A 57671-nucleotide genomic window follows, 5' to 3' on the forward strand; every position below is an offset into this window, starting at 1 on the left:
GGTGTGCACCTGCTGCTCGCCTCGCAGCGCCTGGAGGAAGGGCGGCTGCGCGGTCTCGACACATACCTGTCGTACCGAGTCGGTCTGCGCACCTTCTCGGCAGCCGAGTCACGGGCGGCGCTGGGCGTGCCGGACGCCTACCACCTTCCGTCCGTGCCCGGTTCGGGCTACCTGAAGTTCGGCACGGAGGAGATGGTCCGGTTCAAGGCCGCCTACGTGTCCGGCCCCTACCGCGGGGGCGCGCCGGACACCTCCGCGAGCCGCGTGCCGGTCGAGCGCAGGCCCTCCCTGTTCACCGCCGTGCCCGTGCCGGTGACCTACGCGGCGCCCGACCCGGAGAGGGACGAGCGTGTCGCCGCCGGGCGGCAGGAGGACGACGCCCTGGCCGACACCGTGCTGGACGTCATCGTGCAGCGTCTGGAAGGCCAGGGTGTGGCGGCGCACCAGGTGTGGCTACCGCCTCTGGACGAGGCTCCCACCGTGGACCAGGTGCTTCCCGCGCTGGCAGTCACGCCGGAACGCGGCGTGCACGCACGGGAGTACACCCGCCTGGGCGGGCTGACGGTGCCACTCGGCCTGATCGACAAGCCTTTCGAGCAGAAGCGTGAGGTCCTGTACCAGGACTTCTCGGCGGCCTCGGGACACATGTTGGTGGTGGGCGGTCCCCAGTCGGGCAAGTCGACGCTGCTGCGCACGCTGATCGCGTCGTTCGCACTCACCCACACGCCGTACGAAGTGCAGTTCTACTGCCTGGACTTCGGCGGCGGAGGACTCGCGTCGATGAATGACCTGCCTCATGTGGGCGGTGTGGCCTCCCGGCTCGACCCCGAGCGGGTGCGTCGGACAGTTGCGGAGGTGGCCGGCATCATCAACCGCCGCGAGCAGTTCTTCCGGACGCACGGCATCGACTCCGTCGCCACCTACCGTCGGCGCCGCGCGGCCGGAGAGCTGCCCGGCGAGCAGTGGGGCGACGTCTTCCTGGTCGTCGACGGGTGGGGCAACTTCCGCAACGACTACGAGGGACTGGAGGGGGTCGTCCACGACATCGCCGGCCGCGGGCTGGGCTACGGCGTCCACGTGGTGCTCTCCGCATCCCGCTACATGGAAGTGCGCGCGGCTCTCAAGGACCAGATCATCGGCCGCCTGGAACTGCGGCTGGGCGACGCCATGGACTCCGAGTTCGACCGCAAGGTCGCGCTGAACGTGCCGACGGGGGTGCCCGGCCGGGGGCAGGTGCCTCAGAAGCTGCACTTTATGACCGCGCTGCCGCGGCTCGACTCGACACCGGACGTCGAGAGCCTCTCGGAGGCCACGGCGCAGCTGGTGCAGGCGGTCAAGGGCAACTGGGCCGGGCCGCCGGCGCCCACGGTGCGGCTGCTGCCGCGCAAGCTGCCCGCCGACCAGCTTCCCAAGGGCTTCGAATTCCCCCAGCACGGCATCGCCATCGGTATCGACGAGGCGAACCTGGAGCCGGTCTTCATCGATCTGGACACCGATCCGTTCCTCCTGGTCTTCGGCGACAGCGAGTCCGGCAAGACGAACCTGCTCCGGCTGATCGCCAAGCAGATCGCGGAGCGCTACACCCCCGCCGAGGCCCGGATCGTCGTCGGTGACTACCGGCGCACCATGCTGGAGGCGGTGTCGGAGGAGCACCTGCTGGAGTACGCCCCCATGGCGTCGGCGATGCAGGTCCACATGGATGCCATCAACCAGTTCATGGAGATGCGCGCTCCCAAGCCGGACATCACCCCGCAGCAGTTGCGCGACCGCAGCTGGTGGAGCGGCCCGCAGCTGTTCGTCGTCGTCGACGACTACGAACTGGTCGCGGCCGGCTCCGGCAACCCGCTGGCGCAGCTGGTGGAGCACCTGCCGTTCGCCCGCGACGTGGGCGTGAAGTTCATCGTCGCGCGCAGCTCGGCAGGCGCGTCCCGGGCGATGTACGAGTCGTTCCTGCAGCGTTTGAAGGAGCTGGGCGCACAGGGCGTGATCCTGTCGGGCGACCCCAGCGAGGGTGACATCCTCGGCAACGTCCGTGGGCGCCCCATGCCGCCAGGGCGTGGCGTGTTCGTTTCGCGCAAGCGCGGTACGCCGCTGATTCAAGTGGGTCTGCTTCCACAACGGCATTAGAGTGATCGCCCGAGTGGTGACTCGGCGTGACACAAGGTGACACAAGTTGGCTGAACGGGGAGGCGGTTGAGGTGGGTTCGAACGGGGGCGGCACACCGGACACGGGTACGTCATTCGACAACCTGGCCCACGTGAATCCGGCGATGGCGCTGGACATCCAGCACGACGCCATGAAGGGCTTCAAGAAGCGTGTCGACGAACTGCTGCTGGAGCTCGACAGGTCCGAGGCGGCACCGGGCAAGGTCGGCCAGGACAAGCTGACACGCGCCCACCTGGGCTCGGCGGAGTTCAAAGAGGCACAGTTCCTCTACGACTCGTACGCCGTCGTCCACGAGGAGCTGGAGAAGCTGTCCAAGGCCCTCAGCGCGCAGATCGAGGGCATGGGACTGGCGGTGCACGCGTCGCGGGTCGGTTACGAGAACCTCGACGGCGACATCCGGGCGCGCATGCGGGCGGTCAACGCGGAGGCGGAGAAGTACTACGTGGCGGGTCGGGACCCGTACGCCGACCGACGCGGCGGACCGCCTCCGGAGTCCGATTCGAGCAACGAGGGCCTGTGATGGGTGAGCAGCCCGGACCGCGGCAGCCGAAACTTGCCCGCACCGACTTCGAGTCCATGACCCACGAGCAGCTCGCGGCCCTCCTTGACTCGGCCAGCCCGGAGAGTGCCTCGCACCTGGCGACCAAGCTCACCAAGGCCGCCTCGACGATCACCAAGATCGGCGACGACCTGATGACGCACACCAAGGGCCTCGAGTGGCAGGGTGAGGCCGGCGACACCTTCCGCGACTGGGGCGGCCAGGCAGCGAGTTCCACGCTCCGGCTCGGCCAGTACGCCGAGGTGGCCTCGCGTTGGATGGCCACGGTGGCCCAGGCGGTGGTCGAGGCGAAGGCGGCGCTGCCGGACACCTCTGAGACGACCGAGGCCAAGGCCGACCTGGCGGCGGCGAAGAAGACGCTGGTGGCGACACAGGAACCAGGCGCCCGCAACGACCCCGACGCCCGAAAGCTCGCCCAGACCGCCCAGGCCGACGCGACGGCGGCGCAGCACCGCATGGAGGCGGCCCGGGGGGAGGCCATCCAGCAGCTGCGGAAGCTGGCGCAGACGTACGAGTACTCCGCGCAGCAGGTGAACAGTGTGGAGCCGCCTACGTTCTCGCCGCCGAGCACTCACTTCGGCGATACGGACTGGAAGCCCGGCGAGCACATTTCCGTCCCGTCGCACGGCGCTTCCGGTGCCGGAGGCGGCTCAGGCACGCCTGCGGTGGTCCAAGGCGGCCAGGACAGTGGCTCGCGTGTCGGGGCTCAGCCGCACCCGTACAGCAGTGCCTCCGAAGGCGCCTCGCCCGGGCTCAGCAGCGCGTCCGCCGAAAGCCGTCGTCCCGTCGCCATGGACATTGACGGGCTGACGGCCTTGCCGGACCGGCCCGGACCGGCTCCGCAACCTGGGCCGAACACGCCTCTTCCCCGGTCCGATGCACCGCCCGGGCAGCTCGTCGTCGGTCCGCCGGTCCTGCAGAACAACGGTGGTGGCACGAACAACCCGGCGAGTGGCCGGATGCCGGTGGTGCCCCGTTCACCGCTTCCCCCTTCACAAGGGCCGGGCTCAGGAGGTGTCCGAGTCCCACCGCTGCGCGACAGCGGAATTGTGGGAGGGAAGCCCGTTACGCCGACGACCGGCCGTCCTTCCGGGGGTATCCCCCGCGGAACGGTCATCGGTGGGCAGGGCCCTCAAGGCCGTGCCCCCATGGTCCGCGGCCTCACTCCCGGCCTTCCCGGTGGTACTGGCGGCAGCGGACAGGGAGGCACGATCGGCAGCCGGCGCCTTGCCTCCCAGACAGGTGGGATGACCGGTGCCGTGGCGGGCCAGAACGGTCGTCTTCCCCTGGGTCGCCCCATGACGCCGGGAGGAACGGGGCTGCCGCGGCCGGCAAGCTCTTCTCAGTCGCCTCGTGCGGCGGTGCAGGGCCGGCCGACGGGGGGCGTTCCTCGTACCGGCGGCACGGGCTCGCGACAGCAGGATCAGCGTGGAACCGACCGACCCGACTACCTCTCCGAAGACGAAGAGACCTGGCAGCGCGGACGCCGCTCGTTGCCGCCAGTCGTGGAGTGACCCCCACCCGGCCAACCCCAGGAAAGTCATGCGTGCCAGCAGTAGACGAAACATGCGCCCTGCCTCAGTGCTCTCGGCCGGCCTCGGCCTGTTGCTGGTTGGCGTCGCCGCCACTCCGGCGCATGCCGAGTCGGTTCGCGACCTCCAATGGCATCTTGACGCGATGCACGCCGAAGAGATGTGGAAGGTGAGCACCGGCCGCGGCATCACCGTCGCTGTCATCGACACGGGGGTCGACGATTCGCTGCCCGATCTCAAGGGACAAGTCCTGAAGGGCAAGGACTACTCGGACCAGCCGGGCGACGAGCGAACCGACCACGAGGGCCACGGCACCGGCATGGCCGCGCTCATCGCAGGCACTGGGAAACACGGGAGCAAGAGCGGGGCTTACGGCCTCGCTCCGGGTGTGGAGATCCTTCCCATCCGAATGCCCGAGAAGATCGAGGGGTTGGACTTCACCTCGGGTCACAACGCCGCACGGGACTTCAGCAAGGCCATCCGATTCGCGGCGGACTCGGATGCGAAGGTCATCAACATCTCGATGGGACAGGCAGAGTCCGGCACGAAGGGCGGCGTCAACACTCCTGAGCTGGACGCCGCCGTGAAGTACGCCGTCGACAAGGGGAAACTGATCTTCGCGGCCGCCGGCAACGAGGGCGACGGAGCCAACCGCCCCCGCTTTCCCGCCTCCACACCAGGCGTCGTGGCCGTCGGATCGATCAGCGAGAAGGTCAAGCGCAGCTCGTTCTCGGAGTGGGGACCAGAGATCGACGTCACCGCGCCCGGGGAGGACGTGGTCCACGCGTGCATCGGCGGCACCGGAGTGTGCAGGACCAGCGGCACGAGTGATGCCACAGCCATCGCCTCGGCATCCGCCGCCCTCATCTGGTCGAAGCACCCGACCTGGACCAACAACCAGGTGCTCCGTGTCCTGATCAACACGATGAAGGGCAACGAGGAGGAATGGACTCACAACCAGTCCTTCGGCTACGGCATCGTCCGCCCAAGGGTCGCGCTGCAGAACCCCGGCGACCCCGGCCCTGCCGACGAGTACCCGCTGCCGGACCTGGCCGCGGCAGCGGCTTCCAAGCCTCCGTCGCCAGAGGCACCCCCGTCCGGTGACGCTGCTGGGAATCCCGCCGGGGACACGTCCCAGGCGGCCGCGTCCGCTTCGGAGGACGACAGCAGCACGTCACTCTGGATCGCCTTGGGCGTCGCTGCGGCCGTGATCCTCGGTGCCGCGATCACCTTCGCCGGGCTCCGCACCCGACGCCGCCGCGTCGAGCAGCCGGCGGCGACCGTTCCTCCGGCGACGCCCGCGTACGCCCCTCCGCAGCAGTACCCGCCCCATGGGACGCCGGGCTCGGGCCAGCAGGGCTGAGGCCCAAGACCGGACATCCGGTACGACAACGAGTCAGTCGTCAGTGACGCCAGAAGAGGACCACCGTGTCATTCGATGAGATGTGGGGCCAGGCCCGCAGCGCCGCCAGCGCGCGCCAGCACAGCAGCATGCAACTGAACCAGTTGCCGGCTTCAGGGGGCGGAGGCGGCGGTGGCAGCGACTACACCGTGACGTCACCCGATCTCAAAGCGGTCGGGAACGAAGCTCAGGAGCTGTTCCACGCCTTCGAAGTGGACGCCTTCCATGCGGGTGCCACGACCGACACCGCGTCCACCAGCCTGGCCGACGACGGTTTCAAGACCGGGTCGGCGCTGTGGACCGCCTGGGACACCTGGCGGTCACAGGCAGAAGCGCTCCTGAGTGCCTGCGCGCACATCCACAACCACCTCGAGGACACCAACGCGACCCACGCCAAGCGGGAAGAACTGCTCGCCACCAACCTGTCGGTCGAAAAGCTCGACAAGCACTTCAAGTAAGGCTCATTTCCATGGTCAAATTCAACGACCTGCTCGATGTTCGCCTGGGCAGCCTGAAGAACGCGGTCGACGACTGGACGGATACGGTCACCAAGCTCAAGAAGCTGGACGAGCAGGCGACCAAGGGCCTACTGAAGAAGGCCGACAAGGCCGACTGGAAGGGTGAGAACGCCGGCATCACCCTGCCTTTCGTGAAGAAGACCGCCAAGGAGTTCGGAGACGCCGCCACGGAGGCGGAGAGTATTCGGAACATCCTTCGCGACGCCCACTCGGAGTTCAAGGCTGCCAAGGAGAAGCTCGAAGCGGTCGTCAAGGCCGCACCGGACCAGGGCATCCGCATCGACGCGGACGGAACCGTCAGTTACCTGATCCACCCGGACCGCCGATCGAAGGACTACGACGGCCCAGAGCCGAAGGAAGCGGACTTCGACAGGGTCCGTGCCGACATCAAGGCAGCCGTCCAGAAGGCCAACGACGCGGACGAGGTGGCCTCACGCGCACTCCAAACGCTGGTGGGCAAGGACAAGCACAACTTCTCGGGCACCGACTACGACTCCCTCAAGCAGGCCGGAAAGGCCCAGGATGCCGAGGACGCCAAGGCCGCAGCGAAGATCGTCGCGAAGGGTGACGACGCCACGGCGAAGGACATCGAGAACCTCAACAAGTACCTCGAGAACAACAAGGGCGATCGGTATTTCGCCGAGCGCTTCGCAGCAGAGGTCGGCGCGAAGGGCGCCCTAGACTACTGGGCCGACATGGGCGATCCCAGCGATGGTTCTCGGCTGACTCTGGACCACCGGGACTCGATCAAGAAACTTCAGGAGAACTGGGGCCTCACTCTCGCCAGCGCAACGCATTCCGACAGCCCTGAGATGACCAAGTGGAAGTCAGACATGATCGCGCACGGCGATGACATCGTGCGTACACGTGGGACTTCTGCTTACGGTTTCCAGATCATGAGCAATCTGATGCGCAACGGCAATTACGAGACACAGTTCCTGAAGGAGTACGGGCAAGAGGTATTCGCCACAGAACGACGCCTGACTCACAATGGAGCTGTCAAGCCCAACCATGCATGGAACTCGCTGAACACGGGCATGACCCCCACACTCAACTGGGACGGCAAGGGTATCGGACAAGATCCCATGACCGGTTTCATGGAGGCCCTCGGCCGTAACCCGAAGGCCTCCGCGGAGTTCCTGAACAGCCAGTTCGATCTCACACCCGATGACGCGAACGACGATAAAAAAGTCGATGCGTTCAAGTATTTCACCGAGGATCGTGAATGGCCTGAGGACAACACGAAGGACGGACTCACCAACAAGTACGGGTACGAAAGCCTTGGGCATGCACTGGAGTCCGCCACACTCGGTCATGCATACGACGATCCCAGCCCCACCCTTGCGCGTACGGACGAGGGCGCCAAGGTCATGGCCAAGGTCGTGGAAACCTACGGCGATCCCGCACTGCTCAAGGAGCAGGAGGCGCTGTCGGGCAGTATCGGCCGTATGACCGCAGGCTACATCGACGACGTCAACTGGGCCTTGAACGAGAACAGGTCGGACAGCATGTTCGCCCCCAAGGAAAATGCCCACGGGCACGCGGAGTTCGGCATGGACGATACCCGCAAGTTCCTCAGCTCCCTCGGACAGCATCCGGACGCCTACTCAGAAGTGGCCATCGCTGAACGCGTCTACACGACAGCCGCCATGGAGAATCAGGTCGGCTCCGACGGAGGCATCAACGAGCCTCGTGTTCGTGAGGCTCTGCGCACCGGTGCAGAGGTACAGGGCATGCTCGATCAGTCCCGGGCCGACCAGGTGGAGGCCGAAGGGCTGCAGGCGGACAAGGAATACAACGAGGCGCTCGAGAAGCGCGCCGCGTGGATCGAACTCGGAGTTGGCGTGGGCGTTGCCACCGGCGCCGCGTTCCTCCCCCCGGTGGCCGCAGCGGGTGTCGCCGGCACCCTCATTCCTCTGGGTATGGAGCACGGCCAGGCGCTCGTGGAACAGGTCCTCGGAGATGTCATCGGCGACTGGGCCGAGTCCAAGCAGCAGGACAGCGGCGACGACATTCAGGAGCAACGCCGTGAAATCTTCAAGGCAGGAGAGTTCAATGCCGGCTACCCCATGACTCAGTTCTTGGACCGCCACGGCATCAACCCCGATGAAAGTAATTTCGCGCAGGATCTGGAGACCGATCTGACTGCTGGTTACGGAAAGGGAACCGATCGCGAGAACCAGCAGGGCGTTCGCCCCCAGACGGGGGACTGATGAAGGGGTCAGGTATGTCTTCGCGTAATACTGTGACATGGACTGCTGCCGTGCTGGCGGCCACATTTTGCATCTCCGCCTGCCAGTCCGGCGACACGAAAGAGAACGCTACTCCTGCCCCGACGGAACGGAGCAATTGCCTGGGCTTCTTGAACCAGGCGGGAACGAAGGCCGCTGCCGGCCTTCTGGGCACTGATTCCTATCTCACATCAGCGGCCCCCAAGGGTACCGCTGGAGCAGCGAAGGAGATGGTTTCGGAGTACCGGGCGAATGGGGTCACCGAGGCCAAGAAGATCGGGCTCTGCTGGATCTACCGCACCACGAAAGACCTCAGTGACGTGACCATCACGTCCTCGTTTGCCTCAGCGGTCCCGGACAGCAGCGCGGTGGCTTCTGATTTCACGCCCTACAAGATGGGTGAACTGGCACTCGCCAGCAGCAGGAAGGCCGTCGTTTATCTGAGCTGTTCCAGTGAGCGATTCGAAGCGGACAGCAGTCGAAGGACAACGACTCTGCGTGTCGAGGCAAGCAACCGCTACGAGCCGGACGGCTCCCCGGAGGAACTCCGGAGGAACAACCTCACGATCACACACTCCGTCGCTCTCGCTCTGGCGGAGGGTCTCGGCTGCGAGAACAACGCCGATCTTCCCAGTGTCTTCAAGATGGCCCCTGGCGCATGAAATCACGGCGCACGGCCGCTGGGTCGAGTCAGACGTCGAGTCCTGGTGGCAGCAGGTCGAGGAGGTCGGCGCCCGTCGTCCGAGAACCAGGCCCCTCCGCTCTTTTCGAGTAGATGGGGAAGATGACGATACGTCGGCTGTTGATCGTCGTGGTCGCCGCTGCGGTGGTTGCCGTGGGAGCCGGACTCGCAGTGTGGGCAACTGCGTTCCGAAGCGATGCGAAAGAGCTCAGGGCTTCGGAGATGTGCAACGAGGGGGTGTTCTCTGCCAAAGTCGAGCCTCTGGAACGGCTCGTCTCCCCCGACTCGTCGTTCACCTCGGACTGGTCCCGAGAGGCCTCTGACAGCTCACTGCTCCTCACCTGCAGCACCTCGACCTCCCATGCATCCGTCAAGATGACCGCCGAACTGCCTGAAGGATCCGTGTCTGTCGATTCGGGTTTCTGCCAGCGGCTCGGTGGAGGAGGAGAGCGACATTGAGAACGCTGCCATTCACGACCGGGCCTCGGTTCATCGCCGACGGCGAGACGGGAACCGTGTGACCGTAGACACGAAGCGCCCACTCTATTGGGCGCTGCCACAAGTGCCCTCGGTACTCCCAGGTCGATTTTCAGGCATTACGAAAGACTGCAGGGAAGCGACAATGAGATCGAAATCTGAGAGCGCTCACCTACAGAAATCCTGCTCTTGCATGTTGATACGGTCAACGACATGCGAAAAGGCGGGGTCCATTAGACCCTGAGCCTCAACGAGTATTCTACTGGGCAGTAGAATCCAATTCCTTCTTGTCCTGTCGAGCGTCCACTCGACTTGCGTATGGGTAGCCCCTACAGCATCTTCGATGAGCTGCGCCGTCTGTTCACTACGGTTCTTGTAGCGCCATTTCATGTACGGCACCTGCAAGTATCCGTGAGTAGAATTAGACTCCGCCGAAAGCCCGAACCACTCAAGCTCGCCGAATCTACTCAACGCTTGCGCCGCAGATTTGAATCGTTTTTCCACTCAATTCTCCGTCATGCACTACCAGAGAGGGCCCGTATACCCTCCGCGCCCAACAAGAAGCTCTGAAATCATATATCCCACGCCGGGACTCGGTCCCAGTACAACCGTCCGGTGCAAGTCCGAGTGCATCGGTTCCCGTTTGCGGATTGGTGACGTATTGGAAGGCGTTGGGCGCCGGAGCAAGGCCGAGCGGATCGGACGTGAGATAGCGACCTGCTTCCGGATCGTAATGACGGAAGTAGTTGTAGTGCAGACCCGTTTCGTGGTCGTAGTACTGCCCCGGAAAGCGCAACGGCGTATATGTCGCACTACCTGCCGTCCAGGCTGTCGTGCCCCAAAGAGTGCTCCTCGTTCGCCAAGCAGTCCGGCCCTGCTCGTCGATGAGTTCCGTCGGAGTTCCGACCAGGTCCGTGACCATGGCGAAGAAGCGAGAATCAATGTCTTCCTGTGGAGCCACGGCTGCCGAGATACGTTCCGTTTGGGCGATGGGGCGTAGGCCCTGATGGTCCCAAGTGAGGATGACCGGGTTCGGTAGACCCGGTGACGTGTTCGTCTGTTCACACAGCGTCGTGCCGTCCCAGGTGAAATCGACGCGCTCAACCACCGCGCCATCAGCCGCCAAACGCATTTTGGCGGTTCGGCGACCCAGTGGGTCGTAGGTATAGCACCAGCGTGTGCCGCCCGGAGTGATCACTGACACCAGGCGGTCTTCCGCGTCCCATTCGTAGCGCCAGGTGTCAGGCTTGCGCGACAGGCGCACCTTCTGGCGCAGAACTACGCGTCCGAGTTCGTCGTGTTCGTAACGGACCCGGCCGGCTCGCGTGAGGCGGCTGCCCACATACTCGCGGTCACCGGTCGCTTCGCCGCCAGGATGTGTCGTCGGCCACGAGGCGGAGGCTTGGTTTCCCGCAGGGTCGTAGGCGTATGTTTCCGTCCAGTTCGCCGCGTGCACCGCTGTGACGCGGCCTGTCGCGTCCAGGTCGAAGCGGCGGTAGCCGGTCACGAGGTCGTCAATGCCGATGAGGTTGCCGTCGGCCCGATACGTGTACGTGCGGTGGTGGATCGCTTCACCGCCGTCACCGTTGAACACCGACTGATTCGTCATTCGACCGATCGCGTCGAATGTGTTCTCCAGTCGCAAGGCTTCGCCGACCGTGCGGGCCAGTTCGCGACCCACAGGGTCGTACGTGAAGTCAATGACTCGTCCGGAGATCGTCATGCCGCTACGCCGCCCCGCCGTACGTCCATGCCGTCGCCGCGCCAGTAGGTGTCGTTCGTCCAGTCAGACGGCCCAAGTCATCGTAGGTGTAAATCAGTTCGCGGCCGTTCACCGTTTCGGAAGTGACCCTGCCGCACGCGTCTCGGACCACCGCAAGCCTCGTACCGTCCGGGCCGACTGCCTCTGCGAGTTGGTCCGTGTGGTCGTAGGCGAGCCTCGTCACGTCGCCTGCCACGTTCTTGTGCGTCACTTGACCCATCGCATTGCGTTCGAATGAGATCACCTGACCCAGTGCGTCGGTGCGTGAACCCAGGCGCCCACCCAGGTCGTACGTGTAGGTCAGAACGCGGTCGTCGAAGTCCGTCTCCGTGATCAGACGGCCCGCCGGATCGTATTCGTACCGCCAGTTCAAGCCTTCGGGGTTCGTCACCTGCGTCAGGCGCAGTTCCTTGTCGTGCTGGAATTCGTAGCGCACTCCGTTTGGTCCCGTACGGGCGGCCACCAGGTCGAAGTGGGTGTACTCGAAGTTGGAGACACCCCCCAGTTCGCCGGTGTGGCTGGTGCAGTTTCCCTCGCCGTCATATGTCCACGACTCAGCAGCACCGTCGGCGTGGAGGCGTCGAGCGAGGCGGCCTTCCACTGTCCACTCCAAGTGAGTGACAGCGCCTGCTCGGTCGGTGATCGTGACGGGGCGACCGAAAGCGTCGCGTTCGTAGCGAGTGGTGGCGCCGAGAGGGTCTGTGATCGCGAGAGGAAGGCCCGTCCCGGTGCACTGGATTGTGGTTACGTGGCCGAGGGAGTCGGTCACTGATATTGCGTGGCCCGATTCGTTGTACGCGAAGTGGGTGGTCAAGACCGTCGCGGCGGTCAGCGATGTGCGGTTGCCGCGGTCGTCGTAGGCCTGGCGTATCTCCGTGCCGTCGGTGTTCACCACCCGTACCGACAGCCCGCGGTCGTTGTACTCCGCCGTCGCCTCGCGACCGTCCGGGCGGACCACCGAGGTCAGGTGGCCGCGCTCGTCGTACCGGAACCTCGTCGTGTGGCCGAGCGGGTCCGTCCGGGAGATCAGGCGGTTGTAGCGGTCCCGGTCGAATCGGGTCACCGCGCCCACCGGGTCGACCTCGGTGACCACCTGGCACAGTTCGTTGACGAAGTACTGGTAGACGTGTCCGGTGCCCGTGGTGGCGGTAGTGGTGCGGAGGCCCGTCTCGGAGTCACGGTCGGCGTAGTCGATGCGCAGGCTCATGTGGCCTTCGGCGCCACCCTCCGCGATACAGCGGTCGTGGTCGTCGTACTCGTACGTGTAGGCACGGTCGTTGGTGTCGGTCCACGACGTGATGCGACCCGCGTCGTCATACGTGAACCGGAGTGGCAGGCCGGACGAATTCACCACATCTGTGAGATCGCCTGCCGCTGAGTAGCCGTACCGGATCAGTTCTTGGTCGCCCCCGCCGGGTGAAGCGCCGACGAGGTGGAGGGCAGTGATCCTGTGCGCCTCCGTGGTGATACGGATCCGGTAGCCGCCGCTGTGGGAAACAGCGGTGGGTGTGCCATCAGTGTCGTGCTCGGACGCGATCCGGTTGCCGTTGCGGTCGTCGATCTGCTCCAGCAGGGCGTGGTCGTCCGCCTGTTGCGTGAAGTGCCAGGCGCGGCCAAGGGCGGAATCCGTGATCGTGTAGCCCTCAGGCCCGGACCGTAGTTCCCAGCGCGGTCCTTCCGTCGGAAGGACCGTGCCGTCGGCGGCCGGGTGGGGATAGGCCAGGATCAGACCGTCCTCGTGAACGAAGACGATGCGGTCGCTCTGGATCTCCAGTCGCTGGTCGACGGTCGAGGACCAAGAGGGACCGAACCAGCGGCCGGCGCGGTAGCCGGACTCGGCCCGGCGTTTGAACTCCAGGGGAAGTGTCCCGGGGAGGACCACGTCCGTCTGCGGCAAGTACATCTTGCCGGTGGCCAGGTCGACCGGGTCGGTGGGGTTGTTCCGAGTAGCGTGGCCATCGCTGTGGGAGCCGGGGTCGCTCGCGTCGAGGTGGGCACCGGCCGTGCCGAGGCCGGTCGGGCTGCCGAGAGCGTTACGGCCGTCCAGGTGGCGAGTCAGGCTTCCCACGCCTTTGAAGGCCGCTCCCCCGGCCAGGCTCGGGGCCATGTAACCGAGCATGCGGACCGGGTCCTTCTGGAACTCGTCCCAGGTGTTGGACACTCCCGTGTAGACGTCCTTCGAGAAGCCCACCGGGTCCCTGACCGCGCCCACCCCGCCGTCGATGACCATCGCGCCGTCGTGGAGATACGCCTTCGGTTCGGTCAGCAACCGGCCGGGGTTGACCGCCAGCCCGAATTCGACGAGGTCGTCCCAGCCCTCCTTCGCGCCGTCGGTCAGGCGCTGCCAGCCGCTCGGGCGCTTCGGAGCCTTTTCGGCGGCCTTGTACAGGGTCCGCTTCGCAACGCCGGCCGCCTCCGTGACCTCGCCCTGTGCTCTGTTGATCCGCTCGATCAGTTCCGCCATCGCGGTCCTGCCCGGGTCGGCCTCGGGGGGCCGGGTGGGCAGCGTCGTATCGCCGGCCTTGATCGCCGCGTTGTAGTCGTCCACGGCCTTGGCGTACTGGCGGGAGAGGTCGCGGGCCGTGGGTGCCTCGTGGTCGAGAATCTGTCGGGTGAGGCGCTGGGCTCCGTCGAGCACCTCCCGGTAGGCGAGTACGGCGACGCCCGCTTCGACGAAAGCGTCCGTGGCGCCGTCGAGTTCTTTGGGCAGTTTCCTGACCGTCTTGCGGAACTCCTCGGCGGCCTCGCCCTGCCAGGGATCGGTGTTGAGCTTGCGCAGTTTCTCCGCGCCCTCGCCGAAGTGTGCGGCCGCACCGCCGAGTTTCTTGATGAGCCGGTCGAGCTCGGCGGGTTTGCCCGGGACCCAGTCCTCGACGGTGTCTTCGGGAGCGATCCATATGCGGCGGAAGAGGAACCGTTTGTCCGTCATGCCGGGTGCTCCTGCTCCTGCCTCTATTTCTGGGTCTGCTCGGTGCCGTTGTCCTGGCCGTCGCGGTCGACCGGCCCCAGGCGGCCACGGAACTCGGTGCTTTCCTCGGCTATTCCGTGTCCCTCCAGGAATGAAGTGACGGGGTGATCGTCCTCGAACTGCTCCTGCCGTTCGAGCATCATTGCCTTGTACCGGGCTTTGGTCTCGGTGACCAGAAAGTCGTTGATCGTGGCGCCAAGTGCGGAGACGATCACGTCGGCGTCGTCGGCGATGCAGCCCAGGCCGTGGCACCACTTGTCGAGGAAGTCGCCGACCGCCTCGGTGACTTCAGCAGCGCCGGTCTTGTCCTCGGTGGCCTGGAACGGGTCGTCGAACATCTGCTCCGCGCGTTCGCCGGCGATCTTCCGGGCGGCGGCGGTGGACTCTTCGAGGGGGCGCGCGATCGATTGGAGGAACTGGACCTCCCACTTGAACTCGCCTCCGTCCGCGCCCAGCGGAATGAGCCAGCCCTGTGCGTCGCTCACGCCGCACCGCCCCGGGGACGGTACGAGATGTGCAGCACCGGCTCCACGGCGGTGGCGGCCGAGACAAGCCGTACGGCGTGCTCGGCGGCCGGGTCCAGCCATACGTCGAGTCCCGGTGGCAGCAGATCGAGAAGGTCGGCGCCGGTTGTCGAGAACCACGCTTCTCCGCCCGTGAACAGCTCGAACTGTTCCAGCGACGTGAACACGGGGACCAGCCGGGCCGGGGAAGGGGCGGTGGCGGTGGCGGTGACCAGGTCGAGGATGCGGGAGCGCGGCGGTGCGTCGGCGGCCGGGGGATCCAGCGCGGCAACCGTCAAGAAGCCCGGATCCTCCGGTCGTTCTCAGTACACACGGGCATGGATGAACGCGTCGAAGAGCTCCTGTGGAGACGCCCTCCCGTCCATCGCCCGTTGCGCAGTCTTCGCCAGGCCCTCCGTGTCGTCCGGCTGCCGCCGTGGTCTCTCCGGTACAGCCGTGCCGACTTCACTGGTTGTCACCATGCTGGTGCGCCCCCGTTCGCACGCATGCGCCAAAAGATCACACACGCTTACCGTGGAACGCGACAGCGGCTTTGTGAACCGGTGCGTGGTGAAGCGCGCATACGGGAAGCGGCCCGAGCCGCCTTCCCCTCAGTCCGGCAGTGTGGGGGCCTCAGCCCATCAGCATGCGGAAGCGGGCCGCGTTGCCCTTGTCCGTGTCCTGGTAGCCGATGACCGAATCGTCCAGGAGCTGGGCGATGCGGGCCAGCTTCTGGCACATCTGGTCCATCTCCGTGGCGCTGCTGCGCTGGATCTCGCCGTAGGCGCTCTTCGCCTCGCCCTGCCACGTCTCGGCGACGGCCGCGACCTTGCGCATGAGGGTCTCCAGGCCCTCGGAAAGCTCCCTGGTCGTCTTGCGCACGTCGATGGCGGCCTGGGTGACCGTGTCGTAGTTGACGGCTGTGCGGTCGTAATTGACGCTCACTGTCCGGTTCTCCTCGGTTGCGTACGGCGCTGCGGGTCAGGCGAGGTCGGTGATGCGGCTGGTCACCTGGTAGGAATTGTCCACTTTGCGGATCTCCGAGACCCGGTCCTGCTCGTGCTGGGTGAAGCCCTTGACGCTCATGCGCATGACCTCTTCGAGGTCGACGAGGTTGTCCTGCAACTTCTTGAGGTGCTGGTTCACACCGCGCTGAACGGAGTCGAACTCCTTGCCCGCGGCGCCCTGCCAGCCTCCCTGAATCATGTCCACGACGGCGTTGAGCGACGTCACCCGGCTGCTCACATCCGTGTGGAAGGTGCGGATCTTGTCAGCGAGGTCTGTCAGGTCCTGGTCGCTGTAATCGACGCTCATGGTCTCTTGCCCCTCCTCTGAAGCACTGGTGGCTTTCACCACCGTGACGGGTCCGCCCGGACCGATGTCCGGGCTCTCCTGGCGGGCAAGAACCGCTCCGGCTCCCGCGCGACGCGTGGTCGCAACGTCGCACCGCCCCCGTGCCGGCACCACGCATGCACGTGACACCCGCGATTACTCTAGTCACTTGATCCGCAGGTTCCAACGGCGGAGTGTCATCAGGGCAGTTCGGGGGCAGGGTGGCCGGGCGCCAGTGGCGGTCGGCTGCTTCCGCCACCGAGGCCGTGGCAGGGCCAGTAAGGTTGTCGGGGATCGTTGGTAAGCCGCCTGAAAGGACACCTCCGCCATGGCCCAGGTGCCGGACGAGGACGTCAAAGCCCGCAAGGAGCGCGAGCGGGACGAGCTGTACGCACTCGACATCTCGGGTGTGGAGTGGCACAGCGCGCCGGGGACGGAGGAACACGAGGAGCGGGTGGAGATCGCCTACCTGCCCGACGGAGCCGTGGCCATGCGGTCGTCGCTGGACCCGGAGACGGTGCTGCGGTACACCGAGGCGGAGTGGCGGGCTTTCGTCCTGGGTGCGCGGGACGGGGAGTTCGACCTAGAGCCGGCGCCGGGCGACGGGGGCGTCGTCGCCGAGTGACACCGGTGCTCGCGCCGCCGCCCCGCGATCACGGACTCCGGCGGCGCCGCAGGTCTCGCAGGACCACGGCCGTACCCGAGATGAGCACGACGAGGACGCCTCCGACGGACAGGCCGTAGACGGCGTACCGGCGATCGCGTTCCTCGGGGGTCTCGGCCAGGGAGAACGGTGCCACGTCCGGTGCCTCGGCGCTCCTCACGCCCGGGTCGGGGGTCGGAGACGAAGGGGGCGCACCGGAGTCCGCCTCCTGGACCGCGCGGACGGGATCGACCACTCCCCAGCCCACGAAGTCGTCGTGTCCGTTGACCGAGCGCTCGGCCGTCTGCTCGATTCGGGTCACGATCTGGGCCGGGGTCCAGTCGGGGTACTTCTCTTTCAGGAGGGCCGCCACCCCGGCGACGAACGGGGCCGAGAAGCTGGTGCCGCTGTCCGTGCACTGGCCGCCGCCGGGGACCGTGGAGACGATGTCGACGCCGGGTGCGGCCACGCCGACGAAGTCGCCGGGCTGGGAGAACGCGGCACGCTCGTTGTTGCGGTCCGAGGAGGCCACGGCGAGGACACCCTCGAAGGCGGCGGGGTAAGTGTCCTTGGTCTTGCCGTCCAAGCCGTCGTTGCCTGCGGAGGCCACGACGACGACGCCCTGGGCGAGGGCCTCGCGTACCGCTTCGGCCAGCTCGGAGGTGGCGGCCAGGGGCTTGGTGGTGTCCTGGGAGATGTTGACGACGTCGGCGCCCTTGGTGACCGCGTGTCTGATGGCCGCGGCCATCGAGTCCGAGTCGCCGCTGCTGTCCGCGTCGTTCTGGCGGACGGGAATGACGGTGGCGCCCGGCGCCAGCCCCACGAATCCCGTTCCCTCGGCCGGGCGGGCGGCGATGATGCCGGCGACCTTGGTGCCGTGGCCCACTTCGTCGTGGGTCGGGTCGCCACCTTTGCCCTTGGTGAGCAGGTCGAGTCCGGCGGCCTTGTCCACGGCGTCGGTCAACTGGGGGTTGTCGTCGTCCACGCCGGTGTCGATCACCGCGACGCGTACGCCCTTGCCCTTGCGCGTGCCCTGCCACAGCTCGTCGAGCAGGACCCGCTGGAGCGGCCAGGGCCGGGCCTTGAACTGTTGCTCGCTGGGGAACGTGCACGAGCCGCTGCCGGCCAGCCGGAGAGGCGCCCGCGTGTCCACCGCGGAGTGCGCGATCAGCGCGCCCGGCGGGCACGTGCTCAGCGCCGTCAGCAGCGCGGCGGCGGCCAGCGTGGGTGCCTTCGTCGGCGGCTGCTGCACGTCTTCCTCGTCTTTCCTGTCCTCGGCACTGCGGTTCTGGGGTCCTGAAGCCGGTCGTCGAACCGGTGTGGTCAGGAACCCTGCGGCTGTCGGGCGCTGTTGGTGTCCAGCCGCGGCCCCTTGGCCAGGAACTCCGACCACGCCAGCGGCACCTTCGCCGGGCGTACGTTCTCGTAGCCGAGCTTCACCTGTGCCTCGCTGGGCTCCGGGCTGCCGTCCGATGTGCTCTTCCGGCCGTCGGCACCGATGTCCGACCTGTCCGCGTCGCTGTCCCCGTTGGCCTGCACGGCGTACCTCAGGCCGGTGTCGGTGACGAGGAACAGTGAACCCGAGTCCGTGCCGGTGCCCTGGATCTGGGTGTACAGCAGACCTGTGCCCGGAGTGACGTGCGTGCTCGTGCCGTCGGAGGTGATCTCGGCCGGGTACTGCTGTCCGGCCCAGGTGCTGAGGGTGGTGTCGCCCTCCGTGTCCACCTTTCTGAGGACGCTGCACACCGTGTCGCGCCCCGTCCCGGCGGCGGCGGAGTTGACCTGGTGGACGCGTTGACGGGGCCAGTCGTCCGGCTGGCCCTCGAAGGGGTCGGGTTCCGCGGTGAAGTCCTGCAGGCCCACGGTGCGGGCCTCGCCGTTCATGTTCAACGTGGCCGTCTGCGGCGAGGTGATCAGGAGCCAGGCGGTGAACTCGGTGATCGGCTGTACCTTGCCCGGCAGGACGACGTAGTACTTCGTCCCCTCCCCGGTCTCCGTCTTCAGGACCGTGCCCACCTTGTTCTCCTGCGCCGACAGGGCGCCGGACACGCCCGCCGGGGTGCCGATGGCGGGCGGCAGCCGGGGGAAGCGGATCGGATCACCCTTATGGAGCGTCGCGAGCCACTCGTTGGTGACGAGCTGCGGCTTGCGAGAGCCTACGAGTGCGGTGGTGAGCGCATCGGACTCGGTGCCGGTGACAAGGTAGGAGCTGCCCTCGGCGTCGACCAGGTATCGCTCGCCCGTGCGGGTGGCCACGTACAGAGTGTCGCCGCCCTTCAGCCGACCGGCGCCCTCCGTCTTCGCCGCCTCCTGCGAGGCGAGGACGAACGTCGCCTCCTGAACCGTCTCCCCCTTGCCGCCGGGCTGTTCACAGACGGCCCAGCGTTTGGCCCGGCCTGCCTCTTCGGGCGCGGGCAGCCGGTCGGGCGCGTACGGGATGCCCAGGATCGGGCCGCGCGGGATCTCCCCCGAGTCGAGGACGTCGTCGCCCACCTGGACGACCTCGTAGGTGCCGTCCTTCATGAGCAGCCGGGCGGAGGCCAGGTTCAGCACGGGGTGCAGACGGGTGTCGCCGTCCGTCTTGAGAACGACATATCGCGTGGTCGACTGCTTGCCCACGATGACTCGTGCACCGGGTTCGTCCCAGCCGGACGGGGCGGTCGGCCGGAACATGCCCCAGGCTCCGAAGACGGCCAGGGTCAGTGCCCCGGCGACCAGACTCGGCACCACCGTGCGCAACGGTTTGGGGGCGCCCTCCTCCGTTCCCGAAGGTGACGGCTGAAGGAATGCTGCCAGCAGGCGCCGCTTCGCGAACGTGTAGGCGTTGAGCTCGTCCCGCCGTGATGCCATGAATGACCGTCTCTCCCCGTGCCGGTCAGGGACGATCACCTCGTCCACCCCGTACTGACAGACCGACCCCTACTATGCCTGCTGACGGCGCCGCGATGATCGGCGGGTAGGGTGTTCGGGTCTTCAAGAGCCGCGCGCGCCACCCATATTGCAGCTGCCGGCTCGGCAGATTCGGGGGAACTGAATGATGGCTTCCGGGACACGTACGCGAAACCGCGGCCGGACGCGGGCCCCGAGCACCGCACACCTGAGAACACGTCCCGGGCAGGGCACGTCGTCCAGGTTGCAACGGCTGCTGCTGGTGGAACTCGCCCTGGCCGCCCTGCTCGTCGGCTGGATCGTGGGCAGGGTGGCCATGGTGCCGGCTGCCCTGCTCGCCGTCGCGCTGGTACTGATCGCCTTCGCCCGCCGCCGGGGCCGGTCGGTCCCCGACTGGTTGTCCACCGCACGGGGACTGCGGCACCGGCTCAGGCGAGCCGGTGCCCTGGCGATCCCGCCCGGGACGGAGCCGGCTCTGGTGCCGGCCCTCGAGTGCGAGCCCGCGCTGCGCACCTACTCCTGTGGGGCAAACGACCGGCGGCCGGTGGGCATCGTCGGGGACGGCACATTCGTCACGGCCGTCGTCCAGGTCGAGGCGGACGCCACCGCTCTGCGGGCTGAACGGAGCCGGCAGCCGTTGCCGCTGGGAATCGTGCGCGACGCCCTGGCGGTCGACGGAATCCGGCTCGAGTCGGCACAGATCGTGCTCCACACCCAGCCGGCGCCCGCGCTGCACCTGCCGCGGCAGTCGGTGGCGGTCGCCAACTACGCCCCGTTGCAGGAACGGACGGGCACACCAGCCGTACGCCTCACCTGGGTCGCTCTGAAACTGGACCCGGAGTTGTGCCCGGAGGCCGTGGCGGCACGCGGGGGCGGGCTCTTCGGAGCTCAGAAGTGTGTGGCGCGCGCTGCCCACCACCTGGCCAGCAGACTCACCGGGGCCGGCTTCCGCACCACCGTTCTCCGGGAGGAGGAACTGGTCACGGCCCTCGCCACCTCCATGTGTGCCAATCCGCTGGTGACCGCAGAGGCCGGACGCACCGAGCAGCGCCAGCCGCGCACCCGCGAGTCGGCGCGCAGCTGGCGATGCGACAACCGCCGGCACACCACCTACTGGATTCGCCGGTGGCCCCAATTCGGCGGCGATCAGTCCTCCTCGCTGCCGCAGTTCGTGGCCGATGTCACGTCGGTACCGGCGCTGGCGACCACCTTCAGTCTCCGTCTGTCGCAGGACGGACAGGAAGTGTCGGTGCGCGGGCATCTGCGGGTGACCGGCCGCAGTGACGACGAACTGGTGGCCGCTCGGCGGGCGCTGCAGGACGCCGCCCGGCGGTCGGGCACCGGACTGGCCCGGCTCGACCGTGAGCAGTTGCCCGGCGTCCTGGCCACGCTGCCCCTGGGAGGCACGCGATGAGTTCTCTCTCCACCCTGCCGGCCGACGGCGCGGACGGGAGGGCGCGGAGCGAGCCCGGGACGGGTTCTTCGCCGGGCACACGCCGCGACCCCCGGCGCTTTCTGAAGGGTTTCGGGCTGCTGGGCCCGCGGCATGGCGCCCACACGGTCCCGGCCGCGCAGCTGGACGCGCTCGCGCTGCCTCTCGGTGACGACGGTGTCGTCATCGGTGTGGACGCGGAGGGCCGCCCCGCGGTGCTCGGCGTGAACAGACCCACTCCGTACGACGTGGTTCTCATCGCCGGTCTGTGGACCGCTCAGGTGATCGCCCTGCGCGCCGCCGCGACTGGCGCGCGGGTCGCGGTGGAGACGGGGCGGCCCCAGGCGTGGGTGCAGTTGGTCCACGCCATGGGCGGGGGGCAGAACGGCTTGGCGGTGTACGACGTCGGGCGGGTGCCGCCGCAGGGCGCGTCGGCGGGCACGCCGGTGCTGGTGGTGCGGGACTGCGGTATGCGGCCGCCGCGTGGGCGCGTCGCCTCCGGCCCCTGGCAGTCGGTGCTCACGCTGTTGCCGTATCTCAGCCCGGTCGCTCCGCGGCTCATGCGTCAGGCACGTCTGACGGGTGTTCAGCGGGTGTCGCCGGACGAGGCCGCGGAGCTGGGACGCGTCCTGGCGCTCTCCCGGACCGAGACGGAGTCCTTGCCGACGCTCGCCGACGGCATGACCCTCTGGTGTGCGGACCGGGACCGCCAGTACGTGATGACGCAGCCCACGGACGGGGAGACCGGGCTGCTGGGTACGCCGCGCCGGATGGACTGATCACCGGGTGCCGCACCGGTCTCTCCGGGCCGGCCGGTCAGGACTTCTGTGGTGCACCGCTGCCGATGCCGAGTACGAGGTAGCTCCACTGCTTCTTCTTGCCGTCGGCGGGCCCGTTCGCGGACTTGACTCCGAAGAAGAGTCGCCCGTTCTGGACGACGATGTCGTTCTGGTCCGTCATTGTCATCAACTGTGCCTCACTCGGCAGTCCGAAGTAGAGGAACGGCACCTCCTCGTCCGTCCGCGGATCCAGAGCGACGAGTGCGTTCGGCGCGATGTGGTCGTCGCTCAGGCGCAGAGCCAGAAGGCGGTCGCCGCTCATGCGCACCGGTTGGAGCAGGGCACCGGGGCCGGAGTCGAACTTCTTGGTCGTGTCCCCCGTGGCGAGGTCGAAGCCGATGATCCAGTTGTACGTCTGCTTCTCGAGTTGGTCCTTGCTGCGGATGAAGACCTGTTCCTTTCCGACGGCGATGGTCGGGCAGTCGTCGATCATGAGGTATTCGGTGTCCGAGCATTCGGCGACATAGGCGCCGTTGCGGAGACTGATGGTGGCCCGGTTGTGGCCCTGGTCGTCGAGGGAGATGAGGTCGGTGATCCCGGTGTCACCGGCGGACACGGCGACGACCGTGGGGGCGACGGAGGGCACATGGAGGCTGCGGATGCCCTCGGCGGCGGTGTACGTCCACAGGGCGGCGCCCGTGGCGAGGTCCAGCTTCCGCAGCCTGTACGTGACGTCCCGCCAGGATCCGGCGGAACCGGGGTCACCGTTCCAGCAGTACTCCCGGACGATCAGCCCTCGGCCGCCGACGACCCCCATGTCCTGGCAGGGCGCGGTGGTCGCCGTGGACCAACGGGTGGCCCCGTCCTTCATGTCGTAGCCAATGGTGCCGCCGCCCCAGGTGACGGCGACCGTGCCGTGCGCGAGGGCCACCCCGGGGCGGTCCTTCTCGGTGCCCGTGGCGTCGCTCGACTCGCGCCCCAGCTGGGAGACGGAGAATCGGTTCTGCCAGAGCAGGCGGCCGTCGTCGAGGTCGACGAAGGCCACCTGGTTGCAGAGGGCCTCGTCCGCCCAGTCGTTCGCCCGGAAGAGCACAGCGGTGCGATTGTCTCCGGTGACCTCGCGGGTGTAACCGCAGATCGGGCCGTCGAGCGCGAGCCGCCACTTCTCGTCGCCGGGTGCGGCATCGGTGCCGATACTCATGCCGACGAGGGTCTTGTTGATGCCTTTGGCGAGGATGCGGTCCGTGGCCCACATCCCGGGCATCTCCACGTGCTCGCCGGGCTTCATGTCGTCGACCGAGAACCGGAAGGCCATCGTGCCGTTGCTGCTCGCCGGCCGCTCCTCGACCGTGTCGCGGACGTCGAGCGGGCCCCGGCCCACCTCGGGCCGTGTCCTCTCGGACGCCTGCGAGCCCGCACTGTCGCGCCCCCACAGCAACCAACCGCCGGTGCCCAGCGCCCCCGTGAGGACGACCGCGAGGAGCCCCATCAGCAGCTTGCGGGAACGCTTGGGTCCCGGTCCTCCGGCGTCACCGTGCGCAGTCCGAGCCTCGAAGGGTCCCGCCGCGGGTGCGGGGCTTTGGGACATCGACGGGGGCGGGCCGAAGCTCACTCGTGGCCTCTTCCTGGTTCAGGGGAATTCCGACGTTTCCCAGAGAATTCCTGCGGTGGGACGACGGAGATCGTCTCCAACTATGCCAGCCTCGCCGTCACTCGATGGAAGCGGGTGATCACGGATCGGGTCATCATCCGTACGAGAGTGGGCGGATGAAGCGACAGGAGTGGCGGCACGAGCCGGAGACCACCTGACTTGTCCGTGGATGTCCCATGAAAATCCCGCGAACACGCAACGTCCGCGGTGTTCTCGAGCCGACCGTGACGCCATGGGCGGGCCTTCGGGCGAGGGCGGGGGCTGCCGGGGCGAGGCTCGCGATGATTAGGCTGGTGTCGGGCGCGACGGCAGAACCCGTGAGCGGGCGTCGGCGTCTCAGGGGGAGAACCGGTGGATCGGACGACCTCGGACAATTTCGAATGACAAGCAAGGGTCGCCCCAGCACGGCATGAGGGTGCTCGACCACACCAGGAGGAACTGTGAGCAGCGATCGGGACGGGATCCGCGGGGGCTGGGCTACACCCGGCGATGACCAACCCGACGCGGAGTCCTCCGTCGAGACGACCGGTGAGTTCACCATCGACTACGCGCCGCCCGCCTGGTACACGCAGAACGCGTCCGGTGACGGTGGGCAGGGGGAGGGTGAGGGGGCCGATCCGCCCGCCGGTTCGGCCGGTTCTCCCCCGGCTTCCGCTCCGACGGCTCCGCCCGCGCCTCGTGGTCCGGTTCCGCCGTTGCCGGGGCTGACTCCGCCGCCGCACGCGACGCCACATGGAGCTTCCTCCGGGCCGGCTCCCGCCCCGGGCGCGCCCTTCACGCCCCCGCCCCCGGCGCCGGCTCCGGGGCCGCGTTCACGCCGCCTCCGCCGCCTGGGCCGGGTGCGCCGTTCACTCCGCCCGCGCCGCCGAGCGGGGGCTAGCCGGGTTGCCCAAGCTGCCGGTGGGGAGCGGGTTCGAGCCGCAGCCGTCGCCTTCGCCGGCGCAGCAGTCCGTGCCGCCGGAGCCCGAGTCGGAGCCGGAGGTTCGGACGCCGGAGCCCGAGGCCGTGGCCGACCCGGCGCCTGAAGCGGGGCTCGCGTCTCCCACGGCCCTGCCGACGTTCCCGGCCGGCGGGTTCCAGCTCCAGGCTCCCGCTCCGCCGCCGCCCGCCGAGGAGCCCGAGGCAGCGGCCGAGCCTGAACCCGACCCCGAGCCCGACACCGGCGACCTCGACAACGGCGACCTGGAAAGCGGCGCGACCATGCGCTTCTCCTCCGTCGCCCTCAAGCGCCAGCTCGCCGAGCGGGCCGCCGCGGAGGACACCGCCGGGGAAGGCCCGGCGGCCGGTACCGACGAGGTCCGTGACACGCCGGACGAGTCCTTCGTGAGCACGGGCTTCAGTGACGCCGATACCGATACCGATGCCGACGCCGACGCCGACGCCGAAACTGACGTCGACACGGAGTCCGACTTCGCGTCGGTCTCGGACGAGGCTCCCGACGCGGTGTCCGGTGGCGGGTACGGCGACGTGACCGACCCCCGCCTCGGTGGGTCGGCCCCCGACGCCGAGCCGGAGCCGGAGCCCGAGCCGGTCGTCCTGGCGGCCGTCGCCGAGTCCGAGTCCGAGTCCGCCGAGCAGCGCGCCGACGAGCCCGAGGACCGCGTCCCGGCGGAGGACGTGCCCGTGGACGCGGTGCCCGACGACGCCGCGCCGCCTGCCGACAGCGTGCCGCAGGACTCCGTTCCGCAGGACGCGACGCCCCCCGCGCCCGAGGGGATGCCACCGCTGCCTCCGTCGTACCCGCCGGTCGCGCCGGCGGCGGCCCACCAGTGGCCCGCACAGCCCCAGCCGCCGACACAGCCCCAGACCGCGCCCGCGCCTCCCGAGCAGCCGGGCGCAGCGGCGCAGCAGCCTCCCTTCCAGCCGCAGGCTCCGCAGCCGGCGCCCGCCGGGTGGGACGCGCCGCCCGCGCCTCAGCCGGGCTACGGATTCCCGCAGCCCGGTGCGCAGGCCCCGCAGCCCCAGCCTCAGCCCCACTCCCCCGTCCAGCCGCCCGGCGGATACGGCTTCCCGCAGGCGCCGCACGGGCCGTCGCCGCAGCAGCCGTATCCCGGTGTGCCGCAGCAGCAGGCGCCGCAGGCTCAGGGCGGCGGCCAGGCTCCGCCCGCCCAGCCGATGCAGCCTGGTCAGCCCGATCACCCCGGTCAGCCCGGTCAGCCCGGTCAGGCTCCCAACGCACCGCAGGCGGCGCCCCACACGCCCCAGGCGCCCCCTACCCAGCAGCCTGAGTACCAGCCGCAGGCACAGCAGCCACAGCAACACCACCCGCAACCGCAGCCCCAGCCGTACCAGCAGCCCGCCGATCCCCGTCTCGGGGCCGCCTGGCCGCAGCCGATGCAGCACGACCAGCGGCAGGCCACCAATCCGGGGGCGGCGCCGCTCGGTTACACGGCGGCCGTGGAGCTGTCGTCCGACCGGCTGGTGAACAACAAGCGGCAGAAGGCGAAGAGCAGCCGTCCGGCGGCCGGTGGTTCGCGGTTCAAGCTGGGCGGCAAGAAGGAGGAGGCCGAGCGGCAGCGGAAGCTGGACCTGATCCGCACCCCGGTGCTGTCCTGCTACCGCATCGCCGTCATCAGCCTCAAGGGCGGTGTCGGCAAGACGACCACCACCACCGCGCTGGGCTCCACGCTCGCCACGGAGCGGCAGGACAAGATCCTCGCGATCGACGCCAACCCGGACGCCGGTACGCTCGGCCGACGGGTGCGCCGGGAGACCGGGGCCACCATCCGGGACCTCGTCCAGGCGATCCCGTATCTCAACTCGTACATGGACATCAGGCGGTTCACCTCGCAGGCCTCGTCCGGTCTGGAGATCATCGCCAACGACGTCGACCCGGCCGTGTCCACGACCTTCAACGACGAGGACTACCGGCGCGCGATCGACGTGCTCGGTCAGCAGTACCCGATCATCCTCACCGACTCGGGCACCGGTCTCCTCTACAGCGCCATGCGCGGCGTGCTCGACCTCGCCGACCAGCTCATCATCATCTCGACGCCTTCCGTGGACGGTGCGAGCAGCGCCAGTACGACCCTGGACTGGCTGTCGGCGCACGGGTACGCCGACCTCGTCTCGCGGTCCATCACGGTCATCTCCGGGGTCCGTGAGACCGGAAAGATGATCAAGGTCGACGACATCGTGGGGCACTTCCAGACCCGCTGCCGGGGTGTCGTCGTGGTCCCGTTCGACGAGCACCTGTCCGCCGGAGCCGAGGTCGACCTCGACATGATGCGGCCGAAGGTGCGGGAGGCGTACTTTAACCTCGCGGCCATGGTCGCCGAGGACTTCGTCCGCCACCAGCAGTCGCACGGCCTGTGGACGTCCGACGGCAACCCGCCGCCGGTCGCCGCCCCGCCCATGCCGGGACAGCAGATGCCGGCGCAGCCCATGCCGGGCCAGCCCATGCCGGGGCAGCCCATTCCCGGCCAGCAGATGCCGCCGCAGCAGGGCCAGCCGATGCCGCCGCAGCCCGGACAGCCCGTGCCGGGCCAGCCGTACCCGCCGCAGCCCGGGCCCGGACAACAGCAGCCGTACCCCCAGCCCGGCTACAACCAGCCCTACGCCCAGCCCGGTTACGGATATCCGCAACCGGGACAGCCGGGACAACCAGGGCAGCCGCAGCCGCAGCAACAGCCGCAGCAGGGGCAGACGCCCCCTCCGTCCCCGCCCCAGCAGTAGCCCCACCACCTCCGAAGGCCCGCCCCGTCCTCGACGGCGCGGGCCTTCGGGCGTGTGCGAACGGCAACGTCCGCCCCAGCCGCCACGCTCTCACCAGGCAAGCGCCAGTGGTCTGCGCCAATGAGGGTCACGTATGGGTCAACTCCTCGTTTCCGCAGGCCACATGGGGTTTGACATACCGTTGACGCGCGCAGACTGCCGCTGGTAGACACACACTTCATTCCGCGTTCACCACCGTTCAAGCCCGCCCCACGCGAGGACGCCCGGCGTCTGCGCGTGCGATGACGCGAGGTCAGGTAGTCATGAACAGACACGATCAGCACGGCAGCGGACGTACCGCCCACCGGCCGTGGCGAACCCGTCTCCTCGCGGCAGCAGGCGCCGGTGCGCTGCTCCTCGCGTCGGGAGCGGTCGCCCCCTCGGTCGCGGCGAAGGAGGGCGACGGAGGCGACGCCGGCGACAAGGTGCTCACCGTCGCCGTGGCGCAGAGCGTCGACTCGCTCAGTCCCTTCCTGGCGGTACGGCTGCTCAGTACGAGCATCCACCGGCTGACGTACGAGTACCTGACCAACTACGACGCCAAGGACAACCACGTCATACCGGGGCTCGCCACCGAGTGGAAGTCCTCGCCGGACAAGCTGACCTGGACGTACACGATCCGTTCCGACTCCAAGTGGTCGGACGGCGAGCAGGCCACCGCCGAGGACGCGGCGTGGACGTTCAACACGATGATGACCGACCCGGGAGCCGCCACCGCCAACGGCAGCTTCGTCGGCAACTTCGCGAAGGTCACCGCGCCCAGCCCGACCCAGCTGGTGATCCGGCTGAAGAAGCCGCAGGCCACGATGACCGCGCTGGACGTGCCGATCGTGCCCAAGCACGTGTGGGAGAAGGTCGACGACTTCTCGAAGTTCAACAACGACAAGGACTTCCCCGTAGTCGGCAACGGTCCGTTCGTGCTCACCGACTACAAGCCGGACAGCTATGTGCGACTCAAGGCCAACAAGGACTTCTGGCGCGGCGCGCCGAAGTTCGACGAGCTGGTCTTCCGCTACTACAAGGACCAGGACGCCGCGGTCGCCGCCCTGCGCAAGGGCGAGGTGTCGTTCGTCGCCGGGTCCCCGTCGCTGACTCCCGCCCAGGCCGACTCGCTCAAGGGCGAGGAGAACATCCGCGTCAACGACGCCCCCGGGCGCCGCTTCTACGCCCTGGCCACCAATCCTGGCGCACGGGCGAAGGACGGGACCGAGTTCGGTGACGGCGACCCTTCGCTGCTGGACCAGCGGGTGCGCAACGCGCTGTTCATGGCGGTGGACCGCAAGGCGATCGTCGACAAGGTGTTCCAGGGCCACGCGGTCGAGGGCGCGGGCTACATCCCGCCGCGCTTCTCCTCGTACTTCTTCGAGCCGTCGGGCGAGCAGGAGCTGGCCTACGATCCCGCGAAGGCCGCCCAGTTGCTCGACGAGGCGGGCTACCGGACCGACTCCGACGGCAAGCGCCTCGGCAAGGACGGCAAACCGCTGGACTACCGCATCCTGTGCCACGCCACCGACCCGAACGACAAGGCGGTCGGCAAGTACCTCCAGGAGTGGTGGGGCGAGCTGGGCATCTCGGTCACCCTCAACTGCCTGGACAACGTGACCGACCCGTGGCTGGCCGGCAAGTACGACCTCGCCTTCGACGGCTGGTCCGTCAACCCCGACCCGGACTTCGTGCTCTCCATCCACACCTGCGCGGCGCTCCCGGCGACGCCGAAGGACACCGGGGCCACCGACAACTTCATCTGCGACAAGAAGTACGACGACCTGTACGCGCGGCAGTTGGGCGAGTACGACGCCGGAAAGCGGGCGGAGATCGTCAAGCAGATGCAGTCCCGGCTGTACGACACCGGGTACATGAACGTCATGGCGTACCCGAACGCGGTCGAGGCCTACCGCACGGACCAGATCGAGTCGATCACCACGATGCCGTCCGCCGCGGGCAACATCTACGGGCAGGACGGCTACTGGAGCTGGTGGTCGGCGGTGCCCGCGGACTCCGGTGACTCCTCCGGGGGCGGGTCGTCGACGGGGACCGTGATCGGGATCGCTGCGGGCGTCGTCGTCCTCGTGGGTCTCGGGGTGCTGTTCGCCGTCCGCCGGCGGGCGTCGGCCGACGACCGTGAGTAGCGCGACCGGCTCCGCCGTCGAGAAGCGGGCTCCCGCGGCCGCGGCGCCGCGGGAGCGGGCCCGCAGCGCGTACCCGCGGTACGTGGCGGGGAAGCTGGCGGGCGCGGCCGTCTCGCTGTTCGCCGTGCTCGTCACGAGCTTCTTCCTCTTCCGGCTGATCCCCGGCGATCCGGTGAAGTTCATGACCGGTGGCCGTCCGGTCTCGGCCGAACAGCTCGCCGTGTACAAGGAGGAGTTCGGGCTCGACCTGCCGCTGTGGGAGCAGTTCACGGACTACTGCGGCAAGGCGCTGAGCGGGGACCTGGGCACGTCGTACCAGTTCCACGCGCCCGTCGTCGACAAGATCACCGAGGCACTGCCGAACACCCTGCTGCTCACCGGTACGGCCTTCGTGCTCTACACCGCGCTGGGCGCCTTCCTCGGCACCCGCTCGGCGTGGCGGCACGGCGGGCTCGGCGACCGGCTCAACACCGGGCTGGCGCTGACGCTCTACTCCATCCCGTCCTTCTGGCTGGGCCTGCTGCTCATCATCGTGCTGTCGGTGGGGGTGGACCCGATCCCCGGGCTGTTCCCGACCGGGGGCATGGAGTCGGGCCGCGAGGAGGGCCTCGCGCACGTGCTCGACGTCGCGCACCATCTCGTACTGCCGGTGGTGACGCTGGTCGCGGTGGAGTACGGGCAGACGCTGCTCGTCACCCGGTCGGCGCTGCTGGACGAGATGGGCAGCGACTATCTGACGACCGCGCGGGCCAAGGGGCTCCGGGACGATCTCGTACGGCGCCGGCACGCCGTGCCGAACGCGCTGCTGCCGACGGTGACGCTGGTCTTCGTCAACCTGGGGCGGACCGTGGCGGGGGTCATCCTCGTCGAGACGGTCTTCTCCTGGCCGGGTCTCGGCGGGCTGTTCTACCAGGCGCTCAGTGTGCCCGATCTGCCGCTGGTGCAGGGCCTGTTCTTCGTCTTCGCCGCCGCGGTGATCCTGATGAACACCCTGGCCGACCTGCTCTATCCGATGCTCGATCCGAGGGTGGGCCGATGAGCGCCGAGACCACCGAGACCACGGAATCCACGTCAGGGCCGCCGGCGAAGTCCGGCGCGCCGGGTCCGCGGGCGCTCGCCCGACGGCGGCGCCGTGCCTCGGTCGCACGCTTCTGGAAGGAGTACCGCAAGCACCGTGCGGGGGTCTTCGGGCTGGCCACGCTGGTGCTGTTCGTGCTCGTGGCACTGACCGCGCCGCTGACCGTCGGGTCGGACGTGGACAGCGTGACCGACGCGCCCGGGCAGCCGCTGGAGAGCCCGAGCGGCCGGTTCCCGCTGGGCACCGACCAGTTCGGGCGGAGCCTGCTGGGCCTGCTGATCTGGGGCTCGCGCGTGTCGCTTCTGGTCGGGCTGCTCGCGGCGGTGCTGTCGGTGCTGATCGGCGCGCTCATCGGGATCACGGCCGGCCACTTCCGCGGCTGGTACGCCACGGTGATGATGCGGATCACGGACTGGTTCCTGGTGATGCCGACGCTGGTGCTGGCGATCGTGCTGGCGACGGTGCTGTCCCGGTCGCTGGGCACGATCGTGCTCGCGATCGGCGTGACCACCTGGCCCACGACGGCACGCCTGGTGCGGGCGCAGACGCTGGCGGTGGAGTCGCGGCCGTACATCGAGCGGGCGAAGGCGCTCGGCGGCGGGCACTGGCACATCATGTCCCGGCACGTGCTGCCCAACGTGATGCCGCTGATCCTGGCGCAGACGACGCTGATCATCTCCTCCGCGATCCTGGCCGAGGCGACCCTGGCCTTCCTCGGGCTCGGGGACCCGGCGGTCGTGTCCTGGGGCGGGCTGTTGCAGGACGCGCGGGAGGCGGGGTCGGTGAGTTCCGGCGACTGGTGGTACCTGGTGCCGCCGGGCATCGGGATCGCGGTGGTGGCGCTGGCGTTCACGCTGTGCGGGCGTGCGGTGGAGGCCGTTCTCAATCCCAGGCTGGGGGTGTCCCGTTGAGTCTGCTCGAGGTGCGGGACCTGAAGGTGACGTATCCCGGCGGTGCGGCCGCCGTGCGCGGGGTCGACCTGACCCTGGCGGCGGGCGAGAAGCTCGGCATCGCGGGCGAGTCCGGCTGCGGCAAGTCCACGCTGGCCCTGGCGCTGCTGCGGCTGCTGCCGCCGGGTGCGCGGGTCGGCGGGGAGATCCTGCTGGACGGCGAGGACGTGCTCACGATGAAGTGGGGACGGGTGCGGGCGGTCCGCTGGGCGGGGGCGTCGATCGTCTTCCAGGGCGCGATGCACTCCCTGAACGCCGTGCACCGCGTCGGCGACCAGATCGCCGAGCCGATCCTGCTGCACCGCAGGGCCACGCCGGCGGGGGCGCGCAGGCGGGCCGGTGAGCTGCTGGAGCAGGTCGGTCTTCCGGCGGCGCGGGCGAGTGCCTACCCGCACGAGCTGTCCGGCGGCCAGCGGCAACGGGTGATGATCGCGATGGCGCTGGCCTGCGACCCGCGGCTGATCGTCGCCGACGAACCGACCACGGCGCTCGACGTGATGATCCAGGCGCAGATCCTGCGGCTGATCGAAGGGCTGGTGGGCGAGCAGGACGTCGGCCTGATCATGATCAGCCACGACCTCGCCGTACTGGCCGACACCTGCGACCGGCTCGCGGTGATGTACGCGGGCCGGGTGGTCGAGGAGGGCCCGGCCCGGCAGGTCTACGACGACGCCCGGCATCCCTACGGCCGGGCGCTGTCGGAGGCGTTCCCCACGATCGGGGACCCGGCCTCGAGGTTCGCGCCCCGCGGCCTGCCGGGCGACCCGCCCGACCCTGCGGCGGTGCCGTCCGGGTGCGCGTTCCATCCGCGCTGCCCGGTGGCGCTGGACCTCTGCGCCACCCGGGACCAGCCACTGCGGGACGCGGGCACGCGACGCCGGGCGGCATGCGTCCACGTGGGTCCGGACGCCACGGTGCCGCCGGACGGCGCCGGGGCGACTGCCGGGAGCGGGACGCCCGAGGGGGACACCGCACCTGTCGGTGACGGGGCCGCCGAGGGCGGGAAGCGGACAGAGGGCGGAAGGCCGAAGCCCGCCGGGGGTGCGGCCGACGGCGGCGACGAGGTGGCCGACGGCCGCTCGGGTGGTGGTGGACGCGGTGCGGGCGGGGTCGCGTCGGCTGAGGACGACGGAGTGAGGAGCAGTGCCCCATGAGCAGCACCGTGCCCGACGGCGCACCCGGCGCCGTACCCGGCGTCGCCCCCGACTCCGCACCCCCGTTGCTGAGCGTCCGGGGGCTGCACGTCACCTTCCCCGGCCGGCGCGGGGCCGCCGCCGCGCGAGCCGTGGACGGCGTCGACCTCGACATCCGGCGCGGTGAGATCGTCGCGCTGGTCGGCGAGTCGGGCTGCGGCAAGACGACCCTCGCCCGTTCGCTGCTCGGCCTGGTCAGGCCCACCGGGGGACGTGTCACCTTCGACGGTGCCCCTCTCGGGTACTCCGCCCGGGCGCTCAAGGCGTACCGCAGGCGGGCGCAGCTGGTCCTCCAGGATCCGAGCGGCTCGCTGAACCCGCGGCACACGGTGTACGACATCGTCGCCGAGGGCCTGCGCATCCACGGCCACACCGGGGACGAGCGGACGGCGGTCGCCGAGGCGCTGTCGCGGGCCGGGCTGCGGCCGCCGGAGCGGTTCTTCCTGCGCTACCCGCACGAACTGTCCGGCGGTCAGCGCCAACGGGTCGTCATCGCGGGCGCGCTGGTCCTGCAACCGGAACTCCTCGTCGCCGACGAGCCGGTGGCCTCCCTCGACGCGTCGGTGCGCGGCGAGATCCTCGCGCTGCTGCTGCGGCTGCGCACCGAGCTGGGCCTGTCCGCGCTGGTGGTGACCCACGACCTCGGTCTGGCCTGGAACATCGCCGACCGGGTCGCGGTGATGTACCTCGGCCGGATCGTCGAGACGGGCGCGGTGGAGCAGGTGCTGACGGCCCCGCGGCACCCTTACACCCAGGCCCTGCTGTCCGTGCTCCCGGAGGCGCCCGGAGCCCCGGTCGTGCTCACCGGCGAGCCGCCGGACCCGGCGTACATCCCCGGCGGCTGCCGCTTCCACGTCCGCTGCCCGGTGCTGGCGAGCGGCGAGGCCGGGCGGGCCGGGGTCGCGGACGCCTGCCGGAACGGGGAGCTGGAGATCCTGCGCGGCGGCGACGAGTCGCAGGTCGCCTGCCACTGGGCCCGGGCGGAGCGGCCCGCCGCCGAACGGGCGGGCTGACGCCGACGGGCACGTCGGCGGCGGCTGACGGGCCGACACCGGGCCGACGCCGACGCCGACGCCGACGAGGGGAGGACGTCCTCAGGTCCTGGGGGCGTCCGCCGCGGTGATCTCCCGGCACCTGTCCACGTCCACGGCCATCTGCTCGAGGAGCGCGTCCAGCGTCTCGAACTTCGCCTGCCCGCGTACGAAGGCCACGAAGTCCACGGCGACGTGCAGGCCGTACAGCTCGAGGTCCACGCGGTCGATGGCGTACGCCTCGACCGTGCGCTCGGTGCCCTCGAACTGCGGGTTGGTGCCGACGGAGATCGCGGCCGGCATCGCCTCGCCCTGGGCGTGCAGCCAGCCGGCGTAGACGCCGTCGGCCGGGATCGCGGTGTGCGGGAGGGTCTCGACGTTGGCCGTGGGGAATCCCATCTCGCGGCCGCGCTGGGCGCCCCGCACGACGACGCCCTCGACGCGGTGCGGGCGGCCCAGGATCTCCGCGGCGCCCGCCACGTCGCCCTCGGCCACCAGGCGCCGGGTCAGGGTGGAGGAGAACGGCTCGCCGCCGCCCGCGTCGCCGGTGACGTACAGGTCGACGACCTCGACCTCGAAGTCGTAGACCTTGCCCTGCTCGATGAGGAAGTCCACGTTCCCGGCGGCCTTGTGGCCGAAGCGGAAGTTGGGGCCCTCGACGACCGCCTTGGCGCGCAGCCGGTCGACCAGGACCTTGACCACGAAGTCGGCGGCGGAGAGCTTCGAGAACTCCTTGGTGAAGGGGAGGATCAGCACGGCGTCCACACCCAGGTCCGCCATCAGTTCGGCCCTGCGGTGGTGCGGGGCGAGCAGCGGCGGGTGGCTGCCGGGGCGGACGACCTCGCTGGGGTGCGGGTCGAAGGTGACGACGACGGCGGGGACGCCCAGCTCGCGGGCGCGGTCCACGGCGTGCCTGATGATCAGCTGGTGTCCGCGGTGGACACCGTCGTAGGAGCCGATGGTGACGACGCTGCGTCCCCAGTCCTCGGGGATGTCCTCCAAGCCACGCCAGCGCTGCACTGTGTCCGCTCCTCGGTGCTTCCGTGGTTTCCATGGTTCCGTGGTGACCCTTACGCAGGTCTAAGGGTGCCATGCCGTCCGGCTCCGGTCGGCATCGGCATCGGTGCTGTGACCCGGTGCACCCCACGCCGCGCGGGGGCGGGTCAGGCGGGGACGCGGACGCCCGCCAGGTGCTCGATCGTGCGGCGGGTGCTGGGGCCCACCAGCGCGGCCCAGTCCTCGGGCGCGTCGGTGAGCCAGCCGGTCAGCCGGGCGGCGAACCCCGGGATGTGCCGGGCCAGGTCGACGAGGCCCCGGTCGTAGCGGGTGGCGCCCTCGGGGGTGCGGACGAGGAGCAGTCCGGTGCGGTGCACGAGGGCCCGCAGCTCCTCCCCGTCGCACCGGGCGGCGGCGTGCAGCAGGGCGTCCAGGACGGCGGGTTCGTGCTCGTGGGCGTACAGGTGCTCCCGCAGCGCGCGGCGGAGCGGGGCGCCGGCCGTCGCCCCGTCGGCGGCGAGGACTCCGGCGAGTGCGGCCCGTGCCGGCTCGGGACCGTCGTCCAGGAGACGGGTGACCAGGGGGAGGAGTACGGCGCGGGGTGCCGGGTCCCGGTCGAGGCGCCGGTCGACGTAGGCGGCCAGGTGTCCGGCGGTCTCGGGGCGCTCGGTCACGGTCCGGCCGACGAGGGCGGCGACCCGGTGGGTGAGCTGGGGTGTGGTGGCGTCGGCGAGTCTGCGCAGCGCCTCACCGGCGTCCGGGCCGAGCAGTCGGGCCCGGAAGGCCTCGAGGACGGGCTCGGGGTGGGTCGCCAGCGCGGCGGCCACCGCGCTCGGCGGTAGGTACGGATCGCAGGCGGCGAAGAGGTCGAGGGCGGCGGGGAGGTGGCGGTCGCGGCAGTCCGGGTCCTGGACGAGCAGGGCGAGCGCGCCGCCGCGCAGCGGGCTGTCGGAAGGTCCGGCGAGCAGCACCAGAGCGGCGTGGCGGAGCAGGGTGCGGTCGGCGCCGGGGCGTGCGTGCGGGGCGGTGCGCAGGCCGTGGGTGACCGCCGCGCGCTGCCGCGCGGGACGTTCGTCGCGCGCCCACCGCTCCACCGCGCGGCAGAGCGCGGACGGCTCCTCCTCGGCCAGGACGGCGAGCAGTTCGTCGGCGCGGCGGTGGGCGCTGTCGACGAGCACCTCGGTCAGTCCGTCCAGGCCGCGGTGGCGGTGGGTGTGCAGCAGCGCCTGCGCGGCCGTCGCCACGGTGGCGTGCGGGGTCGCGGGCAGCGGCCGCTCGTCGTCGAACCAGCGGACGAGGAGCGGCTGTACGGTCGCGGGGTCGGCGACGAGCAGCCCGGCCGCGGTGTCCAGGTGGCGGGGGCCGGGCTCGTGCGGCGGGCCGTCCGCGAGGACGAGGCGGCGCAGCAGGTCCAGGCGGGTGGCCTCGGGCACGCGCGGCGCCGTCCAGAATCCGGGCCCGAAGACCTGGGGCGTCGGCTGCCCGTCCTCGGCCCGATCCGCGATGCCGTCGGCGAGGAGCCGCAGCACGTCGGTGTACGGCGTCGCGTCGGGCACGCGGGTCAGCGCCTCGGCGAGCAGCCTGGCCGCCCACCAGGAGTGCGGGTCGAGGTCCAGGGCGTGCACCAGCTCTTCCAGGGTCAGGGCGAGCTGGGGGACGCCGTGCTGGCGGGCCAGGAGCAGCAGCGCCTCGGCGACGGAGCCGATGCGGTGGTGCGGGACGGGGAGGGTGTGGGTGCCGAGCGGGGTGTCGCGCCGGTGGACGAGGGCGCGCAGGGCCCCGTCCAGGTCCAGGTGGGTGCCCTGGATCCAGTCGGCGAGTTCCTCGTGCGCGAAGCGGTAGCCGCTGCCCGCGGGTACGAAGAGGCCTTCGGCGAGCACGGCCGGTGCCCATCCGGTGCCGCCGCCCAGCCTGGCCGGGGCCGGTCCGCACGGGAACAGCGTCTCGAAGGACTCCCGGTCCAGTCCGCCCTGCCCGGGTCCGAGACTGCGCCGGGCGGCCTCGTGGACCTGCCCGGAGACCTTCGCGGCGAGTCGGCGTACGGCGGTGCCGTGCAGGCCGTTCTCGTCGGCCAGGCGGGCGGCGACGCGCAGGCACATCAGGTCCAGGTACGCCGTGAAGACCTCGTCCCTGGTGACGGGCACGGGGGCCGGGGGGCCGGGGAGGGCGGCCCGGACCTCCGAGAGCAGGCGGATCGTGAGGGGGTGCCCGGCGTCCGGTTCGGCCAGGGCGCCGTCCGGCACGCCGTGGCGGGCGCGCGCCTCGCGGGCCTCGTCTGCGCGCAGGTCGCCGAGGCGGACGCAGGGTGGAAGCCCGTCCCGCCCGCGCCCCCGGGCGCCGCCCGCGGTCACCCGCTGGGCGGACGCGGACCCGCCTTCAACGGCGTCCGTCCCGCCCGACGCCCCTGCGGCCGTCCCGGGCGCCGGCCGCGACCCGACGGCGCCACCGGGACGACGCGGCCACGCCGCCGCGCCGAAGACCACACCACCCGCACCGGACACCGGCACACCGCCGGCAGGCCCCGCCCCCGGCTCCCACAGGCCGATCCCTGGCGACGGAACGCCTCCGGCCGCCTCCGGTCCCGACCCCGGCCCCGACCCCCGCAGGCCGGTCCCGGGCGAGGACACGCCACCAGCCACCTCCGGCCCCGGCACGGCAACCTCTGCCCCGGGCGGCAGCATGCCACCCGGACCGGGCCAAGACCCCGAAGCCGTGAACACCGTGGGCAACGGCGCCTCCCCCGCCGCGCCGGACACCCCGCCCCTCGCACCGAGCATCGGCGCACCCCCGGCAGCCCCCGACCCCGGCCCACGCAGGCCGGTCCCGGGCGAGGGCACGCCACCACCGGCCACTTCCACCGCATCGCCCAGACCGGGCCGAGGCTCCGGAGCGTCGGGCGCCAGGGGTGACTGGGTCTCCGTCGCCCACGTGGGTCGTCGCGCCGCGCCCGCACCAGTCGGGCCGGGCGACGGTGCCCCGGGGGCCGGGTCGTACAGCAGTTCCCTCGGGAACTCCGCCCCCGCGTGCTCCCAGTACTCCGCGCGGCAGGCCACCACGAGCCGTGTGCCCGTCTCCCGGAGCCAGGCGGCCGTGCGCTCGGTCCACTCGGGGAGGCGGTGGGCCAGGAGGGGCGGCATCTCCTCCGGGCCGTCCAGGGCGACCAGGAGGGGCCGTCCGGCGGTGCGGGCCAGGTGGGCGAGGCGTTCGGGGGTGACGTCGCCGAGGCCGACGGGGCCCGGGCGGTCCGGGTCCGGGGCGGCGACGATACGGGCGGCCCGGCCCAGCGTCCGGCGTGCCGCGTCCGCCAGCGACATGTCGTCGTCGTGCAGATCGGCACCGCGCAGCCACAGCGTGGGGGCCGCCGCCGGTCCCCCGGAACGGCGGGCGGCGAGGGCCGCCAGCTCGGTCGTACGGCCGCTGCCCGGCGCGCCGACCAGGCCCAGGACGGTGGCGCCGCTCGCGTCGAAGGCGGCGAACTGGCGCGTCACCTCCGCCCGTTCGACCGGCTCCCGGGCATCCGGTCCGCCGTCCGGCACGGCTTCCGTGACCGACGTCGCCGTGAGGGCGAGCGCGCCGGCCAGGTTGAGGTCGGCGCCGTAGGCCGGGACCGTCGCCGCGTTCTCGGCGAGGAGGTCGGCGAGCGGGCCCGCGGCCGCGCGGCGCAGCGGCACGGCGAAGCCGACGTCGCTGTGGCCGGAGCTGAGGGCGGTGCCGAGGACGCCGAGGACGGCGCCGGTGGCCACGTCGAGCACGGGCCCGCCGGCCGCTCCCCCGCCCAGCCGGAGCGCGTCCCGCCCGCAGGTGCCGACGGCCAGCTCGAGGGCGTCGCCGAGGAGGTGGAAGCGGTCGGTGGCGGTGTAGGTGACGTCGGTGGCGCCCAGCACCCGGGCCTCGCGCCAGCCCCCGGCGGCGATGCGCACGTAGGTCCCGGCCTCGACGCGGTCCCGCGTGCTCAGGGGCAGCGGGGCGGCGCCGAGGCCCTCGGTGCGCACGAGGGCCAGGCCGAGGGCGGGCAGCGGGACGACGTCGGCGGCGGCCACGACGCGGCGGCGGCCCCCGGCGGTGCTCAGGACCAGCCGGGTCAGGCCGTCGACCGCTTCGTGGCTGGTGAGCACCGTGCCGTGGTGGTCGGCGAGGAATCCCGTACCGCGCGGGCGGCCGGCGAGGTCGTGGAGGCGGATGAGGGGGGCGTCGGGTGCGCCCTGCTCCGCCGGGTCGGCCGCCCGGACGGCCGGGGGCCCGCCTCGCGCCTCCCGGGAGCCGTCCCCGGGCCGCTCCCCCGCCCTGCCGCCCGTCGCCTCCCGGGACCGGTTCCGCGACGCCATCGTCGAACCTCCCCGCCGTACACCCGTGCTGTGTGTTCGACGGTAGGCGCGTGATGATCAGCGGGACAGGGCCCCTGGCGAACGCGCCCCCTTCCACTCCCCCGGTTCACTCCGAGCGCCTGCCCGGACGGGTGAACAGAAGGGGTGGGTTGGATACACCCTAGGAGGTGGGGGAACCGAGGGGGGACCGTGGAGCGGCGACAGTGGCAGTCCCCGTGTGCGCCGCTCCACGGGCGGACCTGACGGTGTGTGGGCTCAGCCGAAGACGGCCAGGCTCTTCGCCTTGCCCTTGTGCTCCTCGACGAGGGCGAGGAGGCGCCCCTCGGGATCGAAGACGGCGACGGCCCCGACGCCCGTGTACTCCTCGGGCATCTCGAGGCGTACGCCGTTGGTGAGCAGCCTGGCCCGCTTGGCGTCCACCCCCCAGCGCGGGAAGGCGGCGCCGGCCGCGTCCGCGACGGGCATCACGGTGAGCTCCTGCTGGAGCTGGTCCAGGGTCCGGGCGCCGTCCAGCTTGTAGGGCCCGACGCGGGTGCGGCGCAGCGCCGTGAGGTGCCCGCCGACGCCGAGTCCGGCGCCCAGGTCGCGGGCCAGCGCCCGGATGTAGGTGCCGGACGAGCAGGTCACCGAGACCACCAGGTCCAGGACCGGGGTGCCGTCGTCGGCGACGGCGTCCCGGACGTCGTACACCGCGAAGGAGGAGACGGTGACGGGGCGGGCGGGGATCTCGAACTCCTCGCCCTCGCGCGCCCGCTTGTAGGAGCGCACGCCCTTGATCTTGATGGCGCTGACCTTGGACGGCACCTGCATGATGTCGCCGCTCAGCTCGGCCACGCCGGCGTCGATCGCCTCCCGGGTGACCTTCGAGGCGTCCCGCGACCCCGTGATCTCGCCCTCGGCGTCGTCGGTGAGCGTGCTCTGCCCGAGCCTGATCGTGCCCAGGTACTCCTTCTCGGTGAGGGCGAGGTGCCCGAGGAGCTTGGTCGCCCGCTCCACCCCGAGGACCAGGACGCCCGTCGCCATCGGGTCGAGCGTGCCGGCGTGCCCGACGCGCCGGGTGCGGGCGATGCCCCGCATCTTGGCGACGACGTCGTGCGAAGTGAAGCCCGACGGCTTGTCGACGATGACAAGGCCGTCGGGCGTGGTGTGCTTCTCGGTCATTTAGCGGTGTCGTCCGTCTCGTCGGCCTCGACGGCGCCTTCGGTGTCGGTCTCGTCCTCGCCCGGCTTGCGGTACGGGTCCGCCTCACCGGCGTACGCGGCGCCCGCGGACGCCTCGCGCACCTTCTCGTCGGACTGCCGCGCCCGGTCGAGGAGGTCCTCGATGTTGCGGGCGGTGTCCGGCAGGGCGTCCATGACGAAGGTCAGGGTCGGCGTGAACTTCACGCCGGCCGCCTTGCCCACCTCGGAGCGCAGGATGCCCTTGGCGCTCTCCAGGCCCGCCGCGGCGGCCTTCCGCTCCTCGTCGTCCCCGTAGACCGTGTAGAAGACGGTCGCCTCCCGCAGGTCACCGGTGACCCGCGTGTCCGTGATGGTGACGTGCGAGCCGAGCCGCGGGTCCTTGATCCCGCGCTGCAGCTTCTGGGCCACCACCTCTCGGATGAGGTCCGCCAGCCTTTTCGCCCGCGCGTTGTCGGCCACTGGTCCGTCTCCCGTTCTTTCTTCTTCTCTTGCCTGATCTGGTCTTCTGCCCGATCTGGTCAGTCGTCGTCGCCGTGCAAGCGCCGCCTCACCGACAGCAGCTCCACCTCGGGACGGCCGGCCACCAGCCGCTCGCACCGGTCGAGCACGTCGCTGAGGTGGCCCGCGTCGCCGGACACCAGGGCCAGGCCGACGACGGCCCGGCGATGGAGGTTCATGTGCTCCACCTCCGCCGCGCTCACCGCGTACTTCCGCTGGAGTTCGGCGACGATCGGACGGACGACGGAGCGCTTCTCCTTCAGCGAATGTACGTCGCCGAGGAGGAGGTCGAAGGACAGCGTCCCCACATACATGTGCAGCCGGTTCACCCGCCGGTCCGGGATCGATGGCCCCGCCGCGAACGGGCGGGATCATCTGAACCGTACAACGAACGGCCGGGGCCGATCGACGGATATTGTGCTCCGCCGACCGGCCCCGGACCGGTCACTCCCGGAAGTCGCGGTACTTACACCCGCGGCTTCTCGCGCATCTCGTACGTCGCGATGACGTCGTCGACCTTGATGTCGTTGAAGTTTCCGAGGTTGATACCGCCCTCGAAGCCTTCGCGGATCTCGGTGACGTCGTCCTTGAAGCGACGCAGCCCCTCGATGTTGAGGTTCTCCGCGATGACCTTGCCATCGCGCAGGAGGCGCGCCTTGGTGTTGCGCTTGACCTCGCCGGAGCGGATGAGAACACCCGCGATGTTGCCCAGCTTGGAGGAGCGGAAGACCTCGCGGATCTCCGCCGTGCCCAGCTCGACCTCTTCGTACTCCGGCTTGAGCATGCCCTTGAGGGCCGCCTCGATCTCCTCGATCGCCTGGTAGATGACCGAGTAGTACCGGACGTCCACGCCTTCGCGCTCGGCCATCTGCGCGGCACGCCCGGCGGCGCGCACGTTGAAGCCGATCACGATGGCGTCGGAGCCCATCGCCAGGTCGATGTCGGACTCCGTGACCGCACCGACGCCGCGGTGCAGGACGCGGATGTCGACCTCTTCGCCGACGTCCAGCTGGAGCAGGGAGGATTCCAGCGCCTCGACCGATCCGGACGCGTCGCCCTTGATGATCAGGTTGAGCTGCTGGACCTCGCCGGCCTTCAGCACCTTGTCCAGGTCCTCCAGCGACACGCGGCGCGTGCGCTTGGCGAACGCGGCGTTGCGCTCGCGGGCGGCGCGCTTCTCCGCGATCTGGCGGGCCGTACGGTCCTCCTCGACCACGATGAAGTTGTCACCGGCGCCCGGGACGTTGGTCAGACCCAGCACCTGGACCGGCGTGGACGGACCCGCCTCGGCGACGTTGTTGCCGTTGTCGTCGAGCATGGCGCGGACGCGGCCGTAGGCGTCGCCCACCACCATCGTGTCGCCGACCCGCAGGGTGCCTCGCTGCACGAGGACCGTCGCCACGGCACCGCGGCCACGGTCGAGACGGGACTCGATCGAGATGCCCTGCGCGTCCTGGTGCGGGTTGGCCCGCAGGTCGAGCGAGGCGTCCGCGGTGAGGACCACGGCCTCCAGCAGGGAGTCGATGTGCAGACCCTGCTTGGCGGAGATGTCGACGAACATGGTGTCGCCGCCGTACTCCTCGGCCACCAGGCCGTACTCGGTCAGCTGACCGCGCACCTTGGTCGGGTCGGCACCCTCGACGTCGATCTTGTTGACCGCGACGACGATCGGGACCTCGGCCGCCTTGGCGTGGTTGAGCGCCTCGACCGTCTGCGGCATGACGCCGTCGTTGGCCGCGACGACCAGGATCGCGATGTCGGTCGACCGGGCACCGCGGGCACGCATGGCGGTGAACGCCTCGTGACCCGGGGTGTCGATGAAGGTGATCTTGCGCTCTTCGTCGTTGACCTCGGTCGCGACCTGGTAGGCACCGATGTGCTGGGTGATGCCGCCGGCCTCGCCCGCGATGACGTTCGTCTTGCGGATGGCGTCGAGCAGTCGGGTCTTGCCGTGGTCGACGTGACCCATGACCGTGACCACCGGAGGACGGACGACCAGGTCCTCCTCGGACCCCTCGTCCTCGCCGAACTCCAGGTCGAAGGACTCGAGCAGCTCGCGGTCCTCCTCCTCCGGGCTGACGATCTGAACCGTGTAGTTCATCTCGCCGGCGAGGAGCTGGAGCGTCTCGTCGGAGACGGACTGGGTCGCGGTGACCATCTCGCCGAGGTTCATCATGACCGCGACGAGCGACGCCGGGTTGGCGTTGATCTTCTCCGCGAAGTCGGTGAGCGACGCACCGCGCGACAGGCGAATGGTCTCGCCGTTGCCGCGGGGCAGCATCACGCCGCCGACCGACGGGGCCTGCATGGCCTCGTACTCCTGGCGCCTCTGCCGCTTCGACTTGCGACCGCGACGCGCGGGACCGCCGGGACGGCCGAAGGCGCCCTGCGTGCCACCACGGCCACCGGGACCGCCGGGACGACCGCCGAAGCCGGGACGGCCACCGCCGCCGCCGAAGCCGCCGCCGCCACCGGGACGACCGGCGAAACCGCCGCCGCCACCCGGACGACCGCCGCCGCCACCACCGGGACGACCGGCGAAGCCGCCGCCACCGGGACGACCGCCGCCGCCGCCGGGACGACCGGCACCGCCGGGACCGCGACCGCCGCCACCGGGGCCGGGACGCGGGCCGAGCAGCGGGACGCTGCGGCATCATGCCGGGGTTCGGACGCGGGCCGCCGCCGGGACGGGGACCTGCGCCGCCGCCCTGCGGACGGGGCATCGAGCCCGGGCTCGGACGGTTGCCGCCCGGAGCCTGGGGACGGGGACCGCCGCCCTGACCGCCGGGACCCTGCGGACGGGGACCGCCGCCGGGAGCACCACCGGGACCGCCCGGGCGGGGGCCGCCCTGCGGACGGGGCGCCGACGGGCGCGCCATGCCGGCGTTGCCGCCGGAGGTGAAGGGGTTGTTACCCGGACGCGGACCGCCGGGACGGCCGCCGGGACGCTGCGCCGGGGCACCGGGACGCTGACCACCGGGACGGCCCTGGCCGCCCTGCTGGCCACGGTCCTGGCCCGGGCCGGACGGACGGGCGCCGCCGGGCTTGGGGGCACCGGGACGCGCACCGCCGGGCTTCGGACCGGACGGAGCCGGGGCCGGAGTCGACGGAGCGGCGGGAGCCGCCGGCGGAGCGGTGAACTCCGGCGCGGCCGGGGCCGGACGCGGCGCGGGCTTGGGGCCCGGCGTCGGACGCGGACCCTGGGATGCAGCTGGCGCGGGGGCGGACGGGGCCGCGGGCTGCTCGGCAGCCGCGGGCTTGGTGCGGCCGGCGGCCGCGGGGCAGCCGGACGGGCCGACTGCGCCGGGGACGGCGCCGACGGCCTGGGGGCGGCCTTCTTGGGGGCCGCGGGGCGGCCGGCGGAACGGCCGTTGCCGCCGCCCTGCTGGAATGCGTCTGTCAGCTTGCGTACTACGGGCGCTTCGATGGTCGAAGACGCCGAACGGACGAATTCACCGAGTTCCTGGAGCTTGGCCATGACGACCTTGCTCTCGACGCCGAACTCCTTGGCGAGTTCGTAGACCCGGACCTTAGCCACTTCGCTCCTCTGAGGTCCGGGTTGCGTCCGGACCGTCGCTAGTTCATGGGCGTACTCATCGCGTACTCATCGAGTGCTCATCGCAATCTCGACCTGCTTTCGACTCGCGAGGTACCAAGCCGCGCGGGGTTCCGCGCGGCATGTCTTCCTTACCACGTTGCTCACATGCTGCTTTCAGCAACCTTGTTGCAACCTTCTGCCTGCTCGACGTAGTGGCGCAACGCCTTTACGTCGAGCGGACCCGGGACGCGGAGCGCCCGCGGAAACGCCTTGCGGCGCACCGCCTGGTCGACACAGTCCGGTGCGGGGTGTACGTACGCACCCCGGCCGGGCAGCGTACCGCGTGGATCAGGGGTGCAATGACCCTCGACCGCCACGGTGCGCAGCAGCTCGCTCTTGACCGCTCGCTCCCGGCACCCCACGCAGGTGCGCTCGGGGCATGCTCGGGTACGTGTCCGGCCAGACACTCCTAAGTCTACCTCCCCGGATCGACCTCACCCCTTCGGGGCAAGAATCGAACACGTGCCGCACGCAAAGCTGTCGTGATCTCAGCGGCGTGCGGCTTGGATCTATTCCCCGCGGCCGCCGGACGACTGCTCCGGCGACGCGTCGGAGGGCTGCTCGGTGTCCGGGCGGATGTCGATCCGCCAGCCGGTCAGCCGGGCCGCGAGCCGGGCGTTCTGGCCCTCCTTGCCGATGGCCAGCGAGAGCTGGTAGTCGGGCACGATCACGCGTGCGGAGCGGGCCGCCAGGTCCACGACCTCCACCTTGGAGACGCGGGCCGGGGAGAGCGCGTTCGCCACCATCTCGGCCGGGTCGTCCGACCAGTCGACGATGTCGATCTTCTCGCCGTTCAGCTCGCCCATGACGTTGCGCACCCGGCCGCCCATGGGGCCGATGCAGGCGCCCTTGGCGTTCAGGCCCGAGCGGGTCGAGCGCACGGCGATCTTGGTGCGGTGGCCGGCCTCGCGGGCGATCGCGGAGATCTCGACGGATCCGTCGGCGATCTCCGGCACCTCCAGGGCGAAGAGCTTCTTCACCAGGTTGGGGTGCGTGCGGGAGAGCGTCACGGAGGGGCCCCGTACGCCCTTGGCCACCCGGACGACGTACGAGCGCAGGCGCGCGCCGTGCGGGTAGGTCTCGCCCGGCACCTGCTCCTGCACCGGCAGGATGGCCTCCAGCTTGCCGATGTCCACCAGCACGTTCTTCGGGTCGCGGCCCTGCTGGACCACGCCGGTGACGATGTCGCCCTCACGGCCGGCGTACTCGCCGAGCGTCGCGTCGTCCTCGGCGTCGCGCAGCCGCTGCAGGATGACCTGCTTGGCGGTGGTGGCGGCGATGCGGCCGAAGTCGGACGGGGTGTCGTCGAACTCGCGGGCCGCCTGGCCCTCCTCGAGGTCGTCGGGGTCCTCCTTCGCCCACACGGTCACATGGCCGGTGTTCCGGTCGAGCTCCACGCGCGCGTGCCGGCGGCTTCCCTCGGTGCGGTGGTAGGCGATGAGGAGGGCCGACTCGATCGCTTCGACCAGCAGGTCGAAGGAGATCTCCTTCTCCCGTACCAAGCCCCGCAGGGCGCTCATGTCGATGTCCACGGCTACGCCTCCTCCTCTTCCGTCTTGTTGTCGTGTTCCGTCTGGCTGTCGTTCTTGGTGTCCTTGCGGTTGAACTCGACCTGGACGCGCGCCTTGTCGATGTCGCCGAAGGGCAGTCTGCGGGTGGTGGGCCTGCGGCCCTTCACTCCTGGTACTTCGAGGTCGAGTCCGTCCTCGTCCACGGCGAGGATGCGGGCGACCAGTTCGCCGCCCTCGTGCAGCTGGAAGCGGACCAGGCGGTCCGTGGCGCGCACGTAGTGGCGGTGCTGGGTGAGGGAGCGCTCGGCGCCGGGGGTGCCGACCTCCAGGGTGTACTCCCCCTCGCCCATCGCGTCGGTCTCGTCGAGCTTCGCCGAGAGCGCGCGGCTCACATCGGCGATCCGGTCGAGGTCCGCTCCGGTGTCGGAGTCCACGACCACGCTCAGCACACGCCTGCGGCCGACCGAGTCCACCGCGATCTCTTCGAGGTCCAGTCCCTGGGAGGCGATGAGCGGCTCAAGCAGCTCTCGCAGCCTCTCGCTCTGGGTGGTGCTCATCCGGGTGACTCCTCGGCCGCGTGTGCTGTTGTGGGTCGGTGCGCGTGTCTGGTCAAAGGGTATCCGGTCGCGGGGGGTGTTGCCGTCCACCCGGGTCCGGCGGTGCCGGTGAGTGGTGGGCGGGCGGGGCACGGGTACCGTGATCACGGGCGGGTGGGACTGCGGGGTTCCGGCTCGTTGATCGTCGGTCTGCCGCTCGTTCGTCGTTGGTCTGTCGCTCGTTCCGTGGTTGGTCTGTCGCTCGTTTGTCGTTGTGCTTCTCGTTGTCGTCGCTTTGTCGTCTTGTCGTCGTTTCCGTACGAGCCTGTCGAGGACGTCTGCCGTGTCGCTTTCCCCATCGCCGCGCCCGCCCCGGGGGCCGCGCAGAAGGAGCCTGCTCGCGTCGGCCGCCGGGGCCGCCCTGCTCGCCGGCTGTACCGGAGGGCCGGGCTCCGGCGAGGCGGGGGCCTCGCCCTCTGCTGTCGAGCGGGCACGCGCGCGTGCGGCCCGGGACAGTGAGGAACTGGCCGCGCGGTACGCGGCCGTGATCGCGGCACATCCGGGGCTGGCGGAGCGGCTGCGGCCGCTGCGGGAAGAGGTCGTGCGGCACGCGGAGGCGTTCGGCGCGGTGCGGGCGGCCACGCCGACGGCGTCGGGGACTGCGGCGGGTACGGCGGCTTCCCCTTCGGCCTCCGCCCGGGCTGCCGGGCCGGCGAACGACTCCGACGGCGCCGATGCCGTGCCTGCGGACGAGAAGGGGGCCCTGGCCCTGCTCGCCGGGGCCGAGCGGAAGCTGGCCGGCCGGCGGGCCGAGGCGCTGCTCGATGTGCCGGGTGAGTCGGCGCGGCTGCTGGCCTCCGTCGCGGCGGCCGGGGCGGCGCACGTGTTTCTGCTGACGGAGGGCTGACGGGTGGGCGAGGCGGAGAACGGGCGGCTGGACGCCCTCCAGGCGGCGCTGGCCGCGGAGCACGCGGCCGTGTACGGCTACGGCGTCGTCGGCGGGCGGATCGCTGAGGAACGGCGTGCCGAGGCGCGGACGGCGTATGACGCGCACCGGGCGCGGCGGGACGCGCTGGCGCGCGAGGTGCGGGATCTGGGAGGCGAACCGGTCGCCGCGGCGGCGGGGTACGCGCTCCCCTTCTCGGTGCCGGACTCGGCGGCGGCGGTGCGGCTGGCGGCGGAGCTGGAGGACCGGGTGGCGGGGGTCTACTCCGACCTGGTGCGGGCGGCCGAGGGCGACGGGCGGGCCTCGGCGGCCGGGGCGCTGCGCGAGGCGGCGGTCCGCGCGGTGCGCTGGCGGGGCGGGAGCGTAGCCTTCCCTGGGCTCGCCGAGCGGGTCAGCACACCGGCCGGGCGGGGTGCCGCTCCGGATGCCTCCGACACGGCGACGGCGACGGCCTCACCGACTGCGTAACGCGTACGGCTCTCCGTACGGGAAGGGAACGGCTCGCGCATGGCTTTCGAACCGCCGCGGCGTTTGGTCAGGGCGTTCGGCGAGACGGCACCGGAGGGTGACGACTGGTTGGCGACGCTGCCCGAAGTGGCGGAGCGGGCGGTGGCGCGGCGGGGGTTGACGGTCGAGCGGGTGCAGGTGCCCGGGGGTCGCGGCAGCCTGGTGGTGCTGGTGCGGACGGCCGAGGGGGTGCCGGCGGTGCTGAAGCTCGCCCCGCGCCGGGCTCGGCCGGAGAGTGAGCGGGCGGCGCTCGTGCACTGGGGTGGGCGGGGTGCCGTGCAGGTGCGGGAGGAGGGGGCGGAGGCCGAGGAGGGCGTGCTGCTGCTCGAGCGGCTGCATCCGGACGTGTCGGTGCGGTCGTTGCCGGAGGCGAAGGCGTTGCTGGAGGCGGCGGGGACGCTGCGGCGGCTGTGGGTGGAGCCGCCGGAGTCCCATCCGTTCGAGACGGTGGCCGAGCGGACGGGGCGGCAGGCGGAGGCGATGCGGGCGGGAGCGGCGGCGGACGCGGAGGTGGCGCCGTTGGTGGACGCGGCGCTCGCGGCGCGTGCGGAGTTGCTGGGCGGGCCGTCGGAGCAGCGGCTGCTGCATGGGACGTTCCGGCAGAGCAAGGTGCTCGCCGGGGATCGGATGCCGTGGCTGGCGGTGGGGCCCGATCCGGTGGTCGGGGAGAGTGCGTTCGATCTGGCGCGGCTGGTGCGGGACCGGGTGGAGGATCTGATCGCGCAGCCGTCGGGGGCGTCGACGACTCGGCGGCGGATCAAGCGGCTGGCGGAGTCGCTGGAGGTCGATCAGGAGCGGCTGCGGGGGTGGACGCTGTTCCGGGCGGTGGAGTCGGGGGTGCGGGCCCGGCGGGTGGGGCGGGAGCGGGACGCGGAGCTGTTGTTGGAGTTCGCGGGCTGGTTGTGACCGTGCGGGTGCCTGCGGCGGCCTGTGCGGGTGCGGTGGGGTACGCGTAGCGCGGTACGTCCGGTGGGTGGGTCGGGGTCGCGCCGGGGGGTGTCCGTCCTCGGAACGGCGCGGAATCGGTCACTTGAAGAGGCTCGACGCGTTGACGCGCCAACCGCTGCGGGCGGACACCCCCCGACACGCCCCCTTCTCGCCGTACGCGGCTCTCCCGCCGCGTCGCCTACGCCGCTCCGCCCTAGCTGCGGGCAGTCGTGCCGCTGGGGCGGCACGGGTGGGCGCAGCGGCACGCCGCTACGCCGGGCTGCGCTCCCCCCTCGCGCCCGCACGCACCCCTGGCACCCGGTGCTACGCCGGGTGCCAGGGACCGCCCGGGCGTCAGCTCGTGAGGCGGGTGAGGGCCTCCTCGACCGTTACTTCCTCGCGCTCGCCCGTGCGGCGGTCCTTCAGTTCGACGACGCCCTCGCCCGAGCGGCGGCCGGCCACCAGGATCTGGGGGACGCCGATGAGTTCGGCGTCGGTGAACTTCACGCCGGGAGAGACCCCCGCCCGGTCGTCCACCAGGACGCGGACGCCGGCCGCGGCCAGCTTGTCGGAGACCTCCAGGGCCAGCTCGGTCTGCAGCGCCTTGCCCGCGGCGACCACGTGGACGTCGGCCGGGGCGACCTCCTTGGACCAGACCAGGCCCTTGTCGTCGGCGTGCTGCTCGGCGAGGGCGGCCACCGCGCGGGAGACGCCGATGCCGTAGGAGCCCATGGTGACGCGGGCCGGCTTGCCGTTCTGTCCGAGGACGTCGAGCTTGAGGGCGTCGGCGTACTTGCGGCCCAGCTGGAAGATGTGGCCGATCTCGATGGCGCGGTCCAGCTTGAGGCCGGTTCCGCAGTTGGGGCAGGGGTCGCCTTCGCGGACGACCACGACGTCGACGTAGGTGTCGACCTCGAAGTCGCGGCCCGCCACGACGTTCTTGGCGTGGGTGTCGGCCTTGTTGGCGCCCGTGATCCACGCGGTGCCCGGTGCGACGCGGGGGTCGGCGATGTACTTGACCTTCTCGCCCAGGCCCTGCGGGCCGACGTAGCCGCGGACCAGGTCGGGGCGGCCCACGAAGTCCTCGGCGGTGACCAGTTCGACGGCGGCGGGGGCGAAGTGGGCCTCGACCTTGTCCATGTCGACCTCGCGGTCGCCGGGCACGCCCACGGCGACGATCTCGCCGTCCACCTTGACGAGGAGGTTCTTGAGGGTGGCGGAGGCCTCCACGCCGAGGGAGGCGGCCAGCGTCTCGATGGTGGGGGTGTCGGGGGTCGGGATGTCCTCGGCGGCGGGGACGTCCGTGGCGTCGACCGGCGTGAGGCGGAAGGTGATCGCCTCCGTGTTGGCCGCGTAGTCGCAGTTCGGGCAGTCCGCGAAGGTGTCCTCGCCGGCCTCCGCGGGGGCCAGGAACTCCTCGGACTTGGAACCGCCCATGGCGCCGGCGGTGGCCGCGACGATGCGGTAGTCGAGGCCCAGGCGCTCGAAGATGCGCTGGTAGGCCGCGCGGTGCAGGGCGTAGGACTCGGCGAGGCCCTCGTCGGCCACGTCGAAGGAGTAGGAGTCCTTCATGAGGAACTCGCGGCCGCGCAGGATGCCGGCCCGGGGGCGGGCCTCGTCGCGGTACTTGTTCTGGATCTGGTAGAGGATGACCGGCAGGTCCTTGTAGGAGGACGCCTGGTCCTTGACGAGGAGGGTGAAGATCTCCTCGTGGGTGGGGCCGAGGAGGTAGTCGCCGCCCTTGCGGTCCTGGAGGCGGAAGAGTTCGGGGCCGTACTCCTGCCAGCGGCCCGTGGCCTCGTACGGCTCGCGCGGCAGCAGGGCGGGGAGCTGGACCTCCTGGGCGCCGATGGCGTCCATCTCCTCGCGGACGATGCGCTCGATGTTGCCGAGGACCTTCTTGCCGAGCGGCAGCCAGCTCCACAGGCCGGCGGCGGTGCGGCGCACGTAGCCGGCGCGGACCAGCAGCTTGTGGCTGAGGACCTCGGCGTCCGCCGGGTCGTCGCGCAGCGTCTTCGCCATCAACTTCGACATGCGCTGGACCGGTGCGTTGGCCATGGTTCTCGTGTCTCCTGCTGCGTAAGGGTGGTGCTAGGAGGTTAGCCGGGCGGTCCGGTGGGGTGGAAATCGGTTATCGACCGGGGGTGCGCCTCAGCAGGGGGAGCGTGGCGCCCATGACCGCGTACGGCTTGGGGGCGCTGGGGAAGAGGACCCGGCGGGCGAGGTCCTGGTAGCCGAGGGAGCGGTAGAGGCCGCGGGCGGGGCTCTCGGTGTCGATCGCGGAGAGGATCGAGCGGGGCTCGGTGGCGGCGTCGGTGATCGTGGTGATCAGGGAGCGGCCCGCGCCGCGGTTCTGGTGGGACGGGTGGACGTGGAGCTCCGTGATGACGAAGGAGTCGTCGAGCCAGGCCTCGGTGCCCTGGGCGCGGAGGTACGGCTCGACGACGGTGGACCACCAGTGGGTGCGGTCGTTGGGCATGCCGTAGACGAAGCCGACGAGACGGCCCCGGACGGTGGCGCCGAGGGCTCTGGCTCCCGGGTGGGTCATGTGGCGCAGGACGATCTGACGGCGGACGGCCACCTCGTCGGGGCCGAGGCCGAAGGCGGCGGCTTGGACTGCCAGGGCCTCGTCCACGTGCGCGGACAGGTCCAGTGGGCCGATCACGAGGTCCATGCCGGGAGCCTACAGGGGGGGTGGGGCCGGGGTGCCGGGGCAGGTGGTGCGGTGGAGGTCAGAAGAGGACGCTCATGAAGGCGCCCACTTCCTGGAAGCCGACCCGGAGGTAGGTCCGTCGCGCCGCGGTGTTGAAGTCGTTGACGTAGAGGCTCGCCACCGGGGCGACGTCCGCGAGGGCGTAGCGCAGGACCGCCGCCATGCCGGGGGCGGCCAGGCCCTTGCCGCGGTACTCGGGGGCCACCCACACGCCCTGGATCTGGCAGGCGCGGTCGGTGGCGGCGCCGATCTCGGCCTTGAAGACGACCTTGCCGTCGGCGTCGAAGCGGGCGAAGGAGCGGCCGGAGCCGACGAGTTCGGCGACCCGGGCCTGGTAGAGCAGGCCGCCGTCGCCGGCCATCGGGGAGATGCCGACCTCCTCGGTGAACATCGCCACGCAGGCCGGCATGATCCGCTCCACCTCGTCCTTGCGGACGCGGCGGACGTAGGGGTCCGGGGCGATGTCGCCGGGGAGGCGGTCGGCGACCATGAGGGGCTGGTGGGTGCGGACCTCGCGGGCCGGGCCCCAGCCCGGTTCGAGCAGCCGCCACAGCTGGGCGGTCGGGCCGGCCGGGCCGACGATCGAGGAGCAGCGGCGGCCGGCCCGGCGGGCGCGGTCGGCGAAGGCGCGGACGGCCCGCGGCGTGGCGCCGATGGGCACGAGGTTGGCGCCCGCGTAGCACAGGGACGTGAGCATGCCGTGCTCGTACCAGCCCCACATCTCGCCGCCGAGGCGCCACGGGTCGAGACCGGCGATCTGGACGCGGGCGGTCACGAAGGCGTTCGCGACCGGGTCGCGGTCGAGGATGGCGAGCGCGGCGTCCAGGTCGCTCGGTTCGAGCACGCGGGAGGTGGTCTGCGTCAACACGTGCGGGGGCCTCACCCTGAGATCTGCTGGTCCCCGCACTGTACCTGCCGCGAATATGCCGCGCCGCCCCCTGGGGCGACGCGGCACCAGGGGGTGGATCAGCCCGCGACGGAGACGGAGGGTTCGCCGGAGGTCACGCCGTCCTTCTCCATCTGTTCGGCGATCTTCATGGCCTCGTCGATGAGGGTCTCCACGATCTTGGACTCGGGGACGGTCTTGATGACCTCGCCCTTGACGAAGATCTGGCCCTTGCCGTTGCCGGAGGCGACGCCGAGGTCGGCCTCGCGGGCCTCGCCGGGGCCGTTGACGACGCAGCCCATCACGGCCACGCGGAGGGGGACCTCCATGCCTTCCAGACCGGCGGTGACCTCCTCGGCCAGCTTGTAGACGTCGACCTGGGCGCGGCCGCAGGACGGGCAGGAGACGATCTCCAGGCCGCGCTGGCGCAGGTTCAGCGACTCCAGGATCTGGATGCCGACCTTGATCTCCTCCACCGGCGGGGCGGAGAGGGAGACCCGGATGGTGTCGCCGATGCCCTGGGAGAGGAGCGCGCCGAAGGCGACCGCCGACTTGATGGTGCCCTGGAACGCCGGGCCCGCCTCGGTGACGCCGAGGTGGAGGGGGTAGTCGCACTGGGCGGCGAGCTGGCGGTAGGCCTCGACCATGACGACCGGGTCGTTGTGCTTGACCGAGATCTTGATGTCGCGGAAGTCGTGCTCCTCGAAGAGCGACGCCTCCCAGAGGGCGGACTCGGCGAGGGCCTCGGGGGTCGCCTTGCCGTACTTCTGGAGCAGGCGGCGGTCGAGGGAGCCGGCGTTCACGCCGATGCGGATGGGCGTGCCGTGGTCCTTGGCCGCCTTGGCGATCTCCTTGACCTTGTCGTCGAACTGCTTGATGTTGCCCGGGTTCACCCGGACCGCGGCGCAGCCGGCCTCGATCGCGGCGAAGACGTACTTGGGCTGGAAGTGGATGTCCGCGATCACCGGGATCTGCGACTTCCTCGCGATGACGGGCAGCGCGTCGGCGTCGTCCTGGGTGGGGCAGGCCACCCGGACGATCTGGCAGCCGGACGCCGTCAGCTCGGCGATCTGCTGGAGGGTGGCGCCGATGTCGGAGGTGCGGGTCGTGGTCATGGACTGCACCGACACGGGGGCGTCGCCGCCCACCGCCACGGGCCCGACCTGGATCTGCCGGCTCTTGCGGCGCTCCGCGAGCCTGGTCGGAACGTCCGGCATGCCGAGAGAAATCGCAGTCATCTGCTGTGCAACCCCAAGTCGTGGATCAAGGTCCGGCCCCGTTCAGCGGCGGGCTCCGGCCTTCGAGATTACGGCACCGACATGAACGCCGGGTACGCGGCGTACGGGAGATGCACCCTATGGCGTCCATCTGCCGGGCGAGGCGAGTGAAGCCCGGTCCGGAGGGACATGCTCTCCGGATCGGGCTTCTCGTCGTCAGGTGATGCGGACCGGGTTGACGACGTCCGCGACCAGCACCAGCAGCGTGAAGCAGACGAAGACGCCCGCCACCACGTAGGCCACCGGCATCAGCTTCGCCACGTCGAAGGGCCCGGGGTCGGGCCTGCGCAGCACCTTCGCGGTGGCGCGGCGCAGCGACTCCCACAGCGCGCCCGCGATGTGGCCGCCGTCGAGCGGCAGCAGCGGGAGCATGTTGAAGAGGAACAGGGAGAGGTTGAAGCCGGCCACCAGCATGACGAACATGGCGAGCTGCTGGGTGGGCGGGATGTCGAGGGTGGCGATCTCGCCGCCGACGCGGGCCGCGCCGACGACGCCCATCGGGGAGTCGGCCTCGCGGGGTCCGTCGCCGAAGGCGGCGTCCCACAGGGCGGGGATCTTGGCGGGCAGGGCGGCGAGGTTGTCGACGGCGTCGCCGATCCGGTCGCCCATCCAGGTCACGGACTGGCCGAAGTCCTGTTTCACCACGCCGTTGGCGGAGCTGAAGCCGAGGAAGCCCGCGGTGACGTACTCGCCCTGGACGATCTGTCCGTTGGAGTCCTTCTTGGCGACCTTGTTGGTGGCGATGGTCGCGTGGAGGGTGATCTCCTCGCCCTTGCGCTCGACGACGACCGGCACGTCCTCGCCGGGGTTGGCGCGGATCAGGTCGGACAGCTTGTCCCAGTCGTCGGTGCGTACGCCGTCGAAGGCGAGGATCTTGTCCCCGGCCCGCAGGCCCGCCGCCGCGGCCGGGGAGGCCGGGTCGGACTTGGCGCAGTCGTCGCGGTTCTCGCTCTGCGAGATGACGCACTGGGAGACCGAGCTGACGGTGGTGGTCTGCTGGGAGATGCCGAAGCCCATCAGCACCGTGAGGAAGAGCACCACGGCGAGGATCAGGTTCATGAACGGACCGGCGAACATCACGATGACGCGCTTCCACGGCTTGCGCGTGTAGAAGAGGCGCTTCTCGTCACCGGGCTGCAGTTCCTCGAAGGCGGCCGAGCGGGCGTCCTCTATCATCCCGCGCCAGGGCGAGGTGGAGCGTGCTTCCATGCGGCCGTCGGCGCCGGGCGGGAACATGCCGATCATGCGGATGTAGCCACCGAACGGGATGGCCTTGACGCCGTACTCGGTGTCGCCCTTCTTCTTCGAGAAGAGCGTCGGTCCGAAGCCCACCATGTACTGCGGCACCCGGATGCCGAACATCTTGGCCGTGGACAGGTGGCCCAGCTCGTGCCAGGCGATGGAGAACAGCAGGCCGACGGCGAAGAGGACTATGCCGAGGATGAACATCAGGGTCGTCATGCACGGGCCTCCGCCGTCTGTGCCGCCAGTTGCCGGGCCCGGGCGCGTGCCCAGGTCTCCGCTTCGAGGACGTCCGCGACGGTGAGCGAGGTTCCCGTACGGGGGGTGCCGTGCTCCTCGACCACCCGCGTGACGGTCTCCATGATCCCGAGAAACGGCAGCGCGCCGGAGCGGAACGCCTCGACGCACTCCTCATTGGCGGCATTGAACACCGCCGGGGCCGTGCCCGCGAGCTGTCCGACGTGCCTGGCCAGGTTCACCGAGGGGAAGGCCTCGTTGTCGAGGGGGAAGAACTCCCAGGTCGAGGCCTTGCTCCAGTCGAAGGCGGGCGCGGCGTCGGGGACGCGTTCGGGCCAGCCGAGACCCACGGCGATGGGCCCGCCCATGTCGGGGGGCGTGGCGTGGGCCAGGGTCGATCCGTCCGTGTACTCAACCATCGAGTGGACATACGACTGCGGGTGCACGACCACCTCAATGCGGTCGAAGGGAATGTCGTAGAGCAGGTGGGCCTCGATCACCTCCAGGCCCTTGTTGACGAGCGTCGCGGAGTTGATCGTGATCACCGGACCCATGGCCCAGGTGGGGTGGGCGAGGGCGTCCTCGACGGTGACGGCCGCCAGCTGGTCCCTGGTACGGCCGCGGAACGGGCCGCCGGAGGCGGTGACGACCAGCTTGCGCACGTCGGCGCGGGTGCCGGCGGCCAGCGCCTGGAAGAGGGCGGCGTGCTCGGAGTCGACCGGGATGATCTGGCCCGGCTTGGCCAGCGCCTTGACCAGCGGGCCGCCGACGATGAGCGACTCCTTGTTGGCCAGCGCGAGGGTGCGGCCCGCTTCCAGGGCGGCGAGCGTGGGCGCGAGTCCGATGGAGCCGGTGATGCCGTTGAGCACGGTGTGGCAGTCGGAGGCGGCGACCTGGGTGGCCGCCTCCGGCCCGGCGAGGATCTCGGGGAGCGGCTCGCCCGTCCCGTACTGGGCGGTGAGCGCCTCCCGGAGCGCCGGTACGACGTCCTCGCGGGCGACGGCGACGGTCCGCGCCTTCAGCCGGTACGCCTGCTCGGCGAGGAGGGCGACCCGGCCGCCGTTGGCGGACAGGGCGGTGACCCGGAAGCGGTCCGGGTTGCGCAGCACGAGGTCGATGGCCTGGGTCCCGATCGACCCGGTGGACCCGAGGACCACCACGTCCTTCGGGCCGTCGCCCGCCACCGGGTCGTAGACGAGGTGGGGGTCGGCGAGTGGGGCTGGACTGTCGCTCATCCCCCCATTGTGTCCGCAACGGCCCTCCGGGAGGACAGCGCGTCCCTCGGTCGGGTGTCGCGGGCCCGCGCGGGAGATCGCCGAGGCGGCTCTCCCGCGCGCGTTCCGTCCGGGCGGGGCCCCGGGTCAGCCGATGGCGCGGCGGACGTTCTCCCGCCGGGACGGGCCCGGGGCGGCTTCCGCGATCCACGGGCCGGTGCCCGACGGGTCGACGACGCCCTCCTCCAGCCACTCGTAGGCACCTCCGAGCACGCCCTTGACGACCTTGCGGTCCAGGTCGTCGGTGTTGCTCCACAGGCGGCCGAAGAGTTCCTCGACGCGGATGCGGGACTGGCGGCAGAAGGCGTCGGCGAGCTGGTACGCCTCGCGGCCGTGGTCGTCCTTCACGCGCAGGTGCTCGGCGCGCACGCACGCGGCGCTCATCGCGAACAGCTCCGCGCCGATGTCGACGATCCGGCCCAGGAAGCCCTGCTTGGTCTCCATCCGGCCCTGCCAGCGGGACATGGCGTAGAAGGTGGAGCGGGCGAGCTTGCGGGCGGTGCGCTCGACGTAGCGCAGGTGGGAGGAGAGGTCGGGGTGGCCCGAGGGGTGGAAATCCGCGTACGAGCGCGGGAGTTGACCGGGGCCCGCGACGAGCTTCGGCAGCCACTTGGCGTAGAAGACGCCGGCCTGCGCGCCCGCCCTCGCCTTGTCGGAGAGGGTCTTGTCGGGGTCGATCAGGTCGCCGGCGACGGAGAGGTGGGCGTCGACCGCCTCGCGCGCGATCAGCAGGTGCATGATCTCGGTGGAGCCCTCGAAGATGCGGTTGATGCGCAGGTCCCGCAGGAGTTGCTCGGCGGGGACCGCGCGCTCGCCGCGGGCTTCGAGGGAGGCCGCGGTCTCGAAGCCCCGGCCGCCGCGGATCTGGACCAGTTCGTCGGCCATCAGGCAGGCCATCTCGGAGCCGTAGAGCTTGGCCAGGGCGGCCTCGATGCGGATGTCGTTGCGGTCCTCGTCGGCCATCTGGGAGGAGAGGTCGAGGACGGCCTCCAGCGCGAAGGTCGTCGCCGCGATGAAGGAGATCTTGGAGCCGACCGCCTCGTGCAGCGCGACCGGCTTGCCCCACTGCTCTCGCACCGCCGACCACTCGCGGGCGATCTTCAGACACCATTTGCCCGCCCCGACGCACATCGCGGGGAGGGAGAGGCGGCCGGTGTTGAGGGTGGTGAGCGCGATCTTGAGGCCGGCGCCCTCCGGACCGATGCGGTTGGCGGCGGGCACCCGGACCCGGTGGAAGCGGGTGACGCCGTTCTCCAGGCCGCGCAGGCCCATGAAGGCGTTGCGGTTCTCCACCGTGATGCCTTCGGAGGCCGCCTCGACGACGAAGGCGGTGATGCCCCCCTTGCCGTCCTTGACGTCCTTGCCGTCCTTGCCGTCCCTGCCTCCCTCGCCCTT

Annotated in this window: 43 protein-coding genes and 2 pseudogenes (2 of these 45 cut by a window edge); 21 read left to right on the forward strand and 24 right to left on the reverse strand. The window is 70.6% G+C overall.

Annotated features, from left to right (window positions below; translation table 11 throughout):
* From eccCa to Sru02f_RS29400, 8 genes are all read left to right on the forward strand, one after another.
* Nucleotides 1-2127, forward strand: the 3' portion of a protein-coding gene (gene eccCa / locus Sru02f_RS29365) for a type VII secretion protein EccCa (RefSeq protein ID WP_109035875.1). It extends 1839 nt beyond the left edge of the window; 2127 of the gene's 3966 nt are visible here — the last part of the coding sequence; its start codon lies off the left edge, out of view; it ends in the stop codon at nt 2125-2127.
* A 71-nt stretch (nt 2128-2198) separates the two neighbouring features.
* Nucleotides 2199-2687: a hypothetical protein gene (locus Sru02f_RS29370; protein ID WP_109035877.1), complete on the forward strand. Its 489-nt coding sequence runs from the start codon at nt 2199-2201 to the stop codon at nt 2685-2687.
* On the forward strand, nt 2687-4240 hold the full coding sequence (locus Sru02f_RS29375; RefSeq protein ID WP_109036320.1) for a WXG100 family type VII secretion target: 1554 nt from the start codon (nt 2687-2689) through the stop codon (nt 4238-4240). The genes Sru02f_RS29370 and Sru02f_RS29375 overlap by 1 nt, the downstream gene beginning before the upstream one ends.
* 28 nt (nt 4241-4268) lie before the next feature.
* Nucleotides 4269-5621 (forward strand): type VII secretion-associated serine protease mycosin, encoded by a 1353-nt coding sequence (mycP, locus tag Sru02f_RS29380; protein WP_109035879.1) that lies wholly within the window; start codon nt 4269-4271, stop codon nt 5619-5621.
* Between the two features lie 65 nt (nt 5622-5686).
* Complete coding sequence (locus tag Sru02f_RS29385) at nt 5687-6118, forward strand: hypothetical protein (RefSeq protein WP_109035881.1); 432 nt, start codon at nt 5687-5689, stop codon at nt 6116-6118.
* Nucleotides 6119-6129: 11 nt separating this feature from the next.
* The gene (locus Sru02f_RS29390) at nt 6130-8391 is read left to right on the forward strand and encodes a DUF6571 family protein (RefSeq protein ID WP_109035883.1); all 2262 of its coding nucleotides are present in this window, start codon (nt 6130-6132) and stop codon (nt 8389-8391) included.
* Between the two features lie 50 nt (nt 8392-8441).
* On the forward strand, nt 8442-9071 hold the full coding sequence (locus Sru02f_RS29395) for a hypothetical protein (protein WP_159107570.1): 630 nt from the start codon (nt 8442-8444) through the stop codon (nt 9069-9071).
* Between the two features lie 113 nt (nt 9072-9184).
* Nucleotides 9185-9550, forward strand: a complete 366-nt coding sequence (locus tag Sru02f_RS29400; protein WP_167469819.1) for a hypothetical protein — start codon at nt 9185-9187, stop codon at nt 9548-9550.
* A 628-nt stretch (nt 9551-10178) separates the two neighbouring features.
* Here the strand turns inward: Sru02f_RS29400 and Sru02f_RS29405 are convergent.
* The 5 genes and pseudogenes from Sru02f_RS29405 to Sru02f_RS29425 all read right to left on the reverse strand — a co-directional run.
* A pseudogene (locus Sru02f_RS29405) lies at nt 10179-14259 on the reverse strand (DUF6531 domain-containing protein); the annotation flags it as partial.
* A 23-nt stretch (nt 14260-14282) separates the two neighbouring features.
* A complete protein-coding gene (locus Sru02f_RS29410) occupies nt 14283-14783 on the reverse strand; it encodes a hypothetical protein (RefSeq protein ID WP_109035887.1) in 501 nt (166 codons plus the stop codon).
* Nucleotides 14780-15100 carry an SseB family protein gene (locus tag Sru02f_RS29415; RefSeq protein ID WP_109035889.1) on the reverse strand — a complete coding sequence of 107 codons (321 nt, stop codon included), beginning with the start codon at nt 15098-15100 and terminating at the stop codon, nt 14780-14782. Before Sru02f_RS29415 ends, Sru02f_RS29410 begins: the two co-directional genes overlap by 4 nt.
* Before the next feature lie 334 nt (nt 15101-15434).
* Nucleotides 15435-15746: a WXG100 family type VII secretion target gene (locus Sru02f_RS29420; RefSeq protein WP_109035891.1), complete on the reverse strand. Its 312-nt coding sequence runs from the start codon at nt 15744-15746 to the stop codon at nt 15435-15437.
* 36 nt (nt 15747-15782) lie between these two features.
* Entirely contained in the window at nt 15783-16115 is a 333-nt protein-coding gene (locus Sru02f_RS29425; protein ID WP_161270240.1) for a WXG100 family type VII secretion target, read from the reverse strand.
* A gap of 346 nt (nt 16116-16461) precedes the next feature.
* Here Sru02f_RS29425 and Sru02f_RS29430 point away from each other — a divergent pair, with 346 nt between their 5' ends.
* Nucleotides 16462-16758 (forward strand): DUF397 domain-containing protein, encoded by a 297-nt coding sequence (locus Sru02f_RS29430; RefSeq protein WP_011030415.1) that lies wholly within the window; start codon nt 16462-16464, stop codon nt 16756-16758.
* A gap of 28 nt (nt 16759-16786) precedes the next feature.
* On the opposite strand, the gene mycP (Sru02f_RS29435) is transcribed toward Sru02f_RS29430, so the two are convergent.
* Together mycP (Sru02f_RS29435) and eccB are read right to left on the reverse strand one after the other, a co-directional pair.
* Entirely contained in the window at nt 16787-18028 is a 1242-nt protein-coding gene (gene mycP, locus Sru02f_RS29435; RefSeq protein WP_109035895.1) for a type VII secretion-associated serine protease mycosin, read from the reverse strand.
* 71 nt (nt 18029-18099) lie between these two features.
* On the reverse strand, nt 18100-19626 hold the full coding sequence (gene eccB / locus Sru02f_RS29440) for a type VII secretion protein EccB (protein WP_109035897.1): 1527 nt from the start codon (nt 19624-19626) through the stop codon (nt 18100-18102).
* 187 nt (nt 19627-19813) lie between these two features.
* On the opposite strand from eccB, the gene eccE reads away from it, so the two are divergent.
* Together eccE and Sru02f_RS29450 are read left to right on the forward strand one after the other, a co-directional pair.
* Complete coding sequence (gene eccE / locus Sru02f_RS29445) at nt 19814-21079, forward strand: type VII secretion protein EccE (RefSeq protein ID WP_373103597.1); 1266 nt, start codon at nt 19814-19816, stop codon at nt 21077-21079.
* A complete protein-coding gene (locus tag Sru02f_RS29450) occupies nt 21076-21876 on the forward strand; it encodes a hypothetical protein (RefSeq protein ID WP_109035901.1) in 801 nt (266 codons plus the stop codon). The genes eccE and Sru02f_RS29450 overlap by 4 nt, the downstream gene beginning before the upstream one ends.
* Nucleotides 21877-21913: 37 nt before the next feature.
* Here Sru02f_RS29450 and Sru02f_RS29455 read toward each other — a convergent pair whose 3' ends face one another.
* Nucleotides 21914-23365: an outer membrane protein assembly factor BamB family protein gene (locus Sru02f_RS29455; protein WP_244941942.1), complete on the reverse strand. Its 1452-nt coding sequence runs from the start codon at nt 23363-23365 to the stop codon at nt 21914-21916.
* Between the two features lie 602 nt (nt 23366-23967).
* Between Sru02f_RS29455 and Sru02f_RS29460 the strand changes: the two genes are divergently transcribed.
* From Sru02f_RS29460 to Sru02f_RS29490, 7 genes are all read left to right on the forward strand, one after another.
* Nucleotides 23968-24552 carry an SCO5717 family growth-regulating ATPase gene (locus tag Sru02f_RS29460; protein ID WP_373103600.1) on the forward strand — a complete coding sequence of 195 codons (585 nt, stop codon included), beginning with the start codon at nt 23968-23970 and terminating at the stop codon, nt 24550-24552.
* Nucleotides 24533-27202 carry a MinD/ParA family ATP-binding protein gene (locus tag Sru02f_RS29465; protein WP_373103602.1) on the forward strand — a complete coding sequence of 890 codons (2670 nt, stop codon included), beginning with the start codon at nt 24533-24535 and terminating at the stop codon, nt 27200-27202. The genes Sru02f_RS29460 and Sru02f_RS29465 overlap by 20 nt, the downstream gene beginning before the upstream one ends.
* A gap of 302 nt (nt 27203-27504) precedes the next feature.
* Nucleotides 27505-29370: an ABC transporter substrate-binding protein gene (locus tag Sru02f_RS29470; RefSeq protein WP_109035907.1), complete on the forward strand. Its 1866-nt coding sequence runs from the start codon at nt 27505-27507 to the stop codon at nt 29368-29370.
* Nucleotides 29363-30409, forward strand: a complete 1047-nt coding sequence (locus Sru02f_RS29475) for an ABC transporter permease (RefSeq protein WP_109035909.1) — start codon at nt 29363-29365, stop codon at nt 30407-30409. Before Sru02f_RS29470 ends, Sru02f_RS29475 begins: the two co-directional genes overlap by 8 nt.
* A complete protein-coding gene (locus tag Sru02f_RS29480; protein WP_003973312.1) occupies nt 30406-31359 on the forward strand; it encodes an ABC transporter permease in 954 nt (317 codons plus the stop codon). Before Sru02f_RS29475 ends, Sru02f_RS29480 begins: the two co-directional genes overlap by 4 nt.
* Nucleotides 31356-32552 (forward strand): ABC transporter ATP-binding protein, encoded by a 1197-nt coding sequence (locus Sru02f_RS29485; protein WP_109035911.1) that lies wholly within the window; start codon nt 31356-31358, stop codon nt 32550-32552. Before Sru02f_RS29480 ends, Sru02f_RS29485 begins: the two co-directional genes overlap by 4 nt.
* Nucleotides 32549-33604, forward strand: a complete 1056-nt coding sequence (locus Sru02f_RS29490; protein WP_109035913.1) for an ABC transporter ATP-binding protein — start codon at nt 32549-32551, stop codon at nt 33602-33604. Before Sru02f_RS29485 ends, Sru02f_RS29490 begins: the two co-directional genes overlap by 4 nt.
* A gap of 81 nt (nt 33605-33685) precedes the next feature.
* Here Sru02f_RS29490 and Sru02f_RS29495 read toward each other — a convergent pair whose 3' ends face one another.
* The 9 genes and pseudogenes from Sru02f_RS29495 to rimP form a co-directional block, all read right to left on the reverse strand.
* Nucleotides 33686-34642, reverse strand: coding sequence for a bifunctional riboflavin kinase/FAD synthetase (locus Sru02f_RS29495; protein ID WP_109035915.1), 957 nt, complete (start codon nt 34640-34642; stop codon nt 33686-33688).
* 143 nt (nt 34643-34785) lie between these two features.
* Nucleotides 34786-38943 (reverse strand): trypsin-like peptidase domain-containing protein, encoded by a 4158-nt coding sequence (locus Sru02f_RS29500; protein WP_109035917.1) that lies wholly within the window; start codon nt 38941-38943, stop codon nt 34786-34788.
* A 255-nt stretch (nt 38944-39198) separates the two neighbouring features.
* Nucleotides 39199-40104 (reverse strand): tRNA pseudouridine(55) synthase TruB, encoded by a 906-nt coding sequence (gene truB / locus Sru02f_RS29505; RefSeq protein WP_109035919.1) that lies wholly within the window; start codon nt 40102-40104, stop codon nt 39199-39201.
* On the reverse strand, nt 40101-40583 hold the full coding sequence (gene rbfA / locus Sru02f_RS29510) for a 30S ribosome-binding factor RbfA (protein WP_109035921.1): 483 nt from the start codon (nt 40581-40583) through the stop codon (nt 40101-40103). Before rbfA ends, truB begins: the two co-directional genes overlap by 4 nt.
* 59 nt (nt 40584-40642) lie before the next feature.
* On the reverse strand, nt 40643-40936 hold the full coding sequence (locus Sru02f_RS29515) for a DUF503 domain-containing protein (protein WP_109036322.1): 294 nt from the start codon (nt 40934-40936) through the stop codon (nt 40643-40645).
* Between the two features lie 152 nt (nt 40937-41088).
* A pseudogene (gene infB / locus Sru02f_RS29520) lies at nt 41089-44160 on the reverse strand (translation initiation factor IF-2).
* Between the two features lie 161 nt (nt 44161-44321).
* Entirely contained in the window at nt 44322-44627 is a 306-nt protein-coding gene (locus Sru02f_RS29525; RefSeq protein WP_109035925.1) for a YlxR family protein, read from the reverse strand.
* A gap of 102 nt (nt 44628-44729) precedes the next feature.
* Nucleotides 44730-45752 carry a transcription termination factor NusA gene (gene nusA, locus Sru02f_RS29530; protein WP_011030401.1) on the reverse strand — a complete coding sequence of 341 codons (1023 nt, stop codon included), beginning with the start codon at nt 45750-45752 and terminating at the stop codon, nt 44730-44732.
* Nucleotides 45753-45754: 2 nt separating this feature from the next.
* The gene (rimP, locus tag Sru02f_RS29535) at nt 45755-46288 is read right to left on the reverse strand and encodes a ribosome maturation factor RimP (RefSeq protein ID WP_109035927.1); all 534 of its coding nucleotides are present in this window, start codon (nt 46286-46288) and stop codon (nt 45755-45757) included.
* Nucleotides 46289-46610: 322 nt separating this feature from the next.
* Here rimP and Sru02f_RS29540 point away from each other — a divergent pair, with 322 nt between their 5' ends.
* From Sru02f_RS29540 to Sru02f_RS29550, 3 genes are read left to right on the forward strand one after another with little or no spacing between them, the layout of a single operon-like run.
* Complete coding sequence (locus tag Sru02f_RS29540) at nt 46611-47174, forward strand: hypothetical protein (RefSeq protein WP_109035929.1); 564 nt, start codon at nt 46611-46613, stop codon at nt 47172-47174.
* A gap of 3 nt (nt 47175-47177) precedes the next feature.
* A complete protein-coding gene (locus tag Sru02f_RS29545) occupies nt 47178-47681 on the forward strand; it encodes a ferritin-like domain-containing protein (RefSeq protein ID WP_109035931.1) in 504 nt (167 codons plus the stop codon).
* Nucleotides 47682-47720: 39 nt separating this feature from the next.
* On the forward strand, nt 47721-48626 hold the full coding sequence (locus Sru02f_RS29550; protein ID WP_109035933.1) for an aminoglycoside phosphotransferase family protein: 906 nt from the start codon (nt 47721-47723) through the stop codon (nt 48624-48626).
* A 375-nt stretch (nt 48627-49001) separates the two neighbouring features.
* Here Sru02f_RS29550 and Sru02f_RS29555 read toward each other — a convergent pair whose 3' ends face one another.
* The 7 genes from Sru02f_RS29555 to Sru02f_RS29585 form a co-directional block, all read right to left on the reverse strand.
* Nucleotides 49002-50705 (reverse strand): proline--tRNA ligase, encoded by a 1704-nt coding sequence (locus tag Sru02f_RS29555; protein ID WP_109035935.1) that lies wholly within the window; start codon nt 50703-50705, stop codon nt 49002-49004.
* A 73-nt stretch (nt 50706-50778) separates the two neighbouring features.
* On the reverse strand, nt 50779-51321 hold the full coding sequence (locus Sru02f_RS29560; protein ID WP_109035937.1) for a GNAT family N-acetyltransferase: 543 nt from the start codon (nt 51319-51321) through the stop codon (nt 50779-50781).
* 58 nt (nt 51322-51379) lie between these two features.
* A complete protein-coding gene (locus Sru02f_RS29565) occupies nt 51380-52228 on the reverse strand; it encodes a GNAT family N-acetyltransferase (RefSeq protein WP_164276305.1) in 849 nt (282 codons plus the stop codon).
* Between the two features lie 98 nt (nt 52229-52326).
* Nucleotides 52327-53484 carry a flavodoxin-dependent (E)-4-hydroxy-3-methylbut-2-enyl-diphosphate synthase gene (gene ispG / locus Sru02f_RS29570; RefSeq protein WP_087806966.1) on the reverse strand — a complete coding sequence of 386 codons (1158 nt, stop codon included), beginning with the start codon at nt 53482-53484 and terminating at the stop codon, nt 52327-52329.
* Nucleotides 53485-53679: 195 nt separating this feature from the next.
* On the reverse strand, nt 53680-54972 hold the full coding sequence (locus Sru02f_RS29575; RefSeq protein ID WP_109036324.1) for a M50 family metallopeptidase: 1293 nt from the start codon (nt 54970-54972) through the stop codon (nt 53680-53682).
* A gap of 8 nt (nt 54973-54980) precedes the next feature.
* Entirely contained in the window at nt 54981-56237 is a 1257-nt protein-coding gene (gene dxr / locus Sru02f_RS29580; RefSeq protein ID WP_109035942.1) for a 1-deoxy-D-xylulose-5-phosphate reductoisomerase, read from the reverse strand.
* A 126-nt stretch (nt 56238-56363) separates the two neighbouring features.
* On the reverse strand, nt 56364-57671 hold the 3' portion of the coding sequence (locus Sru02f_RS29585) for an acyl-CoA dehydrogenase family protein (protein ID WP_109035944.1). It continues 705 nt past the right edge of the window; only the last 1308 of its 2013 coding nucleotides appear in the window; its start codon lies beyond the right edge, outside the window; it ends in the stop codon at nt 56364-56366.

The sequence above is a fragment of the Streptomyces rubrogriseus genome (assembly GCF_027947575.1).
GTDB lineage: Bacteria > Actinomycetota > Actinomycetes > Streptomycetales > Streptomycetaceae > Streptomyces > Streptomyces rubrogriseus.

Excerpts from the sequence above, each read along its gene's own strand:
- Sru02f_RS29375 (WP_109036320.1), top strand. The coding sequence starts at position 2,687 with ATGGGTGAGCAGCCCGGACCGCGGCAGCCGAAACTTGCCCGCACCGAC.
- mycP (WP_109035879.1), top strand. The coding sequence starts at position 4,269 with ATGCGTGCCAGCAGTAGACGAAACATGCGCCCTGCCTCAGTGCTCTCG.
- Sru02f_RS29390 (WP_109035883.1), top strand. The coding sequence starts at position 6,130 with ATGGTCAAATTCAACGACCTGCTCGATGTTCGCCTGGGCAGCCTGAAG.
- Sru02f_RS29400 (WP_167469819.1), top strand. The coding sequence starts at position 9,185 with ATGGGGAAGATGACGATACGTCGGCTGTTGATCGTCGTGGTCGCCGCT.
- Sru02f_RS29425 (WP_161270240.1), bottom strand. The coding sequence starts at position 16,115 with ATGAGCGTCGATTACAGCGACCAGGACCTGACAGACCTCGCTGACAAG.
- Sru02f_RS29430 (WP_011030415.1), top strand. The coding sequence starts at position 16,462 with ATGGCCCAGGTGCCGGACGAGGACGTCAAAGCCCGCAAGGAGCGCGAG.
- eccB (WP_109035897.1), bottom strand. The coding sequence starts at position 19,626 with ATGGCATCACGGCGGGACGAGCTCAACGCCTACACGTTCGCGAAGCGG.
- eccE (WP_373103597.1), top strand. The coding sequence starts at position 19,814 with ATGGCTTCCGGGACACGTACGCGAAACCGCGGCCGGACGCGGGCCCCG.
- Sru02f_RS29450 (WP_109035901.1), top strand. The coding sequence starts at position 21,076 with ATGAGTTCTCTCTCCACCCTGCCGGCCGACGGCGCGGACGGGAGGGCG.
- Sru02f_RS29455 (WP_244941942.1), bottom strand. The coding sequence starts at position 23,365 with ATGGGGCTCCTCGCGGTCGTCCTCACGGGGGCGCTGGGCACCGGCGGT.
- Sru02f_RS29470 (WP_109035907.1), top strand. The coding sequence starts at position 27,505 with ATGAACAGACACGATCAGCACGGCAGCGGACGTACCGCCCACCGGCCG.
- Sru02f_RS29480 (WP_003973312.1), top strand. The coding sequence starts at position 30,406 with ATGAGCGCCGAGACCACCGAGACCACGGAATCCACGTCAGGGCCGCCG.
- Sru02f_RS29490 (WP_109035913.1), top strand. The coding sequence starts at position 32,549 with ATGAGCAGCACCGTGCCCGACGGCGCACCCGGCGCCGTACCCGGCGTC.
- Sru02f_RS29500 (WP_109035917.1), bottom strand. The coding sequence starts at position 38,943 with ATGGCGTCGCGGAACCGGTCCCGGGAGGCGACGGGCGGCAGGGCGGGG.
- truB (WP_109035919.1), bottom strand. The coding sequence starts at position 40,104 with ATGACCGAGAAGCACACCACGCCCGACGGCCTTGTCATCGTCGACAAG.
- Sru02f_RS29515 (WP_109036322.1), bottom strand. The coding sequence starts at position 40,936 with ATGTATGTGGGGACGCTGTCCTTCGACCTCCTCCTCGGCGACGTACAT.
- rimP (WP_109035927.1), bottom strand. The coding sequence starts at position 46,288 with ATGAGCACCACCCAGAGCGAGAGGCTGCGAGAGCTGCTTGAGCCGCTC.
- Sru02f_RS29550 (WP_109035933.1), top strand. The coding sequence starts at position 47,721 with ATGGCTTTCGAACCGCCGCGGCGTTTGGTCAGGGCGTTCGGCGAGACG.
- Sru02f_RS29555 (WP_109035935.1), bottom strand. The coding sequence starts at position 50,705 with ATGGCCAACGCACCGGTCCAGCGCATGTCGAAGTTGATGGCGAAGACG.
- Sru02f_RS29560 (WP_109035937.1), bottom strand. The coding sequence starts at position 51,321 with ATGGACCTCGTGATCGGCCCACTGGACCTGTCCGCGCACGTGGACGAG.
- ispG (WP_087806966.1), bottom strand. The coding sequence starts at position 53,484 with ATGACTGCGATTTCTCTCGGCATGCCGGACGTTCCGACCAGGCTCGCG.
- Sru02f_RS29575 (WP_109036324.1), bottom strand. The coding sequence starts at position 54,972 with ATGTTCATCCTCGGCATAGTCCTCTTCGCCGTCGGCCTGCTGTTCTCC.
- dxr (WP_109035942.1), bottom strand. The coding sequence starts at position 56,237 with ATGAGCGACAGTCCAGCCCCACTCGCCGACCCCCACCTCGTCTACGAC.